Below are 53,138 nucleotides of genomic sequence, written 5' to 3'. Positions count from 1 at the left end.
CCATGGTCGGCATCGCCCTGCGGCCGTTGCGCCGGGTCGCCGCCACCGCCACCCATGTGTCCGAACTGCCGCTCCACCAGGGCGAGGTGGCGCTGCACGTCCGGGTGCCGGCCTCCGAATCGGACGGCAGGACGGAGGTGGGGCAGGTCGGTGCGGCGCTCAACCGGATGCTGGGGCATGTCGGCGCGGCGCTCTCGGCCCGCCAGGAGAGCGAGACGCGGGTGCGGCAGTTCGTCGCCGACGCCAGCCATGAGCTGCGTACGCCGCTCGCGTCGATCCGCGGCTATGCCGAGCTGACCCGGCGCGGGCGGGAGCAGCCGGGGCCGGAGACCCGGCACGCCCTGGGGCGGATCGAGTCGGAGGCCGAGCGGATGACGGGGCTGGTGGAGGACCTGTTGCTGCTCGCCCGGCTCGATTCCGGGCGCCCGCTGTCGTATGGGACCACGGACCTGTCCCCGTTGGTGGTCGACGCCGTCAGTGATGCGCAGGTGGCGGGGCCAGGTCACCGGTGGCGGCTGGAGCTCCCCGATGAGCCCGCGTTGGTCTGCGGCGATGGCGGGCGGCTGCACCAGATCCTGGTGAATCTGCTGGCCAACGCCCGTACGCATACGCCCGAGGGCACGACGGTGACGGCCAGGGTGCGCGCTGCCGGCCCCGCGGCCGGTCCCTCCGCCGCTGGTCGTGCGGCCGCCGCCTTCACCGCCGGTGGTCCTGCCGGGCGCCGCGACGTCGTCGAGCTGGAGGTGCAGGACGACGGGCCCGGTATTCCGGCCGCGCTCCTCCCGCATGTCTTCGAGCGGTTCGCGCGGGGCGACGCCTCGCGTTCGCGTGCCGCCGGGAGCACGGGGCTCGGCCTCGCCATCGTGCAGGCGGTGGTGGCCGCGCACGGAGGCACGGTCGGGGTTACCAGCGTGCCGGGACGGACGGTCTTCACCGTGACACTGCCGACGGCGGCGGCTGCCCCGACGGCACCGCTCCCGACAGCGCCGCTCCCGGCACCGGCTGTCCGGAATGCGCCCGCTGCCCCGAAGACACCCCCGCCCCCCTCACAGCCAGGACACAGGCTCAGCACACCGCCGTGACAGCGCGGGCGGCGATTGTCGTAGGCATGACGACGACACAGCCGCCCCGCACACCGCTGGGCTCCCTGCCACCGCGCGAGCATCTGCGGCTCGGTCAGATCGCGACCGTCCTCGATGTGGTGATACCGGTCCACAACGAGGAACGCGACCTGGAGCCCTGTGTGCGGCGGCTGCACGAGCACCTGGCCCGCACCTTCCCGTACGGCTTCCGCATCACCATCGCCGACAACGCGAGCACGGACCGTACGCCGGAGGTAGCCGCCGTGCTCGACGACGCGATCGACGAAGTCACGGCGGTACGGCTGGAGCAGAAGGGGCGCGGGCGGGCGCTGCGCACCGTGTGGTCCCTCTCCGAGGCGCCGGTGCTGGCCTATATGGACGTCGATCTGTCCACCGACCTCAACGCGCTGCTGCCGCTGGTCGCACCGCTGATCTCCGGGCACTCGGATCTGGCGATCGGCTCCCGGCTCAGCCGCAGTGCGCGGGTGGTGCGCGGTCCGAAGCGGGAGTTCATCTCGCGGACGTACAACCTCATCCTGCGCGGCTCGCTCTCCGCACGCTTCTCCGATGCGCAGTGCGGCTTCAAGGCTATCCGTAGCGATGTCGCCGCCCGGCTGCTGCCGATGGTCGAGGACACCGGATGGTTCTTCGACACCGAGATGCTGGTGCTCGCGGAGCGGGCCGGGCTGCGGATCCACGAGGTGCCGGTGGACTGGGTCGACGATCCCGACAGCACCGTGCAGCTGGTGCGGACGGCCGCCGACGATCTCAAGGGCGTATGGCGGGTGGCGCGGGCGCTGGCGACCGGTGCGCTGCCGCTGGACCGGCTCGCCCGGCCGTTCGGGGACGACCCGCGGGACCGTGAGCTGTCCGGGGTGCCCGGCGGCCTGGCCCGTCAGCTCGTCGGCTTCTGTGTCGTCGGCGGGCTCAGCACCCTGCTCTATCTCGGCCTGTACTCGGTCTTCCGGCTCGGTGTGGGGCCCCAAGCCGCCAACGCCGTGGCGCTGTTGCTGTCGGCGCTGGCCAATACGGCGGCCAACCGGCGGCTGACCTTCGGGGTGCGGGGCCGGGACCGGGCCGTGCGGCACCAGGCTCAGGGACTGGTGGTCTTCGCCATCGGGCTGGCGCTGACCAGCGGCTCCCTGGCCGCCCTCGCCGCCGCCGGCGGCGACGCCTCGCACGGCACCGAACTCGCGGTGCTGGTGGCCGCCAACCTCGCGGCGACGGTGCTGCGGTTCCTGCTCTTCCGCGCCTGGGTGTTCCCGGACCGCGAGCGGCGCGACGACGCCGGCGCACCGCGGCCACACCCCACGCACGACCATCACGACTCCACCAGGAGCGCTCGTTGACCCCGCAGCTCACGCACGACCACTACGGCTTTTCCTGCGCCGTGAGCGCTCGTTGACCCAGCCGCTCACACACGACCACTACGACTTCGTCTTCATCAGGAGCGCTCGATGACCCCGTCCCCGCCCGATAGGCCGGCCCCACCCTCGTATCCGCCCCCCTTCACGTCACGGGAGAGCGCCAGGGCATCGGCTGCCGCTGCCGGGACGGCATCGGCCACCGATCCCCGGGCGGAGTCGGCCACGGCTGCCGGGGCGGCGTCGGGGCCCGCTGCCGGTCCGCGCTGGGCGCGGCCTGCGCTGCTGGCGTTGTTGCTGGTCACGGCCGTGCTCTACCTCTGGAGCCTGTCCGCCTCCGGGTATGCCAACCAGTTCTACTCGGCCGCCGTACAGGCCGGCAGCGAGAGCTGGAAGGCGTTCTTCTTCGGCTCCTCCGACGCGGCGAACTCCATCACCGTCGACAAGCCGCCGGCCGCGCTGTGGCCGATGGCGCTGTCCGTACGGCTCTTCGGGCTCAGTTCGTGGGCGATCCTGGTGCCCGAGGCACTGATGGGTGTGGCGACGGTCGGGGTGCTCTACGAGGCCGTACGGCGCCGCTTCGGTGCCGGGGCGGGGCTGCTCGCCGGCGGGGCGCTGGCCGTGACGCCGGTCGCGGCGCTGATGTTCCGGTTCAACAACCCCGATGCGCTGCTGTGCCTGCTGATGGTCTGTGCGATCGCCGCCGTGCTGCGGGCGCTCGCGGACGGCCGTACGAAGTGGCTGGTGCTGGCCGGTGTCTGCTTCGGCCTCGGATTTTTGACCAAGACGCTGCAGGCGTGGCTGATCCTGCCGGCCCTCGCCGTCGTCTACGCCTGCTGTGCGCCGGTCGCGCCGCGGCGGCGGCTGGGGCAGTTGCTGCTCGCCGGGCTGGCGATCGTGGTGTCCGGCGGCTGGTGGGTGGCGATCGTCGAGCTGTGGCCGGCGTCCTCGCGCCCGTACATCGGCGGCTCGCAGCACAACAGCTTCCTGGAGCTGACCTTCGGCTACAACGGCCTCGGGCGGATCAGCGGCAATGAGACCGGCAGCGTCGGCGGGGGCGGTGGCCGTCCCGGCGGCGGGGGCGGCGGATGGGGGGAGACCGGGATCACCCGGCTGTTCTCGTCCGACATGGGCGGGCAGATCTCGTGGCTGCTGCCTGCCGCGCTGATCCTGCTGGTCGCGAGCGTGTGGGTGCTGTGGCGTGCCCGGCGTGCGACCGCTGCCGAACAGGCCGGTCAGCGGGCGGAGTTCCTGGTGTGGGGCGGCGCGCTGCTGATGACCTTCACGATTTTCAGCTTCATGTCCGGGATTTTCCATCAGTACTACAACATCGCGCTGGCCCCGTACATCGCGGCGCTGGTCGGGATGGGGGCGACGCTGTGGTGGCGGCGCGGCGGCCGGCGCGCCGCGCTCGTACTGGCCGGGACGGTCGCCGTGACCGCCGGATGGTCGTATGTGCTGCTGGACCGCTCGCCGGGCTGGCTGCCGTGGCTGCGCTGGACGGTGGTGGCCCTCGGAGTGCTGTCGGTGCTGGGGCTGTTGGTGCCGGTATGGGCGGGAGCGTCGGCGGGGGACAGTGAGCCGGAACGGGCACCGCGGCGGACGGACCGGCGCCTCGCGGTGCTGGCGGCCGGGCTCGGGGTGGCGACGGCACTGGCCGGTCCGGTCGCGTACACGCTCCAAACCGTCAACACCCCCAAGGGCGGGTCGATCATCACCGCGGGCCCCACGGTGCAGGGCGGCATGGGCAGGCCCGGCGGCCGCTTCCCCGGTGGCGGGCGGCCCGGTATGTGGGGCGGCAACAACGGAGCCATGGCGGGTGGCCAGGGCATGGGCCAGGGCCAGGGCATGGGCGGAGCCCGAGGCAACCACCAGGGCACCGGTCCGGGCGGGTTCCCGAGGCAGGGCGCCGGTGGCCGTCCGCAGGGCTTCCCGGGCGGACCGGGCGGCCCCGGTGAGCGGGGCGCCGGGCGGATGCGCGGTATGGGCGGCATGGGCGGTCTGCTCAACGGCAGCAAGGTGAGCGCCAAGGCCAAGGCGCTGCTGGAGAAGGATGCGGACCACTACGCCTGGGCCGCCGCGGCGATCGGCTCGCAGAATGCCGCGAGCTATCAACTCGCCACCGAGAAGCCCGTGATGGCGATCGGCGGCTTCAACGGGAGCGACCCCTCGCCGACCCTCGGCCAGTTCAAGAAGGAGGTAGCGGCCGGGAAGATCCACTACTTCATCGCGGGCGGGCAGGGCGGGCAGGGCGGGCAGGGCGGTCCCCGTGGTGGCCGTGGTGGCGGCAAGGGCGGCCCCGGTGGCGGCCGGGGCGGCTCGTCGAAGATCACGTCCTGGGTGGAGAAGACCTTCAAGAAGGTCACCGTCGGCAGTGCCACCTTCTACGACCTGACCCGGAAGGCGTGACCTCACAGGTGCGACCCGGGCGGCGCGGTCGCACCGGCGGCCTGTTCCCCCGGGCGGTCGAAAGCTAGATGTACGGCGTATAGCTCTCCCTGTACGGTGTAAGGCACCGCTCGCGCCGTACAGGGAGCCTGTATGTCCTCAGTGGCCTCCGACGCCACCACCGCCACCACCGCCACTCTTGAACCACCGGGCCGCCCCGCCGCCCGCTGGCTGATCCTCGCCGTCATCTGCCTCGCCCAGCTGACGGTCGTCCTCGACAACACCGTCCTGAACGTCGCGATCCCCTCCCTCACCGAGGAGCTGGGCGCGACCACCGCTGACGTCCAGTGGATGATCAACGCCTATTCGCTGGTCCAGTCCGGTCTGCTGCTCACCGCGGGCAACTCCGCCGACCGTTACGGCCGCAAGAAGATGCTCATCGCCGGCCTGGCGCTGTTCGGGGCCGCCTCGCTCGGCGCCGCCCTTGCCCAGTCACCCGGTCAGCTCATTGCCGCACGCGCCGGTATGGGCGTCGGCGGGGCCCTGCTGGTGACCACCACCCTCGCCGTCGTGATGCAGATCTTCGACGACGAGGAGCGCCCCCGGGCCATCGGCATCTGGAGCTCGGTCAACTCCCTCGGCTTCGCCGCCGGACCGCTGATCGGCGGTTCGTTGCTCGATCACTTCTGGTGGGGTTCGCTCTTCCTGGTCAATCTGCCCGTCGCGGTGATCGCGCTGGCGGCCGTCGTCGCCCTCGTTCCCGAAGCGAGCAGCCGCGGCGACACCCTCTCCGCGGCCGGTACGCCCGCGGCCGGTACGCCCGCGGCCGGTACGCCCGCGGCCGGTACGCCCGCGGCCGGGCGGACCCCCCTCGACCTGCGGGGTGCCCTGCTGTCCATGATCGGCATGGTCGGGGTGGTCTTCGCGATCATCTCCGGACCGATGTACGGCTGGCTGTCGGGCCGGGTGCTGATCTCCGCGGCCATCGGAGTCGCCGGGCTCGCCGTCTTCGCGCTGTGGGAGCTGCGCGTCCCGCATCCGATGCTGGACATGCACTTCTTCCGCAACCGCCGGTTCATCGGCGCCGTCTCGGGCGGCATCCTCGTCGCCTTCGGGATGGGCGGCTCGATGTTCCTGCTCACTCAGCACCTCCAACTGGTCCTCGGTTACGCACCGTTGGATGCCGGACTACGGATGGCGCCGCTCGCCGTCACCGTCATCCTGGTCAACTTCACCGGTCTGAGCGCCCGTCTGCTCCCCCGGCTCGGCACCCCCGGAATGATCGTTTCGGGGATGTCGCTGCTCGCGGCCGGCCTCGCCGCCATCTCGCTGTTCGGCGGCGCCGGCTACGGCGGCATGCTGTGCGGCCTGGTCGTGATGGGTGTCGGTGTCGCGTTCGCCATGCCGACGATGGCGAACGCCATCATGTCCGCGATCCCGCCGGCCAAGGCGGGCGTGGGGGCCGGCGTCAACGGCACCCTGATGGAGTTCGGCCAGGGCCTCGGTGTCGCCGTCCTCGGCGCGGTCCTCAACTCCCGTTTCACGGCGCTGCTTCCGCTGGCCGCCGCGGGCGCCGGGTCGCTGACCGCGGCGCTCGCCCGGACCCGTACGGACGCCGAACGGGCCGCCGTCCACGACGCCTTCGCGGCCGGCATCGGCACCAGCCAGCTGGTCGGCGCGGCCGCGGTGTTCCTCGGCGGGCTGCTCGCCGCCGTCCTGCTGCGCCGGGCGGAGCGTACCGGAGGGGACGCGGAGCAGGCCGCCACGGCTCCCGGTGCCGGGCCGGCCACCGCCGCGGCGGAATAGCATCGGCTCGGCAGGTGCGCGTGAACAGCGCGTACCGGCGGCACGTATGCATCCATACGTGCCGTCACCGCCGACGAGACCCACCACGACGGACGACGACAACACCGCCCGCGACACCGACGACAACACCGACGACAACACCGAAGCCGACCTCGACGACGGCGCCCACGACGTCGAAGAAGCTCGGGACAGGGAGGGGCGCCATGGCAGCGACGGACGACCGCACCGGAAAGCGGCCGAACAGCGTCTGGCTGACCGAACGGCCCCCGCTCAAGCGGAAGGCGGAACAGCCGGCCGGACTCGACCTCGACAAGATCGTCGCGGCGACGGTCCGGCTGCTGGACGCCGAGGGCCTGTCGAAGTTCTCGATGCGCAGGCTCGCCGCCGAACTCGGCGTCACCGCGATGTCCGTCTACTGGTACGTCGACACCAAGGACGACCTGCTGGAACTGGCCGTCGACGCGGTGGCCGGCGAGATGCCCCTGCCCGACGCGTCGGACTCCGGTGCCGACTGGCGCGACCAGCTGCGCACGCTCGCCCTCGGCTACCGCGACATGCTGCTGGGCCACCCCTGGGCGGCCCGGCTGCTGGGCGAGTTCCTCAACATCGGCCCGCATGCGACGGCCTTCGCCAACGCCACCCAGGGAGTGATGCGCCGCAGCGGCCTGGCCGCGGACCGCATGTCCGGCGCGCTGGCGTCCCTCTTCCACTTCGTCTACGGATTCTCGACGATCCGGGCCACACACGAGGCCCGCTGCCGGGCCGTGGGCATGAGCCTCGACGACTACTTCGAACAGGTCGTCGCCGTGCTCACCGACCGGCCGGAGTTCGCCGAGTTGCTGGAACCCTCCACCCGGGCCGACCACGTCCGCCGGGGCCGCAGCGCCGTGGACGTGCTGGACCGGGACTTCGCGTTCGCCCTGGATCTCCAGATCGCGGGCATCGAGGCGATGCGGGACCGTCCGTAGGGGGCGGCTGAGCGATCGGGCGGCGGCCGGGCACGGCCGGCGCTTCACCGCCGGCAGCGGCGTCGGCGCACACCTGCGAGCGTCCCCGTCACGAGGGCGAACACGAGCAGCGTGAGCCCCAGGAAGATCACGGGATTCACCCAGCCCGGTACCAGCTCGGTTCCCACGCCGTCCGACGTGACGCACTGCGCACTGACCGGCAGCGTCTCCCGCGTCACGATGCGATCGCCCCGGACTCCCTGCGCCGCACACATCTGATCCGGGTCGAGGAGGTAGAACCCCGACATCACGCCCCACGCGTAGGCGCCGAACGCCGCCGCACCGGCCATGACCGCGATCCACGCGGACGTCGAGGCGCCGGGCAGGTGCCACCCGCCGCCCGGTAGCCGCCGGTAGGCACGTAAGCCGAGCACCGTGGCAGCGATCACGAACACATAGGGCGCCAAAAGCGGCGCAAAGGCCAGGATCAGGAACACAAGCTTCGCCATGCCTGCCAGGACATCGCAGCCGCAAGGCCGGTTCCGCCGCACGGGAGGGCCGCCGCCTTAGGGGTACGGGCCGGCCGGCGCGGGCGGCACGACCTCCCTGGCCCGCGCCCTCCACGTCAGCAACGCGACGGCCTCGTCCCATGCGGCGGCGCTCAGATCGGCGGGCATGGCGACGACGACCCGCACCGGCCGCTCGGTCACCCACCGGCGTACGGCCCTCGGCACGCTGGTTGCGGGCGCCTGACCACCGTGGTTCGCCACACGTCGTTGCCCGATGTGCGGCCGGTTTCTCGCACCGCGACCGACGGGAGAAACGGTTGACGACCGCCGCAGGGCCCTCACCCCAGGGGTCTCACCCCAGGGCCCTCACCCCAGGGGGTCTCACCCCAGGGGGTCTCACCCCAGCCTCCTCACCCCATCGGCAGGCTCTCCCCCTGCACCGCCTGGATGTCGAGTTCGACCTTCAGGGTCGTGCCGATCGCCGCGATGCCGGCCGCGACGACCTGGTTGTAGTTCATCTTGAAGTCCTCGCGGCGCAGCTCCGCGGTGGCGCGGAAGGCGGCGCGCACCCCGCCCCAGGGGTCGGGACCGGTGCCGAGGTAGCTCAGGTCGAGGTCCACCGGGCGTACGACACCGTGCAGCGACAGCTCGCCGTGTACCGTCCAGCGGTCCGGTCCTGCCGGTGCCAGGCCCGAGCTGCGGTAGGTGATCTCCGGGAACTCCTCGACGTTCAGGAAGTCTTCGGAGCGCAGATGCCCGTCGCGCATCCCGTTGCCGGTGTCGATGGACGTGGCCTTGATGGCCGCCTCGATCCGCGAAGCGGCAAGATCCTCGGCGATCTCGATCCGGCCGCTGAACTCGGTGAACCGGCCGTGCACGCTGGAGATCCCCAGGTGCTGGGCGACCGCGGCCACCGTCGAGTGCATCGGGTCGATGGTCCAGGCGCCGGGCGGCGGCAGCTCGGCCCCGCCCTGCCGCGCCAGGACGACGCTGCCGATGTCCATCCGGCCGCTCGCGGTCACGATCGCGCTGGAGGCGACCGGTGCATAGCCGACTGCCGTCACGATGACCGTGTACGGGCCGGCGGGCAGCGGCTGTGCGCTGCGGACGGCGCCCTCGTCGTCCGCCGCCGCGCGCAGCACCTGCGCACCCGTCATATCGGTGACGGTCAGTACGGCATGCTGGACCGCCCAGCCGTCGCGTGTGCGGATCTGAGCCCTCAGGCCCGCAGCTCCCGCGCCCGTCGAAGTCATTGCCTCTCCTGTTTCCTGCCTGGTCGGGGTCCCCCGCTCCGGCGACGCCGGGAGCGTGGGGGAGTGTCGGGCTCCGGCGGCGGCGTGCAGGCCGTCCCCTGCCTGTGCGCAGCACCGCCGCCGGAGCCCCGGGGTCCGGTCCGGGACGCGCCTCCGCTCAACGCGCGCCCCGGCCCGGGGCATTGCTCCCGGGGAGAATCCCCGGGCCCGGGGCGTTTCAGCCCTCGGGGTGTGCGAGCTCGACGTCGTAGCCGTCGACTCCGCGGGCGCCGACCGCAAGGCCGGTGGCGACCGGCGGGTAGCCGCTCGCGATGACCGTGTAGTCGCCGGCGTCCAGGTCGGTGAAGGCGTAGGCGCCGTCCTCCCCGGTCGTCGAGGTGGCCACGACATTGCCCGCCGCGTCCACCAGCGTGACCCGGGCGTCGGGCAGCGGCCGGGATCCGTCCGGACCGCCGGCCCGCACGATGCCCTGCACCCGCGCGCCGGACAGCAGCTCGATCTCGATCCGGGTCGTGCCCTGGCCGCCGATCTCGACCGGCAGCGCGGCCGGGCGGTGGTTCGGGGCGTTCACGGCGACGGTGAAGGTCCCGGGCGCCAGCTCGTCGAAGGCGAAGGAGCCCTCGGCGCCGGTCATTCCGGTGGCCAGTACCTCTCCGCGGACATCGGTGACGACGACCATCGCACCCTCGACCGGCCGGCCGGTGGCCGCGCTGCGGACCTGGCCGCCGAGGCCGCTGGTGCCGCTGAGCAGGATGTCGTAGCCGTGGGGCTGGTCGCCGACGACGACCGTGGACGCCTGCGGCTGATGGCCGTCGGCCGCGGCGATCAGCACGTACGAGCCGGCGCCGGGGGCGTCGAGGACGTACGAGCCGTTGGCCTGGGCGACCGCGCGGCCCAGCTGACGCCCGCTGAGCGAGATCAGCGTCACCGCGGAGCGCGGTACGGGGTGGCCCTCCGCATTGCGGACGAAGCCGTGGACCGCGGAACCGGTCGGGAGGGCGTCACCGCCGCCGGCCGAGGCGTACGCCGCCAGCGGCTGGGTGGCGGTGGCCGCAGCCGCGGCCGGCTGCGCCCAGGACGGCGTGTGCACGTCGTCGGGGGCCACCGACGGGGCACCCACCAGAGCGGGTTCCCGCTCCTCGCCCGGCGCCGCGGCGGCGGCGAGGTCCGGGACGACGGCATCCGCCGACGCGACGGCCGCCGGAGTGGCCGAGGGGGTGCCCGCAGCCTGGGCGCTCTCCGCGTTCTGAGCGCTCTCCGCGCTCTGGGACAGTCCGCCACGCGTCTTCAACGCGACCTCCTTGATGAACAGGGTGAAGAGGAAGGCGAGCAGCGCGCAGGGCGCCGCGTAGAGGAACACATCGCCGACACCGTGACCGTAGGCGCTCTCCATGACGGTGCGCAGCGGCGCCGGGAGGGAGTCCAGGTCGGGGATGCCGCCGCCGCTGTTGCCGGCGCCGTGGGCGGCGGCCTTGGCGGCCTTGGGGCCGAGGTCGGCCAGACCGTCCTTGACGTAGTGGGTGACGCGGTTGGCGAGCACCGCACCGAGGGCCGAGACGCCCACCGCACCGCCGAGGGAGCGGAAGAAGGTCACGACGGACGAGGCGGAGCCGAGGTCTTCGGGGGCCACCTGGTTCTGCGTGGCGAGCACCAGGTTCTGCATCATCATGCCGATGCCCAGGCCCATCAGGGCCATGAAGATCGCGATGTGCCAGTACTCGGTGTCGTAGCGGATGGTGCCCAGCAGCCCGAGCCCCGCGGTCACCAGTGCGCCACCGGCGACCAGCCAGGCCTTCCAGCGTCCTGTCTTGGTGATGATCTGGCCCGAGACGGTCGACGAGATGAACAGTCCGCCGATCATCGGGATCGTCATGACGCCGGACATCGTCGGCGACTTGTCGCGCGCCAGCTGGAAGTACTGGCTGAAGAAGACGGTGCCGGAGAACATCGCGACACCGACGAACAGCGAGGCCACCGACGCAAGGGTGATCGTCTTGTTGCGGAACAGCCGCAACGGGATGATCGGCTCCTTGGCCTTGGTCTCGACGAAGACGAAGATCGCGCCGAGCACGACCGCGCCGCCGACCATCGCGGCGGTCTGCCACGACATCCAGTCGTACTTGTCACCGGCCAGCGTCACCCACACCAGCAGCAGCGAGACCGCCGCGCTGATGAAGAAGGCGCCCGCCCAGTCGACCTTGACGCCCTCGCGCCTGACGACGGGCAGCTTCAGGGTCTTCTGCAGCACGATCAGCGCGATGACCGCGAACGGCACGCCGACGTAGAAGCACCAGCGCCAGCCGAGCCAGTCGGTGTCGGTGATGACGCCGCCGAGCAGCGGGCCGCCGACGGTGGCGACGGCGAAGGTGGCGCCGAGGTAGCCGCTGTACCGGCCGCGCTCCCGCGGCGAGATCATCGCGGCCATCACGATCTGGGCCAGGGCGGACAGACCGCCCACGCCTATGCCCTGCACCACGCGGCAGGCGATCAGCATCCCGGTGTTCTGCGACAGGCCCGCGACGACCGACCCCGCGACGTAGATGACCAGCGCGAACTGCACCAGCAGCTTCTTGCTGAACAGGTCGGAGAGCTTGCCCCACAGCGGGGTGGTCGCGGTCATCGCGAGCAGCGAGGCGGTGACGACCCAGGTGTAGGCGCTCTGTCCGCCGTCGAGGTCGTGGATGATCTCGGGCAGCGCGTTGGAGACGATCGTCGACGACAGAATGGCGACGAACATGCCGAGCAGCAGCCCGGACAGCGCCTCCATGATCTGACGGTGCGTCATAGGGGCTCCGTCGGAGGCGTGGTGTCCGCCTCCGTGCCTGGCGTGGCCGCCCCGCACACCGGCTGGTGTGGTCGTAGCCATGTAATTCCTTTTCATCCTGCGGGTGTACGGGTGGTGGAGTCGTGATGCGCCCGGGGGCGGCAGTCGCCGAAGCTCGTACGGAGCCTGGCGAGCAGTTCGGTGAGGTGTCCGACGTCGGTGTCGGACCAGTCGTCCAGGTACCGGGCGAGCGTTGCGGTGTAGCGCTCGGCGAGCTCTTCCAGGAGCTCCGTGCCGCTCGGGGTCAGGCGCAGCAGCCGCGACCGCTTGTCCGCCGGATCGGGCTTCCGCTCGATCCAGCCGCGCTCGGCGGCATGGGCGACATGCCTGCTGGTCACCGACATGTCGATGGCAAGCAGCTCGGCGAGCTGGCTCATCCGCATCTCACCGTGCCGGTCGAGAAGGGTGAGCACCCCGGCCGAAGCGGGCGGGCACTCCTGGGGCAGCATCCGCCCCATTTCGCGCTTGACGGCACCGATGGCGCTGAGTTGCCTGGCCAGTTCCTCGTACTGACTGTGGGCGGCCACGGGCTCCTCCACCATCCCTCGCACATCGCATGCGTCCACGATCTTTTGTTGCTTGGGGCAACCATAATCAAGTTGGTTGCTGAAGGCAAACGAAATCGTCCAGGGTTGAAGTAAAGGAAGCGAAAAGTCTGCGTTGGGTATCGGTCAAACGGGGCGCCATGGCACGCAAAGATGCAGGTCAGCGGCCGGGCGAGGGGCCCCGGCCGATACCGGTCGGTAGCGGGACACCCCCAGACGACCCGCCCGCGCCCCCGTCCACACCCCGTACCCGGCCCGACCCCGCTCCGTAGGCGGCCTCCCGAGCGCCCCATGCGCGCCCCAGGGGTGCCGCTCCGCCCCCGGTTCGCTAGGGTCCTTCCCCATGGCGACCAACCCGCAGAACCAGGCCGGCGGCAACTACGACCCGGCGGGCAGCACGCAGATGTTCCGGGCCTTCGTGGACGAGGGCGGCACCCCGCAGCCCGGCAGCCGCCGCGCCCCCGCCCCCCAGCAGTCGTCCGGCCCCCGGGTGGGCGTCATCGTCGGCGTGATCGTCGCCATCCTGGTCGTCGCGGGCGCGGCGTGGCTGGCACTGGCCTGACGAGTCTCTTCGCAGCTGCCCTTAGGCGCACGGCTGTCTTTACGCGCACGGCTGTTCTTGCGCGCACGGGCCCGGCATCACGATGCCGGGCCCTTGATCTTTCCTCCGCCGGTTACGTCACCCGCCCGCCCCTGCTCTCCGCGATCCGCAGCGCGTCCCGCAACGCTTCACACGGCCTGTGGACACAGAACCGCAGCTCCCCGGCGGTCGCCTCCGCCGGTCCGCTCAGCAGCTCGGCCGTATGCCGCAACAACTCCTCGCCGGTGCCGAGTTGAGCCTCTCCCATGTCGTCGGCGAGCTCTGACAGATACCCACCGCCCTCGTCGCTGGAGAGGTAACAGCGCTTCCCGTCCGGCCCGCTCCAGGGCAGCAGCCGCATGCCGCCGCTCATGAGGCGACCGCCAGCGCCCGCAGGAACGCCCCGTCGCGCCGCGCCTCCTGGCGCTCGTGCGCGAGGAGGTAAGGGCGTACGAGGAGGGTGGCCTCGCCGTCTAGGGGGGATTCGGGGTGGCGGCGGAGGGGTCGGCGAGGCGTCGGCTGTGGCCGGTACGAGACGGTAGGGGTGGGGCGGGTCCGCCGCCTCCCTAAACGGGCGAGCAGGCGGCGCATAAGGTTCTGCATGCCGACGCTCCTTGAGCAGCGTTGGCCTGCCCCGGGGGTGTTGGCGCACCCGCCGGGGTCTTTGCCGTGCCACCGTAAAGGGTCCTGTTAGCCCCTGTCTATAGCTATACCCCTCTATGCCTGTCTAACTACCCGTGCGTACAGTCCCGTTCGTGATGGACTTCGACCCCACGGTGCCCAAGTGGACGCAGATTGCCGACGTGATCCGAGCGCGGATCGCGGACGGCACTTACCCACCACGCCACCTCATCTCCGAGGTGCGGATGGAGCAGGAGTTCGGCGTCGCCCGCGTGACCATTCGCAAGGTCACCGCTGCCCTCCGAGAAGAAGGGCTCATCGTCACCACACCCGGTATGGGCTCGTTCGTGACGCAGCGGCGACCGGGCGCCTGACGCGCCTTCGCAGCTTCCGGCGGCATGCCGGGCCGCCGTCGCCCTGCCCTGCGTGTTCCTGGGCGACGCCCCGCTAGACGCAGCTGATGGGCCCACTGGGTGACGGCTGGTACAGCGACCAGACCACGAAGAGCTGCAGAGTTACCAGCAGGACATCGAGGACGAGGGCACCAATCGCAAGCTTGCCCGACCAGTTGTGGCCCACCCAGGTATCGCGTTGGCGGGCGCGCCTGGCGACCCACCAGAACAGCACGAGTGTGAGTACCCCGCAGGCCAGTGCGCCGTAAGCACTCAGGTAGATCTGCCAGGTCAGCGGAAGGTCCCCGCAGTGTGCCCACTCCGCGGCGACATGTGCGTCGTCGGCCTTGCCGTAGGCAGTGAGGCCGCCCAGGCCGAGCAGCGCGAACAGCGTGACCAATAGGGGGGAGTGCCGGGCGGCGGTTGAAGTGTCAGTCATCAGTACCAATCAACCTCTTCGCCGCCGTGCCGCAGCATGAAGCTCTGCTGGTTCTCGGCGCCAGCCCACGTTTTGGAATGCCCGAGAGAACGGTCGATCTGCTCGAAGCCGGGAAGAGGAATGCCCGTTGGGTTTCCCTTCATCCAGGTGTCGTCTCCGCGAGTTCCCTCCCAGAAGGAGGTCTTCTCTTGCATCCCGGCGTGGGACAGCGCGTTGGAAACGAAGTTGGTGCAGTTGTTGCCGAAGTCGACAGGATCTTCCTTGTTCCAGTTATCGAGCGCGTACTCCACCATCTTCACCCGGTCGAACTTCCCGTCCGTGCCGCGCATTTCGCGCTTCGCGTTCTCGGGAATGCCGTCGAGGTGGGCGAGTTTCACCGGTTCGGCCCGCATCATGTCGTGCTGCTGTTTCTCGCTCAGGGCGTTCCACCAGGCGCGTACCGCAGTCGGGTCGGTGTTCGCCTTCGGGATGTCGGCGGCGAGCATGTCCATCTCGACACGCGAGGCGCGGTTCTGTTCCTTGAGAGCCTTGTCCGGGTCGCCGATACCGGTCATGCCCGCCAGGCGGTACAGCTCGGCCGAGGTTTTCCCGTCCGCTTCCGTCGCCTGTCGCAGAGCCTGTTCGCGCAGGGCGACGATGTCGTTGTAGGCCTGCTGCTTGTCCGCGCCCGCGTTCGGGGCGGGGCATTCCAGCGGCATTCCGTCATCGCCTATGGGCAGGTCGTGGGCCCGGGAGAGATCGGTGATCTGGCATGCGATGCTCATCGCCGTTTCCAGGCTGGTGTGCATGCCTTCCATGACCATTTTGACGCTGAGCAGCAGGTCGTACGCCGATTCCAGTTGATTCGCCAGCTTGACGAAATCGCCGGCCGCGGCCGCGCCCACCTCGTCGGACCAATTGTCAGCGAGGGGCTTGGCGCCCTGTTCGCGTACGTCATTCGCGGCGTTCAGCGCGTATTTCGCCAGCGCCGCCCAGTCGTCCGCGGCCTCTTTCCATTTCCGGGGGTGGGCGCTGATGAGTTCCGAGTACGTGACCACGGTCAGTGCCTCCCCAGGTCCTTCATGCCGGCCCTCAGCCGCGCGACCGCTTCCTGGTCCGCGGCGTCGTAGCCGTCGGCGGAGTCCTGCAACCGCTGCCCCAGGTCACCCATCCTCTTGGCGAGGTCGACCATGTGATCCTGCCAAGCGGTGCGGCACGACATCACGGCGTTTCCGGACTTCCAGAACATGGCGTCGTAGTAGACCTCCTGAGAGCTGTCGAGGACATGCGACAGCCGCCGCTGAGTGTCGCTCGACAGGGCCTTCATGTCATCGCCGGTGCTGCGGACCTTCGCCGTGTCCACCCGTATGTCACCCACGGGTCCCCCGTTCCGTTTTCACTTCTCCGCACTGGTCCTGTGCATGACCAGTGCGCCTACCTCCACACCGTAGAAGATGGCGTACAGGCCTGTGCGGGAGGGACGCCGGGCAGGCGGTTCCGGAGGAAACCGGGCAGATTGAACAGGGCGAGCGGATGTGAACGCGGCAAGCAGGGAGAGGGCAGTGACGGCCGTTCTTCCCGGGGGCGCCGGTTTTATGGTGTGTTCATGATCGATGAGCACAGCCCGCTCGCCCGCATCATCGAGCGGGTGGCGCCGCCCGCCGAAGCCGTCAACGGGCGTGGTGACTGGGCCGATGCGGAGAGGGCACTGGGCACCCGGCTGCCGGACGACTACAAGAAGCTGGTCGAGACCTACGGCCGCGGTGACTTCTGGGGTGCGCTGGGCCTGTGCACCCCGTTCGGCGACGACAACCCGGTCCGGCTCGAAGCACACCTGGTGGAGGACTTCGGCCCGCTGCGCGAGGACTGGCCCGAGCAGTATCCCTACCCCTTCTTCCCGGAACCGGGCGGACTGCTCACCTGGGCCATGACCGATGACGGGGCCCAAGTGTGCTGGCTGACCGAGGGGCCGCCCGAGTCCTGGCCGGTGGTGATCTGGTCACGTGACAGCGACTACGAACGATTCGACCGCGGGGCCGCCGCATTTCTCGACGGGTGGATCAGCGGCCGCCTCAGCTCCGAACTCCTGCACCACGAGAAGGAAACCGCCCCCTGGTTCGACGCGGCGATCGAACGTGATCACGTCTACGTCCGGCTGGAGGAAGAGAAGGAAGGGGGCCTCCCCTACGCCGAGCGCCTGCGAATCCTGCGCGACGCGCTCGCCCCACCGCGGACCGTGGTGGCTACGAACACAACGGCCTCCGGCAAGACCACTTCGTCGTCACCGGCACCGGCTGGCAGCTGACCTACGAGACGGCCTACGGGCATCAACTCCGGGTCGCGTTCCCGCCCGTCGATAGCGAAGCGGCCCGCCGCGCAGTCCTCGCCGCCATCGCGCGCATGGGGTGTGCCGTACAGTCCTTCGGCACCGTCCACGGCACGTCGTCCTGGGACCCTTCTCCCGGCCCGTCAGCCACGTGACCCACGCGCCACGGCCGGGCGGACCCTACCCAGCCTTCCGGACAGGTCCTCCCCAGGCCTTCCGGACAGGCCCTGCCCCACCCAGGCCCTGCGGACAGGCCCTGCCTAGGCCTTGCGGGCGAGCAGGTGAACCTCCTGGAACTGCCGTCGGTCGGTGGGCTGAGGTTCGCGAACCATCCGGGCCACCTCGGCCAACCCGGACGTGCGCAGCATTGCGGCAAGGTGATCGGGCGACCACCGATAGGCCGGCGCGACCACGTGATCGAAGGTCTGCGTCGGGTGAGACGGATCCTCGCTTGCCCAGAAGCCGACCAGGAGGTGGCCACCAGGTGCCAGCACACGGTGGAACTCCGCCAGGATGACGGGGAGTTCCTGCGGCGGCGTGTGGATGATGGACCAGCGCGAGAGGACGCCGCCCAGCACGCCGTCAGCGATGTTAAGCGCGGCCATCGAGCCCACGTCGAACCGCAGGTCCGGATAGGCCTGCCGCGCCAACGTGATCATCGCGGCAGAGGTGTCCACACCGAATGCCGTCAGCCCCAACTCGTGCAGATGGGCGGTGACATGACCCGGCCCGCACCCCAGGTCCGCGACCTGACCGTCCCCACCCGCACGTACGGCCTCGGCGAAGGCACCCAAGATCGCACGGTCGAGGGGAGCGTCCCGCAGCGTGTCCCGGAACAGCTGCGCATAGGTGGGGGCAGCGGCGTCGTAGGCCTCGCGGGTGGCACTGAGGGCATCGTGTTCGACCATGCGCACGACAGTAATGCCTGGCGCCGACCGGCGCTGAGAGGAGCCACTACGAGCTCGATGCCCCGAGGCGTTCGGCCGCGCGGTGGGCCTCGGTCAGTACGCCGCCGAGGTCGTCGTACAGCAACCGTCCGTTGCGCTTGACCGGGCGCCCGTCCACCAGGACCGTGTCGACGTTCCCGGGGTGCGCGGCGGTCACCACCGCGCCGATCGGATCGTGCGCCACCGGGGCGAGGTTGAGCGCATCGGCGCGCAGCAGGACGAGGTCGGCGCGCTTGCCGATTCCCAGCGATCCCACCTCGTCGCCCAGGCCGAGGGCCGCGGCCCCTTCCGCGGTGGCCATGCGCAGCACATCGGCGGCCTTGATCGTGGACGTTCCGGAAGCGGCGTCGTCCTCGTCGAAGTGACTGCTCATCAAGGCGGCACGCATCTGCGAGAACATATCGCCAGGCGCCGAGGTGACCGCGTCCGCGCCCAGCCCCGTGGTGATGCCCGCCCGGCGCAGCCGGCCCGCCATCGGGGCGCCGAACCGCATCGAGGCCTCGATCGCCGGCGTGATCGCCACCGCCCCGCCGGACTCGGCGATCAGCCGCAGCTCGGAGTCGGGCAGCGAGTTGCCGTGTACGTACAGGGTGCCGGCGGTGAGCAGTCCCTGTTCCTGCAGGGCGGCGATCGGCCGCTGCGCCACCGGGCCGGCCTGCACATGGACGGCGAGGGGCAGGTCCAGCTCGCGGGCGAGCAGCCAGTCCTCGCGTACGGCCTGCGGGGGAGTGAAGGAGGGGCCGACCGGTGCCAGGGCCATGGTGACCAGCGCCTCGCGCGACGGGAAGTGGTCGGTGCGGGCCTTGCGCACCCAGTCGGCCTGCCGGGCGGCCTCGTCGAAGACGGGGTAGCCGTAGCCGAAGACGGCACGGATCCCCGCTTCCGCCAGCGCCTCGACGGCGGCCGCGGTGTGCTCCGGGGTGTGCTGGACGTGGGAGAAGTCCTGGACGGTGGTGACCCCGGAGTCCAGGCACTCCAGCGCGCCGAGAAGGTTGCCGGTGTACACGTCGGCGGGCGTGTAGCGGGCGCCGAGATCACCGAGAATCCGGCGGAGGTAGTGGTCAAGGCTCTCGTCGACCGCGGCGGACCGCAGCAGCCCCTGCCACAGATGCCGGTGGGTGTCGACGAAGCCGGGCAGCACGACCATCGTGCGGGCGTCGATCACCTCCAGGCCGGTATCGGTGTCATCGAGCGGCAGATCGGGACCGAGGGCGGCGATGCGGCCTTCTTCGACCAGGACGTCGGTGTGCGGGTGGACGACGGGGTGGGGGGCGGTGTCGATGACCAGGCCACCGCGAAGAAGCAGGCGCGGCCTGTGGTGGCGCTCGATTCCCATGGCACATCTCCCTCTACACGTTCGGAAGAAAGCTTTGTGTAAAGCTATCACGATGGCGATCTACTATCCTGCCGAGGTGACCGCGGCATCCGGACCAGTCCCCGACCCCGTCGATGCGCTGCTGAGCGCCTGGCGCAGCGAGCTGCCGGATGCGCTCCGCCCGACGACGGAGCTGTCGAAGCGGATAGTGCAGCTCGCCGGCGCCCTGGACGCGGCCACCCGCGAAGTGCTCCCCGGCCTCGGCCTGACCGTCGCCGAATTCGACATCCTGGTCGCCCTGCGCAGGTCCGGTGAGCCCTACTGCATGAAGCCGAACGAGCTGGTCCGCGCGCTGCTGCTGTCCTCCGGCGGCATCAGCAACGTCGTCAACCACCTCGCCGGCCGCGGACTCGTGCTCCGCGAGCCCTCGCCGGACGACGGCCGCAGCACCATGATCCGGCTGACACCGGACGGGGTGCGCACCGCCGAGCGCGCCGTGTGCGCCAACGCCGACGCCCATGAGGCGGTCTTCGCCGAGGCGTCGCCCGTCGCCGTGCACGCCGCCGCGCGGGCGCTGCGCGAGGTGGGCGTGCACCGCCGCCCCGTACCGCGACCGCTACGGACGGGGCGCAACCGCAGCCGGTCCTGAGGTGCGGGCCACCGGGGGTCCTCATGGCGTGTCACCGGCGCCTGGAGTCCGGTTTGCGTCTGCCGCCCGGCTTGCGCCTCGCACCCGGCTTCCGTATGGAGCCCGGCTTCCGTCTGGCGCCCGGCCTTTCGGCCTACGCCTGATCCGCCGCCGCCTGGAGGGCGGCGATATCGATCTTCTTCATGCCGAGCATGGCCTTCATGGCGCGGGTCGCGCGCTCCTGGTCCGGGTCGTTCAGCAGCTCCGCCATGCCGCCGGGCGCGACCTGCCAGGACAGGCCGTACTTGTCCTTCAGCCAGCCGCAGGGGCCCTCCTCGCCGCCGTCGGAGAGCTTGGTCCAGTAGTAGTCGATCTCGTCCTGGTCGGCACAGACGATCATCAGGGAGACCGCCTCGTTGAAGGTGAACACGGGGCCGCCGTTGATCGCGACGTACTGCTGGCCGTCGAGCTCGAACTCGACCGTCAGTACGGTCCCCGCAGGGCCCGGACCTGCCTCGTTGTAATAGGTGACGTTGTTGATCTTCGAGTTCGGGAACACCGAGCAGTAGAACTCTGCGGCTTCCTTGCCCTGGGTGTCGAACCAGAGGTTGGGGGTGATCTGGGGCATGGTCTTCTCCCTGGGACGGGGTCGCTGCCGGTGGCTGCGTCTGTGCCTCTTTAGACGGTCCCACCGGCCGGAACTCATCGCTCTTCGGGAAGGTCTCTCGCGTCGCCCGGCAGGGGCGATTTTCAGCCAGGTCCGACAGCCCGCCCTCACTTCCCCCTGAACCGGTCCTCATGTCCACCCCGGACCGGCCCTCATGTCCACCCCGGACCGGCCCTCATGTCCACCCCGGACCGGTCCTCATGCCCACCCCGGACCGGCCCTCATGTCCACCCCGGACCGGCCCTCATGCCCACCCCGGACCGGCTCTCACCTCCACCCGGACCGGCCCTCACTTCCACCTGAAGGTGATGTCCTTGGTGTCGAGGTGCATCCCCAGCGGCACCCGCCAGCTGTCCACGCACACCCGCCAGGTGCCGGTCTGCCTCCTGCCCACGGCGAGCGGCAGCGGGAGGGGACGGGTGGAGGTGAGGGTGGCCCAGTCGATGCCGAGGCCGCCGATGATGTGGGTGCCGAAGAGGACGCTGCCGGCGGTGACGGGGCGGTCGCCGTTGTTGAGGAAGTCCACGGTGACCTTCTGGCACCAGCGGACATCGGTGCCGGCGAGGGCGGGCTTGCCTACCAGGAGGCCGGCGGGGGCGCCCGGACCGGTCGGGATGGTGGGGGAAGGAGGCTCGGGGGCCGGGGTGCCGTGCGGCGGGATGGAACCGCCGGGGCCGCTGGGGGAGTTGGGTGCGCCCGGTGAGGCCGGGGGCGTCGTCCCCCCGCTGGGGCTGCCGTGGCCGCTGTGGCTGCCGTGTGCGCCGGAGGGCGATGCGGAGGAGCCGGAAGGGGCGCCGGATGCGCCTGCGCTTCCTTGGGTCCCTGCGCTGCCGTGCGCTCCTGCGCCGTCGGCCTCGTCACCCTTGCCTGATCCGGCGGGGGACTTTGGCAGGGGCCGCCCGGTACGCGCCCGGCCGCTGCCGCTGTTACTGCCGCCGTCTCCGCCGCCGCGGCCTCCACCGCCACCGTCCGCGCGGCTTCCGTCGCCGTCCAGCGGAGTCAGCTCGACACCGCCCTCGGGCGGTACGGCCCGGCTCGGCGCACGATCATCGGCGGGGCCTGCCGCACCCACCGCGACATAGCCCTGATCGGCCGCGCTTCCGCAGCCGGTGAGCAGGGAACCCAGACACAGCACGGCCGCCGAGGCGGCGGCCACAGTCGTCGTCCGTCGCATCAGCACAGTGTTGCTGACGGAGTGTTAGGTGTACAGGGGTCGGTCGCACGGCCGTTGTCCGGCCGGACCGTGGCTCTCTCACGGCCGGGCGGGCGCACCTCGCGCCACGCCCCCGCCATGCCTCCCTGCGTCCTTGCAACTGTCCGCCGAGCGGCGCCAAGCGTCTTGCGGCCCCTCGGCGGACCGTTCCTCAGTCGGAGATCAGGCCCTCGCGCAGCTGCGCCAGGGTGCGGGTGAGCAGCCGGGAGACGTGCATCTGGGAGATGCCGACCTCCTCGCCGATCTGGGACTGCGTCATGTTGGCGAAGAAGCGCAACATGATGATCTGGCGCTCGCGGGCCGGGAGTTTGGCCAGCAGGGGCTTGAGCGATTCGCGGTACTCCACGCCTTCCAGAGCGGAGTCCTCGTAGCCGAGGCGGTCCGCGAGGGAGCCCTCGCCGCCGTCGTCCTCGGGAGAGGGGGAGTCGAGCGAGGAGGCGGTGTACGCATTGCCGACGGCCAGGCCATCGACGACGTCCTCCTCCGACACCCCCAGGCACAGGGCCAGTTCGGGGACGGTCGGGGAGCGGTCCAGCTTCTGGGAGAGCTCGTCGCTGGCCTTGGTGAGGGCGAGCCGGAGCTCCTGGAGCCGGCGCGGGACGCGTACCGACCACGACGTGTCACGGAAGAAGCGCTTGATCTCGCCGACCACGGTCGGCATCGCGAACGTCGGGAATTCCACGCCGCGTTCGCAATCGAAACGGTCGATCGCCTTGATCAGGCCGATGGTGCCGACCTGGACGATGTCCTCCATCGGCTCGTTGCGACTGCGGAAGCGAGCGGCCGCATAGCGGACGAGCGGAAGGTTCAGCTCGATGAGCGTGTCACGGACGTAGGTGCGTTCCGCGCAGTCCTTGTCGAGCGAGGCCAGCCGCAGGAACAGGGAGCGGGAGAGCGTGCGGGTGTTGATGGCGTCGTCGTCATGCACGTGTGGTGCGGGCGCGGGAATCGCGGGAAGCACCTTCGAGCTGCCCAGTTCTACGGACATGCCACCCCCTTGAGGTCGCGGTCGGGTCGCTGTGGCGTCCTCGGGCCGGGGCGGACCGAGGAGTGATACCTCCACCTGAATACCGGAGGCAGCGCTACGGCAAACGCGGTTCCTGCAGAATGTCACATGTCGGCAACGCGCTGTAGCGTCTTGTCGACATATCTGTGCAGGATCGGGTCGCTCGTCCCGGCTACGCGTCGATCCTGTTTGCGGATCGCAGTCGGGCGAAGCTCCGCGACAGTAGCCGCGAGACATGCATCTGCGACACCCCTAGCTCCGCACTGATCTGTGACTGCGTCAGATTGCTGTAGTAACGCAGCAGAAGGATCCGCTGCTCGCGCTCGGGCAGCTGGACGAGAAGGTGCCGTACGAGGTCGCGGTGCTCGACGCCGGCCAGCTCCGGGTCCTCGTATCCGAGGCGGTCCAGCAGGCCGGGCAGGCCGTCGCCCTCCTGGGCGGCCTCCAGCGACGTGGCGTGATACGAGCGGCCCGCCTCCAGGCAGGCCAGCACCTCGTCCTCGCCGATCTTGAGCCGTTCGGCGATCTCGGCGGTGGTGGGGGAGCGGCCGTGCAGCACCGTCAGGTCCTCGGTCGCGCCGTTGACCTGCACCCAGAGCTCATGGAGGCGGCGCGGCACATGGACCGTGCGGACATTGTCTCGAAAGTAGCGTTTGATCTCGCCGACAACGGTGGGCATGGCGAAGGTGGGGAACTGGACGCCCCGGTCCGGATCGAACCGGTCAATGGCATTGATCAGGCCGATGGTGCCGACCTGGATGACGTCCTCCATCGGCTCATTACGGCTGCGGAAGCGCGCCGCGGCATAGCGGACCAGCGGCAGGTTGGCTTCGATCAGTGCGGCCCGGACCCTGGTGTGCTCGGGGGTGCCGGGCTCGAGGTCCGTCAACTCCGCGAACAGCACCTGCGTGAGCGCCCGCGTGTCCGCGCTTCGGCTCTCGCGGGATGGAGCCTTGGGCGCAGTACGGGCCGTCACGGTCACGCCACCCTTCACAGTGCATGTATCCGGCAAAAGCGGTCATAGCATCACAAGACATGTGCACTGTGTGCAAGCACCCCATAACGCCGTGTTGAACAGAGAGTTGGGGCGGGTGCGGGGCGGTCGGGAGGCCGGTGGGCGGCGGTGGCCGTTCGGGGGTACGGCGAAGCCCCCCGCCCGGAGGGGGCGGGGGGCTCGGCGAGGTGAGGCGCGGGGGAGCCGGGGCTCAGAATTCGTAGTCGGCGATCACCCAGGTGGCGAATTCGCGCCACTGTGCGGCGGCCGCCTGGTGGGCCGGGTGCTCGATATAGCGCTTGAGGGCGTCGGTATCGGCCACGGCGGAGTTGATCGCGAAATCGTAGGCGATCGGGCGGTCGGTGATGTTCCAGGCGCACTCCCAGAACGTCAGTTCCGGAATTTCGCCCTCCAGCGCCTCGAAGGCGCGGACGCCGGCCCGCACCCGCTCCTCGTCGCGGGAGACACCTTCATTGAGCTTGAACAGGACCAGGTGGCGGATCACTGGGGCCTCCGTACGGCGGGCGGGGCGCAGCCGGTCCGGTGGGCCGGCCGGCCGGGGCTGGGGTGCCGGCCGATCGCGGGCCGGCCCCGTGCCTCGGGCGGCTCCAGGGCGCGCCGGTCGGGCCGGGCAGAGCCCTTATTTGATCAGCTGCGTCATGAACTCGCCGACGCCCTGGGCGGCGGACGAGATGCCCTCGAAGCCTATCTGCACCATTTCGGCGGCCCGCTGAGGGGAGGTGATGATCGTGTACAGCACGAAGACGATGACCATGTACAACGCGATCTTCTTCGCCTGCGCCATCAGTCCCGTCTCCCCTACGCAGTCCCCTACGGCAGTACCTGCACTTCCCGGCAGTCGGGCGAGTGTAACCACACGTGTTCGATCGCGGGAGTCGAGCCCACGGGTCCTCTGCAACCGCCCGCCGGCCGCACCCCGCACTGCGGCACTGATCCGGGCTTTATGGACCAAAGGCCTGTCAAAGGAGGGCTTTTGCCTGCCTGCTGGGACAAGTCCCTCACGGCACCATGAGTGAGGTGGCCCGGTGGATCTGGCAGGAACCCACGGGCCCGGGACCAGGGCCTCGCTGCGGGGTCCGCGCCCTCACCGCTCCCTTGGCGGCGGCGCGGACTCGGGGTCCGGTCCGCACCGGGGGAGCGGTTGTCCCTTACACCGCTCCCGCCCGGACAGGAGCCCCGCCTCCGAGCCGCCCCTGGATGCCACGGGGGGTCCCAGGACACGGCACGGCGGCGGGGCTCCGTCGCGCGTCTGCAACCGCACGCACAGCCCCCGCGTCTCCCACCTCGTACACCCGCGGACGAGTCGTAGGAGTCGTACGAGGTGTACGACCCGGCCACCCGCGGACGTCATGCGGCTCGGAGCGCCTGGTCGGCACGCGGCATACGGCATGCATCATGTACGCGACACAACGGAGCGCGGCAGCGCGCCGCGAGCCGCGGCGTCCGGCCGTGTGGACGACGAAAGGAACACAGGCTCCAACGATGAAGATCGACTGGGACCGGCGTACCTGCGCGCGCCGCGGGCACATCACCTACCTCCCGCACGAGGAACACCTCCGGGGCAAACTGCGCGCGGATACCGCTCTCGGTGAGGCCTGGCGCTGTCTGCGCTGCGGCGACTTCGCCCTCGGCGACCCGCACGGCTCCGGCCCGGCCGCAGATGCCCCGCTGGTCCCGCGGGGCAAGGTACTGCGCGATCTGTTCATCCTGCGGTTCCTGGCCGTCGAGCGTGCGGTGCGCGGTATGTTCATCGTGCTGGCCGCGGTCGGCGTATGGCAGTTCAGCAACCGCAAGGATGCCGTCCGCCGGTTCTTCGACGAGTACATCGCCGTGCTCCGCCCGGTGGCCCGGCACTTCCACTACGACCTGGACCACTCGCCGGTCGTCGGCACCATCCAGAAGACCTTCGGCTACCGCCACTCCACCTTGATGCTGGTGGCCGCGCTGCTGTTGCTGTACGCCCTGGTGGAGATCGTCGAGGGCGTCGGCCTCTGGCGTGCCAAGCGGTGGGCGGAGTACCTGACGGTGGTGGCGACGGCTGCCTTCCTGCCGCTGGAGATCTACGAGCTGACCGAGAAGGTCAGCTGGCTCAAGATCGCCACGCTGGTGATCAACATCCTGGCGGTGCTCTACATCCTGCTCACCAAGCGGCTCTTCGGGCTGCGCGGCGGCCGAGCGGCCTTCGACGAGGAGCGGCACAGCGCCTCTCTCCTGGAGGTCGAGACTTCCGCCGGAGTGTCCGTCACCGCCCATAATGGCTGAACGCTCGATCCAAGGGGGAAACGAAGCATGCCCATGAACTCCGTACCGCGCGAACCCGATTCGTCCTACACGGCAGCCCCGCCGGCTCCGGGGACCCGGTCGCCCCAGGCGCGGCGGCGGCCGGCCGTCGTGCTGGCGCTGCTGGTCGGCCTGCTGGCCGCGGCCGTCGCACCGGCCGCGGCGGCGGGTCGCGACGCGGTGAGCGACACCCGAGCGATGGCCACCGCGAGCGCCCCGGGCCGGAGCGCCGATGCCTCCCGGATCGCCGCCGCGCCCGCACGGTCCGCTGTCTACCGCCACCACAGCGCGCACCACGCGGCTCCGCTCAAGACGGTCTTCAAGTCCAAGAAGTCCAAGAAGTCCAAGACGTCGAAGTGGAAGTCGAAGGCGAAGAAGAAGGGCGGCTTCTTCAAGAAGCTCGGCATCTTCCTGATCGTGCTGTTCGTACTCTTCCTCGTCGTCGTGATCCTGGTGATCTGGCTGATCGTGCGCTTCTTCCGCCGCGCGGCGCGCAACCGGCGCAACGACTAGCCATTGCCTGTGGGCCGACGAGGCCTCGCGGCGCGTCCGTTCCGACGGGCGCGCCGCTTTTTGCTGTGCGCCACCTTGCTGTGCGCCACCTTGCCTCGGGCCGTCAGAATTCCGGCGATGCCGGGTTCCGCCCCGGCCGACTACAGCCCGTCCGGCCGCAACGGCCCTGGCTGACCGCATCCCCGGCCGGCTACAGCCCCGGCTGTGTCACTTGCCGCGGAGAAGGCCCAGAAATGTCTTCAGCGTCAGCCGAAGGGACTGGTTCTTCTGCTTGAGGATGCGGGCCTGTTCCTGTGCAAGGTCACCTGAACGCAATGCTCCGGCGCGCTGCTCCATATACGCGGCGGGATCTGCTTGAAACTCCCCGATGCGCGGGTCTGTTTCTAAGGCCACGCCGTTCCAGACACCTGCAGTCGTACTCATGACTGAATCCCCCCAGGATTCTGCATCGAGTGTGCGTTTGTCGCGGCGGTCGGGCATAAGTTCCGTCCCTAACCCCCGAGGTGAACACCCGCCGTGAGCTGCCGATCCGTTTCACAGCGAGATCACTGCCACTGGCCACTCGCCTTGCGATCATGAGCGGCCCCCATCCCGACGTGCACCCACCGTAACGTCGAGCACATCGCCCTTATCCGGCGTCACACACTAGCCCAGGGGTACCCGAACCAACCCCGGGATAAACGAATTTCGCCCGATGAGACTACTCTGTGTGTATCGTGCGTGACAGCGCAAGCAGCCTGGGGTTGGGGACAGGGGAGGGGTTGCACATGGGGTGGGGTGCGTTTTCCGCCGGTGCGCTGGCGGTCCTGGCGTATGTGGCTCAAATGGTCATCGGGCTGGACATGGCCACGTGGCTGTTCTGGGTGATCACGGGGGTCGGGAGTGTGGCCACGGTGGCCACGGTCTGGCTGGCCAGCCGTCGGGTCACCACGGCGAACGAAGCCGCGAAGGCGGCGACGAAGAACCAGCGGCGGGCTTTCGAAGATGTGCTCGTTCCACTTGCGTCCAACCTCGGTCAGATTGTTTCGAGTCCGACAAAGGCTGAACGAAATGCACTGCAGCAGCAAACAAAGCAGGCCATCGTCTCGCTCACTGCTTCACTGATCGGCCCTCAGGACGTACGGGCCTGTTTTCTGGAGCAGGTTCCCGGTATGCCGGCCGGGCAGCGCGAGGTGAAATGCCGTAACAGTCTCTGGTCGGGCCGGAATGTGGCACCCGTGACGACATTCCGGGAGACGGACCTCCGCGGCAAGGAACTCTTGAAGCTGCTCGACGACGGCACCAGCACGTTCGTGGAAAATGTGGATCTCTTACCCGACGCGTTAAAGCCCGACAGTGACAGCTACAAGACCTATATCGCCTGTGCCGTGACGGCGGGCGATGAATCCTTCGGAGTTCTGGCCGTCGATGGTCTCCGGCCGGGGGATCTGCACCAGGACGACGTGACCATGGTCGGAGTATTCGCCCGCATGCTGGGCGTCGCCCTGGCCGTGAAGAAGTAACCGGCTTCGCGGGGCGGTATCAGCTCCTCGCGGCGGTAACCGGCTGCGCGCCGGAAGCTGTGCCCGCGGAGGTAGCCGGGTCATGGCCGGCGTGGCCGCCCGCGCCGAGGGCCGGACCGTGGCGAGGGTCCCCACACCCGCCGCGGCATCCGCACCGGCCCCGCCGCGGGCCGGGCCCCGGACATGACGAGCGCCCCGGACACGACGAGGGCCCCGATCCGTAAAGATCGGGGCCCTCGTCCTCTGAGCGGTAGCGGTGGGATTTGAACCCACGGAGGAGTTGCCCCCTCACGCGCTTTCGAGGCGCGCTCCTTCGGCCGCTCGGACACGCTACCGAGAGAGAGCTTAGCCCAAGGGGGGCCGTGCGCCGAAATCGGATTCCGGAGAGGGGCCGGCGCGGGGCGCAACGCCGGTCAGCGGTCCCGGAAGAAGTCGGTCAGCAGGGCCGCGCAATCGGCTTCGAGGACGCCGGTGATGACCTCGGGGCGGTGGTTGAGACGCCGGTCACGGATGACGTCCCACAGGGAGCCGGCCGCGCCGGCCTTGGCGTCCCGTGCGCCGTAGACGACGCGGTCGACCCGGGAGAGCACGATCGCGCCGGCGCACATCGTGCACGGTTCCAGGGTGACGACGAGCGTGCAGTCCGTCAGCCGCCACTCGCCGGCCCGTCGCCCGCCGGCATGCGCGCCGGCATCGTGCGCCAGGTCCGTCCGGCGGGCACCCGGGGGCGATGCCTGCTCCCGCAGGGTCCGGGCCGCTGCCCGCAGCGCCAGGATCTCGGCGTGGGCGGTCGGATCGCCGGTGGCCTCCCGCTCGTTGTGGCCGGTGCCGAGGACCGTGCCGTCCGCGGACAGCACGACGGCGCCCACCGGGACATCACCGGTCCCGGGGGCGCGGGCGGCCTCGCCCAGCGCCTGCCGCATCGGTGCGATCCACGGATCGCGCAGCGGGTCGGGTGCGGGGGAGGGGGGAGAGGCGGATGGGGGGACGGTCATGTCCCCAGTGTCGGGGACGTGACCGGGGCGGGGCCGCCGGGCCCCGGGGCGAGAGCCCGGCCGGGACCGGCTCAGCGCACGGCTTCCAGGACCTCCGTGCAGCCCAGCGCGTCGGCGATGGTGCCCAGCGCGTCACCGTCGAGGGTCAGCAGTTCCTTCTCGCCGATGCCCAGGTCGGCCAGCAGGCCGGCATCGCCGAGCGGGCCGTGCGGCGGGCCGTCCGTGCCGTTCACCGCCTCCAGGGGGTCGTCGTCCTCCACGTTGTTGTCCGATTCGGGTTCGCCGTCCTCCGTGCCGTCCAGGTCGAGGCTGTCGAGGTCGTCGGCCGCGTCGTCCTCCTCACGGCCGAGCAGCTCGTCGGTCAGCATCGCGCCGTACGAGCTTCTGGCGGCAGCGGCGGCGTTGGAGAGGAAAACCCGTGGGTCGTCCTCGCCGTCCACCCGGACGACGCCGAACCAGGCGTCCTCCTGCTCGATGAAGGCCACCACCGTGTCGTCGTCGACGGCTGCCTCCCGGGCCAGATCGGCCAGATCGGCCAGCGTCTCCACATCGTCGAGCTCCGTATCGCTCGCTTCCCACCCGTCTTCGGTGCGCGCGAGCAGTGCGGCGAAGTACACCGTGACTCTCCCACTGGTCATAGGCGTGCCGGGTCGGGCGGGGCGGCGCTGCACGCCGTTGGTCCCGCCCCTTTCGGAATCGTGGCAGAAACAACGCGTTCGCGCGGGGTCTTCGACGCTGCGTCGTGCGGAGGTTGTGAGAGATGTCGCTCACGTGCCGCAGTACGGGCGGGGGCGAGGAGGTGGTTCGCTACCAGCGGAATGGGCTCCGCTACCAGCGGAATGTGCGCATCCGCAGGGCCTGGCGCATCCGTTCGGCCCGTACGCGGCGCGGCTGGACGCGGTTGCGCAGTTCCTTGGCCTCGTGCAGATCCCGCAGAAATTGTGCGCGGCGCCGTCGGCGCGCCGCCTGGGCCCCGGTGTCCGGGGCCGCGCCCTCGGTGCCGAGGACGGCGTCGGTCGGGTCATCGGTCCGCTTGTGGTCGGGCACGCGCACACCACCTCGGGCGAGGACTTCGCCCGACGGCAGGACGGCCGATCGGGCGTACGTGCCCACTTTCCCTCCTTTCGGTGGTTTGATGCCGACCACACTCCGATGTCGTGCGCGGCGGTCGGGTGCTGCACGGCGGGCGCCGCGGCCTTCCGGCTCGGTTAGTGTCGATGTCATGCGGATCCACGTCGTCGACCACCCGCTGGTGGCGCACAAACTCACCACGCTGCGCGACAAGCGCACCGACTCCCCCACCTTCCGGCGGCTCGCCGACGAGCTGGTCACCCTGCTCGCCTACGAGGCCACCCGTGATGTGCGCACCGAGCAGGTCGACATCGAGACACCGGTGACGGCGACCACCGGTGTGCGGCTGTCGCACCCGCGCCCCCTGGTCGTCCCGATCCTGCGCGCCGGTCTGGGCATGCTGGACGGCATGGTGCGGCTGCTGCCCACCGCCGAGGTCGGCTTCATGGGCATGGTCCGCAACGAGGAGACGTACGAGGCGCACACGTACGCCACGCGGATGCCCGATGACCTCTCGGGCCGTCAGGTGTACGTCGTCGACCCGATGCTCGCCACGGGCGGCACGCTGGTCGCGGCGATCCGTGAGCTGATCAAGCGCGGCGCGGACGATGTCACCGCGATCTGCCTGCTGGCCGCGCCGGAGGGCGTCGCCGTCATGGAGAAGGAGCTGGCCGGCACGCCGGTGACGGTGGTCACCGCGGCGGTCGACGAGCGGCTGAACGAGGACCGCTACATCGTGCCGGGCCTCGGCGACGCGGGGGACCGGATGTACGGCACGGCCGGCTGAACGAGCTACCGCTTTCCTGCCTGATCATTGACCGGGCCCCGCACCACGGGTGGGTGCGGGGCCCGTGCGCATGCGGTCAGCACTTGGCGTCGGCGGCGGGGGCCGGGGACGGGTGGGTCAGCAGGGCCAGGGACTTCGCGGCGTTCTGCTGGGTGGTCAGGTTCTTGAAGGTGTCACCGATGATCAGATCGAGGTCGGTGCCCTTGCGGCCGTCGGTCTTCAGCTGCGCGCCGGTGAGCTGGGTGGCCAGAACCTTCAGCGGGCCGTCGGCTGCCTCGGGACCGAGCAGTATCCCGGAGCCCTTGACCTTCTTGTCGTAGGCGGCAGGGGCGTTGCCCACCTCACCGATTTTGAAGCCGCGCTTGCGGAGCTCGTCGGCGGTGCGCTTGGCGAGTCCGGAGCGCGGGGTCGCGTTGAAGACGTTGACGGTCAGCGAGCCGGGCGCGGGCAGTTTTTGTGCGGCGGTCCTGGCCTGCGCGGTGTCCGTCTTGCCGTGGTCTCGGCAGTGCGCCGTGCCCTGGGAGGCCTGGGCGGCATTGCCACGGCCGCCGAAGACGTCGATGAGCTGCAGGGTCCCCCAGCCGGCCAGACCGAGGGCGCAGGCCGTGGCGACGACGCTGAGGACGATCCGGCGGCGGTGGCGTGGACGGCGCATCCGCGGATACCTGTCGCCCGTGATGCGGTACTTCTTACCGCCCATCCCTGGGGGCGTCAGCATGCTCATGGGCGCAGCGTAGTGCGGGAGCCACGCCGTGCCTACTAGATGATCAACGCGTCGTGCGAGAGCCAACCCAAAAGGGTCAATACGGGCAGGGTGGGTTGGGCGGTGACGGGCGGTAAAGGGGGTTTTCCGGCCAGTTGGTCAGTTGGCCGGGGAGGCGGCGCGTCAGCCCAGTTCGAGCACGCGGGCGTGCAGCACCTGGCGCTGCTGAAGGGCCGCGCGTACCGCGCGGTGCAGCCCGTCCTCCAGATAGAGGTCGCCCTCCCACTTCACGACGTGCGCGAAGAGGTCGCCGTAGAACGTCGAGTCCTCGGCGAGCAGCGTTTCGAGATCGAGCTGCTGCTTGGTCGTCACCAACTGGTCGAGGCGTACCGGGCGCGGGGCGACGTCCGCCCACTGGCGGGTGCTCTCCCGGCCGTGGTCCGGGTACGGCCGGCCGTTTCCGATGCGCTTGAAGATCACACGGAAAGCCTACCGGGCGAGCGGCACCGGGCGCAGCCATGCCGCAGCAACGCAAAAGGATCATTGGCGGCAAATTTGGATCATTGGGGAGGGGTGGGCCGGAGGATATGGCTGGATGCGACCCGAACGGGCTACCGCGCGGCGTGTCCCGGAGGGTGCGGGGAGCTCCCTGCCGGCCGCGGTCCGGACCCGGACCGTCACCACTTCCGGGCGGCGTCCAGGCAGGGTTGCCAGTAGGTGACCCTGGCGGTGTGCGGGTCGACGTGGACGGGGGCGCGGCCGTCCAGGCCGACCTGAGTGGGCGTGGCGCGGGCGGCCAGTGCGACGCCGAACTGGGAGATTTTCCGGCCGCGGTGGCCTGTGCCGCCCGGCCTGCCGGCGGCGGAGGTGGTGATCGTGGCGTACGCCGTGTCGTTGGGCGCCAGGGAGACCACGTGGAGCGGCCGGCTCGCCCCGATCGCGGGGAGGGCGGGCTGCCGGTCGTTGCCGAACCGCAGCAGCGGATAGCGCTGGGCGGCGAAGTCGCAGGTCCGGCGGGAGAAGTTGGTGACCGTCAGCAGCATCCGGCGCTCCCGTCGCGGCAGGGCGCCGGCGTGAAATCTGAGCATCTCGGGGGTGCAGGCGACCCGGCCGCCCCGGCCCCGGGGCGGGTTGCCGTCGTCCGGGACGGGCGGGGCGGGGGCCGGCGAGACGGCCGTCACGGAGCTGTCGCCCCCCTTGCCCGGGGCGCCGTGGCAGCCGGTGGCCAGGGTCAGCGCGGCGGCGACGAGGAGACCTGCGGCAGCGGCGCGGCAGGTGGCGGCCCGGCAGGTGGTGGCGGTGAACGGCATAGGGAGCTCCCCCGGGACGGTGGCGTGTGCACGACCTTCGGCGCGGGTGCTGGTGATCCGCTAACGCACGGCTAACGGAAGCCAGGGGTTCCGGCCCCTTGGTCTGGCGGGGCGGTGTGCTTTGCCGGGTGGGGGAAGGCGGGGGTGTCCCGTCGGGCGGGAGAAGGCCGGGGGCGTCCCGTCGAGGGGAAGGGAGGGCGGGTGCCGGTCCGCGGACTGCTGTCCGCGGACGCCCGTTCGCGGTGCTCTCAACTGGGGGGCGGTGATGAGGAGGTGCCGCCTTTGCCGGGTACTACGTGGGTGTTGCCCCGTGGGGTGGGGGTGACCGACGGGGGTGTGGAGGGACCCACGGCGGTCCCCGAGGGGTCGCCGCCCGGCTCCTCCGTCGGCCGGGGCGTGGGGGTGTCCGAACGGGAAGGGCGCGGCGGCCGGGCCGGAATCCCGCCGGGCGTCCCCGAGCGGGAGGGGCCGGCCGTACGGGGCGGGGCCGGCGACGAGCGGTTCGGGGACGGGGCGGGGGACGGTCCCGTACGGGACGGGGACGGCGTCGGGCCGACGGGGCTGGGCGGGGTCGCGGGCAGGGGCCGGTCCGAGGAGCCGGGGGAGGTCGCCAGAAAGCCGATCACGACGGCGGCGGTAGCGGCGGCCGCGGCCAGCGGCAGCCCGAAGCGGCGCAGACGGCGCAGCCACGGCCGCATCGGGCCGGGCAGCCGGCCGCGGCGGGTGTGCGGGCCCGGGGGCGCGGCCGGCCGCAGGTCCCTCAGGGAGATGCTCTCGGCGCGCGCGGCGAAGGCCCCGCGCAGCCGGTCTTCCACGGGGCGCCCGGACGCGGCACCCTCGGGGCCGGGGCCGTTCATGACCGCTCTTCCAAGATCTTCTCCAGCGAGTTCAGTGCGCGGCTGGCGATCGACTTCACCGCGCCGCGGCTGATGCCCAGCGTCGCCGCGATCTGTGCCTCTGTCAGGTCGCCCCAGTAGCGCAGGACGAGTACTTCCCGGCGGCGGGCGGTCAGCCCGCTCAGCGCGGCGAACACCTCGCGGTGCTCCTCGTCCAGCACGATCCGCTCCTCGGCGGACGGCGCGTCCGCCTCGTGCGGCGGGGTGTAGCCGCGTGCGGTGCGCCGGCGCCGCAGCACCGAGCGGGCGGCGTTGACGACCGCGGTGCGCAGATAGGCGAGCGCATTGCCGACCTCGCCGAGCTGTTCGCCGTGCCGCTTGTAGAGCGCGGCGAACGCGTCCTGGACGACGTCCTCGGCGGTGGCGCGGTCGTCGACGAGCAGCACGGCCAGCCGGACCATGGTCAGCCGGTGGGCGTGGTAGAGCTCGCTGATCGTCGGCTGTGGTTCGGGGGGCTCAGGGGCGGCCTCGCCCGGCAACCAGTCCTCGGAACCTGCCGGTTGGCCGTACGCGGGACGGCGGGCCGGGTGGCCGGGGAGCGGTGTTTCGCGGCGGGCGGCCGCCGGGCGGGCGGTGCGCAGCAGCCACCGCCACAGGGCAGGCCGGGGCCCCGGCAGGGCGAACCGTACCGGGGCGTAGCGCGGGCCGGCGGAGTACTCCATCGATTCCTCGGGGGGAGGCGGGGCGGCCTGGCGGGGTGGCTCAGCCGCGCCGGCGGCGGACCGCGTAGACGGTGCCGCCACCCACGGCGATCAGGGCCGCGGCGGCGCCGCCGAGCGCCATGGTGGTCGTGGAGGAGGCCCCGGTGCGGGCGAGTTCCTTCTCGCTCCCGGATCCCTTGGCGGGGGCGGGGCGGGGGGACGGTCCGGTGCTCCCGTCGCCGCGGGTGCTGGGCGGGGTCGGCGAGACGCTGGGGCGGGGCCCGGCCGTGCCGTGCGGCGGCGCCGGCCGGCTGGGCGAGGCGGAGGAGGGGGGCGTACTGGGGGCGCTGGGCCGGGGGGTGGGCACCGAGGAGACGCCGACGGCCGGTCCGGGCGTGGGCCGGGTGCCGGCCCCGGCCGGTCGCGGGGCGGGTGCCTGGGCCGCGGCGCCGGTGTGCGGACGCGGCTGCGGTGCCCGGTCGTCGGCCTGCGCGGTACCGGTCACGGACAGTGCGGCCAGCGCGAGCGCCGCGACCAGCCCGGCGCCTACCGCACCGCGCGGACGGGGGCGGGTGGCGTACGGCTGGAAACCGGCGGAGGCGCGGGAGGTACGGATGGTGCGGGAAATGCGGGAGGTGCGGCTGGACTTCACGGACTTCACGGTCGGCTGCTCCACGTTCGTCGACGGGACGGCGCCTGAAGGCGCCCTCACCCGTGACGACGTGCGACGGGGACGGGGGTTGCCGGGCGGTGCGGAAAATCTTCGGCGGCCCCGCTCCCGTCCGCCGGATGCCCTCGGCCCACGGCCGGGCAGCCGCATCTGCACCGCCTGTCCCGGCCGCCCGGCTCAGCCGCGCCGTACGGGATCAACCGGGAGCTCAGCAAGCCCGGTTGGCTTGCGCTGTGTCCTTCTCCTGTTCGTGGCGTTCCCGGTCCCGTGGACCGCCCGGGCCGGGACGAACAGGGCCTTGTCGATGACCTCCATGACGGGGAGTCCGGTGAGGACGGGTTCACCGCTGAGCGGCCGGCATGTCGGCCGGCTCAGCCTGCCCGCTCAGGGGAGACGGGAGGGAGCCGATGCCTCGGCCATGCGGTCACCGGAGCCGGCAGCCTCGTGGGGAGGCACCGCAGGCGCACGCCCGGGGCGGTCTGTGGCAGACCGCCCCGGGCGTGCGCGCCGCTGCCCGGAGCCGGGCGGAAGGCGCTCGTGCATCAGCGGGATCAGAGGGACCCCATGGCTCCGATGGCTCGGATGGTTCAGATCGTCGAGGTGTCGATCACGAAGCGGTAGCGGACATCGCTTGCCAGAACGCGTTCGTACGCCTCGTTGATCTGCTCCGCGCTGATCACTTCGATGTCCGAGGCCAGCCCGTGCTCACCGCAGAAGTCGAGCATTTCCTGCGTCTCCGGGATGCCGCCGATCAGCGAGCCGGCGATCGAGCGGCGTCGCGTGAGCAGGGCGAACGGTGCGACGGGCAGCGGGTTCTCCGGGGCGCCGAGCTGGACCAGGGTGCCGTCGGTGCGCAGCAGGCCGAGGTAGGCGTTCAGGTCCAGGTCGGCGGAGACGGTGTTGACGATCAGGTCGAAGCTCTCGGCCAGCTCCTCGAACGTGGCCGGGTCGGAGGTGGCGTAGTAGTGGTCGGCGCCCAGTCGCAGGCCGTCGTCCTTCTTGCGCAGCGACTGGCTCAGCACGGTGACCTCGGCGCCCATCGCATGCGCGATCTTCACGCCCATGTGGCCGAGGCCGCCCAGGCCGACGATGGCCACCCTCTTGCCGGGGCCGGCCTGCCAGTGGGCGAGCGGCGAGTAGAGGGTGATGCCGGCGCACAGCAGCGGGGCCGCGGCGTCCAGCGGGATGCTCTCGGGGATGCGCAGGGCGTAGTTCTCGTCGACGACGAGGTGGGTGGAGTAGCCGCCGTGGGTGGTCTCGCCGTCCCGGCCGGTCGCGTTGTACGTGCCGACGTTGCCGAGCTCGCCGGTGCAGTACTGCTGCAGGCCGGCCCGGCAGTTCTCGCACTCCCGGCAGGAGTCGACGAAGCAGCCGACGCCGACCCGGTCGCCCGCCGTGTAGCGGGTGACCTCGGTGCCGACCTCGGCGACCACGCCGGCGATCTCATGGCCGGGGACGATCGGGAAGGCCCCGCCGTCGCCCCACTCGGCGCGCACGGTGTGGATGTCGGAGTGGCAGATACCGGCGTACTTGATGTCGATCAGGATGTCGTGGGCACCCAGCTCGCGGCGCGGAATCGTGGTCCGCTCCAGCGGTGCTTTCGGGGCGGGTGCGGCGTACGCGAAGACAGAGGTGTGGGTCATGCCACCGACGATGCGATGTTGCGCCTGCCGTAACCAGTGCACTCTTGAACGTATGCATGGCGTGCCTAGTACTGATGGAACCACCCTCCGGCCCGGTCCGCGGTCGCAGAATGCGGTGATGGACCCACGGAAGGAATTGAGTGAGTTCCTGCGCTCCCGGCGCGCCCGGCTGCGGCCGCAGGACGTCGGGCTGCCGCAGTACGGCGGGCGGCGCCGGGTGCCGGGGCTGCGCCGGGAGGAGCTGGCGCAGCTCGCCGGGGTGAGTGTGGCGTACTACATCCGCCTCGAACAGGGCCGCGGCCGCAATGTCTCCTCCGCCGTACTGGACGCCATCGCCACCGCCTTGCGGCTGACCCCCACCGAGCGCGATCACCTCACCCATCTCGTCCGTCCGGTCTCCCGCCGGGTCCGCCCGGCCGCCCTCCCGCAAAGGGTGCGCCCCGCGCTGCAGCAGCTGATCGACACGATGGAGCACGTCCCCGCCTATGTGATCGGCCGGCGGCTGGACATCATCGGCTGGAACCGGCTCGCCTGCGCGCTGCTGGGCGACTTCGCCGCGCTGCCGCCCGAGCGCCGCAACTTGGCCTGGCAGGTGTTCCTGGATCCGGCCGCGCGCGAGCTCTACGAGGACTGGGACGCCAAGGCCACCGCTGTGGTCGGCTATCTGCGGCGCGATGCCGGCCGTAATCCGGATGACCCCGAAATGGCCTCGCTGATCGGCAGGCTCTCGCTCGGGAGCGCGGAATTCCGCCAGTTGTGGGCCGCCCACGACGTGCAGGACAAGGGCTTCGGCAGCAAGGTCCTGCACCATCCGCTGGCCGGCCGGCTGACCCTGGCGTACGAGACCCTGACCCTGCCCGCCGACCCCGACCAGCAGATGATCACCTACCACGCCGAACCGGGGTCGCGGTCTGCCGAAGCGCTCCGGATGCTGACGTCAGATCAGGAGAAGACCACCGAACGGACCTTCAGCTGATCCGAGGCGTGACCGCCGTTCGGCCGGAGGCTGAAGTGGTCGCCCGTGCAGTCGGAACCCGTGAAGACCGTGGCGACGGACGAGGTGTAGTTCTTCGGGGTGTGGGCGGGCTGGACGGCGGGGTCGGTCACCTCGGGGAGGGCGAGGCACGCCCGGCTCGGCGGGTCGGCGAGCAGGCCCACGTGCGGGGTGCCGGTCGAGTCGGTGTACACGTAGGTGAAGGGGCCGGTGGCCGCTCCGGCCGAGGCGGTGGGCAGGGCCAGGGCGAGCGCGAGGGCGCCGACGGCGGTGGCGACGGTGTGGCGAAGACGCATGGGGATATTTCCTTCCATTCCTTTTCTTTGTGGAATGTCTGATTCCCGGGCGCGCACCGGCTGATGTCCGTAGTCACACGAAGGAGTTCCGGGCGGACGGCGTCCCGGGCCCTGTCTTCCGGGTCCCGTCGTTCGCCCGGGGTGGACGGGGCCGGGGAGGCACCCCTAGGGGCGCGGGTGTGCCTCGCTCCGCCCCCGCAGTACGCCGGCGATCCGCTCGCACCACGCACGGGTCTCCCGTTCGAAGCCGAGGCCGCGCAGACAGGTCAGATACGGGCCGATCCGGTCACCGCTGACCAGGAATTCCGCCTCGTCCCTGCCGCCGCGCAGCCGGGTCAGCAGCTGGTCGAAGATCTCGGCCTTGGCGGCGGCGATCCGCGCCCGCTCCGTCAGCTGCTCGATCACCGGCGCGGCGTCGATCCGGTCCACGGCCTGCACCTTGACCAGCAGATCGTCACGGATGAACGACGGTTTGGACGCGGCCGCGGCGAACCGCTCCAGCTCGGCCAGGCCCTCGTCGGTGACGTGGAACAGCCGTTTGTCGGGCCGGGTCTCCTGGACCACCCGGCGGCCGGCGATCAGCCCCTGCGCCTCCAGCTTGGCCAGCTCCGTATAGAGCTGCTGCGGCAGCGCGTGCCAGAAGTTGGCGACACCCGCATCGAACGCCTTGGCCAGTTGGTAGCCGCTGTACTCGCCGTCCAGCAGTGCCGCCAGCACCGCGTGCTTGAGAGCCATGTCCGGCCGCCCCTTCCCATAGTCAAGAATATGACTAATCATAGTCGTGACTAAGAGACCTGAGAGGCACCGGGACCGGCGGGCGGACTTGCTCGGCCGGGGCGAGGAGGAAGAGCGATGGGGACGACGGCGGACCGCTTCAAGGCGGCGGTGGAGGCAGGGGATCTCGACGGGGTGGAGGAGCTGTTCACCGAGGACGTGTGCCTGTACAGCCCGGTGAAGTTCACGCCCTTCGAGGGGCGGCCGATGGTGCTCGGGCTGTTCGGGGTGCTGTTGCGGACGTTCCAGGACTTCCGTTACGTCGGCGAGCTGGCGGGCAGTGCCCAGACGGCGGCGGGGCCGGACGGCGGCTCCGCCGACTCGACGATCCTGATCTTCCGGGCCACCGTGAACGGCAAGCAGATCCACGGCATCGATCTGCTGCAGTTCGACGAGGCGGGCCGGATCAAGGAGTTCACGGTGATGGTGCGGCCGCAGTCCGCGGTGCAGGCGCTGGGGGAGGCGGTGCTGGCCGGGCTGGTCGAGGACGGGCTGGTCTAGGCCGGGCTTGGTCGACGACGGGCTGGTGCCCGCCCGTAGCGGCCGGCTGACCGCCGTGGATCAGCCTTCGACGAGCCGCTGGAGGGCGGGCGCGTAGAGGTCGGCGAGCCGTTCGGGCGGGGCCTGGGAGGCGGCGCCGGTGCGGTGGATGCTGAGGGTGGCGCCCAGGCCGATCAGCTGTGCGGCGATCAGCTCGGCCCGGAGGGCGGCGTCGGGGCCGGTGAGCAGGGTGGCGAGCCGGTCGGTGATCTGCTCCTGGAACCGGTCGCGCAGCAGCGAGCGTTCGTCGCTGATGCCCAGGGAGAAGACGACGCGCAGCAGCGGATCGCCCTGCTGGGCGCGGCGTTGGCCGACGAGGGTGTGCACCATGTGCCGGCCGAGATCAGGAAGCGGTGCGGTGAACAGCGCGTCGGCCGCCGGGCCGAAGTCGGCCACGGCGGCGAAGAGCTGTTCCTTGCTGCCGAACCGCTTGACGATCAGTGAGGCGCTCACCCCCGCGTCGGCCGCGATACCGCGCAGCGTGACCTCGGCGTACGGACGCAGGGCGAAGGACCGCCGGGCGGCGCGCAGGATGGCGGCGCGGCCGGTGCCGGGATCGGGGCCGGGTCCGGGTCCGGGGTCGGTGAGGGGGCTCGGTGCCGTGCCGGCTCCGGGGCCCGGGTCCGCGCCGGTGCCGGTGGCGGGGCCCGGTTCCGTACCGGTGCCGGTGGCGGGGCCCGGTTCCGTACCGGTGCCGGTGGCGGGGCTCGTCCCTGGGGCGTTCGCGGGCGTCGGGACGCCGGCCGGGCCCGGGTGTTCCATGCCCTCCGGGGCGGCTGCGGCGGCCTCGGCCTGAGCGGTCATGCGTCCTCCTGGGTGAGCGCCGTCCGCGTCGGCGGGGCCGGTCGCCGGACCTGTCCGACCGTACCGGCCGACGGCGGTGTGCGGCCCCCCGGCAGGCACAGCGTGACGGCGAGGGCGAGCAGCGCGGCGGCGCCGGCGATGAGGAAGACCAGCAGGTACGCATGGAGGGTCGGGGCGGTCAGGCCACCCGCCTGGAAGGTGACATTGGTCAGTACGGCGGCGACCGCCGCGCTGCAGAACGCCTGCCCCACCGAACGCATCAGGGTGTTGAGGCCGTTGGCCGCCCCGGTCTCACCGGCCGGCACCGCGCGCATCACGAGCGCGGGCAGCGCGGAGTAGCCGATCGCGGTGCCCGCGGACACCACCGTCGCCCCCGCGATGATCATCCATAGCTGATGACTGGTGAAGAACCGCACCACATATCCCACCGCCATCAGCGCGGCGGCCAGTGCCAGGGTGACCTTCGGCCCGTGCTTCGCCGAGATCCGCGCGGAGACCGGCGACAGCGCCACCATCGACAGCCCGCCCGGCAGCAGGCACAGTCCGCTGACCACGAGGGACGCGCCCAGCCCGTATCCGGTGCTCCGTGGCTCCTGCACCATCTGCGCGGTGGCCAGCGAGTTGGCGTAGAAGGCGAAGCCGATCAGCAGCGCGGCGAGGTTCGTCAGCAGCACCGCGGGCCGGGCCGAGACCCGCAGGTCGACCATCGGCGACGCGCAGCGCAGTTCGTAGGCGCCCCACACCAGGCCGGTCAGCACGGCCGCGACGAGCAGTCCGAGGGTGCGCGCGGAGGCCCAGCCCCAGCCGGCGCCCTGGGTCACGGCGAGCAGCAGGCAGCTCAGCGAAACGGCCAGGCCGAGCGTGCCCAGGACGTCGAAGCGGCCGCGCGAGCGCAACGGGGATTCGGGCACGCAGCTCAGCACCAGCACGACGTCCAGCAGCCCGAGGGCCGCCGAGACCCAGAACATGGTGTGCCAGTCGGAGTGCTCGATGACCAGCGCGGCGATCGGCAGCCCGACCGCGGCGCCGATGCCCAGTGTGGAACTCATCAGCGCGACCGAGGACAGCACCCGCGCCGGCGGCAGCTCGTCGCGCATGATGCTGATGCCCAGCGGTACCACCGCGAGCGCCGCGCCCTGCAGGGCCCGCCCCGCGATGAGCACCCCGATCTGTGAGCTGACGGCGCACAGCACGGAGCCGAGCACGAGAACGCCGAGGGAGGCCAGCAGCACCCGGCGCTTGCCGTACATGTCGCCGACCCTGCCGAGGACGGGGGTGCAGATCGCGCCGGTCAGCAGGGTGACGGTGACCAGCCAGCTCGCGGTGGCCGGGGTGGCGCCGGTGAGCTGGGGGATGTGCGGCAGCAGCGGTACGACGAGCGTCTGCATGACGGCCACGACGACGCCGCAGAAGGCGAGGACGCCGACGAGTGCGCGCGGGTGGCCGGCTCCGCCGGGTGCGGCGGTCTCGACGGGCTCGGGTATCGCTGCGGGCATGGCTCTCCGTAGGCGCGGCGGAACGGCGGACAGGGGTGCACGGGCGTTCACCCCCAAGGGTAAACGCCCGTGCACCCCTGCCGCATACCGAACCGGATCCGCCAGGTTCGGGGCCGGCGGGTCCCGGCCGGCCTGGCCGGTCCCGGGGCCTGTCGCCTAGACCAGCCCCGCCCGGTCCGCCTGTTCGACCGAGATCGCCGCGGCCGGGCAGATGGCCACGGCCTCATGGACCGCGTCATGGAGCCCGGCCGGCGGTTCGGCATCGAGGAGGACGACGATGCCGTCCTCCTCACGCTGGTCGAACACCTCCGGTGCGGACAGCACACAGCTTCCGGCGCCGCAGCACTTCTCCTGGTCGATGTGTACGCGCATGGTTCTCCCCACGATGGGCCGCCGGGCTGCTGAGGGCCGTGGGCGGACGGGCTGGACGGGTTGGACGGGCTGGACGGGTTGGACGGGAAGACAGGTAGGGCGAGGTGCCGGAGGGGGGCCGCTGACGGAACGGGGGCGGAGCCGGTGACGGAACCGGGCACGGGACGGGTGACGAAGCGGGCTGCTCACCACGCGACCGGCAGAGCGTGCACCCCGTAGATCCCCATGTCGTGACGGAACCGGACGTCCTCGAAGGGGATGGCGAGCCGCAGGTCCGGCAGGCGGCGCAGCAGCGTCTCGACGGCGATCTGCAGTTCCACCCGGGCGAGCGGCTGGCCCAGGCACTGGTGGACGCCGAAGCCGAAGGCGACATGACGCCGGACATCGCGGCCGACATCGAGTGCGTCGCCCCCGGGGAACACGTCGTCGTCACGGTTGGCGGAGTTGAGGGTGCACAGCACGCCCTCGCCGGCCCGGATGGTGCGGCCGCCGATCGTGACATCCTCGGTGGCGACCCGCGGAAGACCGTTGTGCACGATCGTCAGATAGCGCAGCAGCTCCTCGACGGCCCCCTTGATCAGCGAGGGGTCCGCACGCAGCCGCTTCAGCTGGTCGGGGTTGCGCAGCAGGGCGAGGGTGGACAGCGCGGTCATGTTGGCGGTGGTCTCATGGCCCGCGATCAGCAACAGGCGCCCCATGGAAGCGACTTCCTCGTCGTCGAGATCGCCGCGGGCGACCAGCCGGCTGACGATGCCGTCGTCCGGCTCGCGCCGTTTGGACTCGGCGAGCCGGGTCAGGTAGCGCCGCAGATCCTCCTGCGCGCCACGCACCTCCTCGGCCGTCGACCGGAGGCTGAGCAACCGGCTGCTGCAGCCCTGGAAGAACTCGTGGTCGTCATACGGGACGCCGAGCAGCAGGCAGATCACCAGGGACGGCAGCGGCAGCGCGAATTCGGCCACCAGATCCGCCGAGTCGCGCCCCGCGGTCATCCGGTCGAGCAGGTCATCGGTGAGGCGCTGCACCTCGGGGCGCATCGCCTCCACCTTCTTCACCATGAAGTCGGCGGTGAGCATCCGGCGCAGCCGCGCATGCTCGGGGTCGTCCTGGCGGATGAACGTCGGTTTGGTGGTGGCGAGTTCCCGCCCGCCCGCGGTGAGGAAGGGGAAGCCGGGCCGGGTCGCGTCGGCGCTGAACCGCGGGTCACCCAGCACCTCCCGTACGTCCTGATGCCGGGTCACCAGCCAACAGGCGGAGCCGTCCCAGAGCGTGGCCCGGGTGATCGGTTCCTCCCGGCGGGCCCGTTCGACGCCGGGCGCGGGATCGAAGGGACAGCCTTCGGCCCGTGTGGCCGGGACGGCAAGGGGGGCGAGGCCTGCGGCCGGGCCGGTGTCGTGCTCCGCCTCGGTACGTTCTGCAGTCGTCATGCGGCTGGTCCTTCCACGATCGGGGCACGGCACTGCCGTGGCGAACGGTGCGGGTAGCGCTTTTCCTCGACGGGCTCTGCGAACTCGGTAACCACCTCGGCACCGCCGTGACCAGCCGTGACCAGTGAGATCACGGTCGCTGAGGGCTGCGTCATCTCTAGTTACCTAACTTAAGCAAGTAAGTTGTTCACACGTTAACTCACCGCGAACGGGGGAGGGAAGAGGTGATCAAGGCGCCCCCGAGGTTGGCTCAAACCGAGCGGACGCGCGCCACCGGGACGACGTGCCACAGGGCGGATCCGGGCGCCCCAAGGGCAGCTAAAGTGCCTGCATGCCGGACGCCGGAAGAGACCAGGACCCCATAGCCGCACTGCAAAGAGTGCTGGCCACGCTGTCCTACCTGCTCACCCGCTCCCGGGCACACGAGCGCCAGGCGGCCGAGGCGGGAGTCACGGCGGCGCGCTCCGACCTCTGGCTGCTGATGGCCCTGGAGGACAGCGGCGGGGTCAGCCGGGTCGGCGACCTGGCCGCACTGCTGATGGTCGAGCCGCCGCATGTCACTCGCCAGATCAGCCAGTTGGAGTCCCAGGACCTGGTCGAACGGACCCCGGATTCCGTCGACCGCCGCGCCCGGCAGGTGGCGATCACGCCCCACGGCAAGGCCGTCCTGGGCCGCCTCCAGCACACCAGCCAGACCGGCCTCCAAGAGGCGCTTGCCGGCTTCGACGACGCCGAGATCGCCACCACCGTCGCCGTGCTCAACCATCTGGTCTCCCACGCCCGCCACAAGCACGCGGCGGAAGACCGGCCGCGGGGGCGGGGGTGCGATCGGGGCGGGGGTGCGATCGGGGCGGGGATGTGAGCGGCGCGGGGGCCCAGGGGTGTCCCCCTGGGCCCCCGGGGCCCACCCTGCCCGGAGCCACTGCTCGCTCCCTCGGGTACTACTCGCTCCCTGCTTGCTCCCCGTTTCGGGCTCTACTCGATTTCGACCCGGCCGCTGTGGCCCTGCTGCGCGGCGGTGCCACCGTTCTTGTCGGTCTTGCCGTCCTGCCCCTCGGGGGCGCCGAGGTTGCGGCGGACCGAGTCGAGGATGGTCAGCCCCTGGCCGACCAGGCCCGCGGCGATCTCGCCCAGACCGTCGGTGCCGTTGAGGACATTGACATTGGCGTTGGCCAGGCCCGCGGAGGCTTCCTTGACGATCTGCGGGAGCTGGTCGATCAGCATCCGGTCCAGGGCCACGCGGTCGTGCGACGCGGCGGCCTCGGCCTGGATCTTCATCCGCTCCGCCTCGGCCATGGCCAGCAGCCGGATGCGCTCGGCCTCCGCCTCGGCGGGCTTGACGACCTCGGCCACCAGCTCCTGCTGACGCAGCTGCGCCGCGCGCTCGGCGAGTTCGGTCTGTGCGGCGAGGACTTCCTGCTGTGCATGGGCCTGCGCGAGCGGACCGGCCTGTGCGGCGTGGGCCTGGGCGCGGTCCACCTCGGCGGAGTACTCGGCCTGGACCACCGCGGTCTGCCGGGAGTATTCGGCCTGATTACGCGCGGCCTCCTGCTGTGCCTCGACCGAAGCCTGGGTGGCCTGGGCCTGGGCGATCTGCGCCTGCTGCTGGATGGCCGCCTTGTGCGGGGCGGACATCGCCTCGATATAGCCGGTGTCGCCGTCGTCGATCGACTGGATCTGCAACGAGTCGACGATCAGGCCGATCTTCGCCATCTCGGTCTTGGACGTCTCCAGGACCTCGGTGGCCAGCTTCTGCCGCTCGGTGACGATCTCCTCGACCGTCATCGAACCGATGATGGAGCGCAGATGACCGGCGAAGATCCGGCCGGTCAGTACCGACATCTGGTCCTGGTCGGACAGGAACCGCTGACCGGCGTTGACCACGCTCTCGGTGTCGTTGCCGACCTTGAACGCGATGACGGCGCGCACCGTCAGCGCGATGCCCTGCCGGGTCACGCAGGTCTCGGCGACCTCCGACTCACACATCGCCAGGGTCAGAAAGCGGACCTTGCGGAAGACCGGAAGCACGAACTTTCCGTGCCCGGTCACCACTCGGAATGGCGCGCCCCCCTGTCCACGCCTGCCTCCCGAGATCAGCATGGCTTGATCGGGGGCGGGAACGCGGTAACCGAACATCCTCATATCTCCTCAACCGGCGTCGCCGGCATTGCCGGACAACGCGTCCAACGGATCGGCCCACTCCATGACGTCGACCTGACGACTGCCACGCGACTCGATCACGAGCACGGTCGCCCCTACCGGAAGGGGCTCGGCGGACCAGGCGAGAAAGGCCTCGCTACCGCCTCTGATCCGTACCAGGACCTCACCGGGGCCGGCCGCCCCGCGCGTGCCGATCAGCAGCACTCCCGTACAGCCGATTACGGCATCGTCCTGTGCCATCCGCGGCTGACCTCCCCCGTTACGTTCCTGGAAATCCGACCATAGCGCTCCGGCACGCGGCGGCCTATGGGGGGTTGGTGGCGAGTTGGTGCAACACGCCACGGCAGTCAATTTCCCGTTAAGACATCTGCAAATGAAGTGCGGAATTTCCGCGAGCGAGTGAGTCAGCGATTGAGGGGGTGGGGGAGCGGTTGAGGGGGTGGGCGAGCGTGAGTGAGCGGGGGGAGCGTAGGTGAGGGGGTGGGTGGTGGATGAAATGGCGGGCGGGTCGGTTGCAGAGGTGCCGTGCGGAATTCAGCGTGTCGGGGGCAATGCGTCGAGGGCGGCGAGGATGTCGGACGGTTCGGCGCGTGAGGTGTAGTCGGTGAGCGCGTGCCTTTCGGTGAGGGTGAGTGATCCATCGGGGACTTGCGGCGATATGGCCACCAGCCGGGCGCCGCGGGCGGTGATGGCGGCGTGGTGCTGCTGCAGGGCGCGCCGCGGCGGACGGGTCGAGATCGCTGTCAGGCAGGAGTCGGGCATGGCCGGCCTGCTCGCTTCGCTGTCGCGTGCGGTACGGGCCGGGTGGGAGCCTTCCGTCCGGGGCCCGCGCCACGCCACGCAGGGCTCGGCCCTGCGCCCCCATGGCCCCCTACGGCCCCCCGCGCCCCTACGTCATCGGGTTGACGGCCACGGCCTTGAAGAAGGTGTAGTGGAAGGTTCCGTCACCTTCCGCGGACCGCCGCAGATCGGTGATTCCCCGGTCCCAGTCGGCGGCGGTGGTCAGACCGAGGCCCAGGGCATCGTCCCGGACCGATTCGACCATGGCGATGAAGGTGTTCCGGGTGAAGCCGTCCACCAGGGCGGGCCGGGTCCGGTCGGCGTAGACGGTACGCGGGCGGATGACCACCTCGCCGAATCCGGCGCTGGTGAGCAGCGGCTGCAACTCCCGTCCCAGCAGCGCATTGCCGCCGGCCGCGGCCTGCAGGCGTACCTGATGGCCGATCACCTCATGGGCGTGCAGGCTGTCCGGATGGAAGACCACCGAGCCGTGGTCGCCCTCGATCACGGTGAGCGTCCCGCCGGGGCGCAGGAGACGGCGCAGCGTGGCCAGTGCCCGGTCGGGTTCCCAAAGGTGTTCCAGCACGAAGCAGGCGAAGATGTGGTCGAACTCGGCCTCCTTGAAGGGGAGATGGTGCAGGTCGGCGGCCCGCCATGTCACGTCGGCATCGGGCTCCTGCTCCGTCACGTAGGCGCGGGCCTGGGCCAGCGACTTCTCGGAACGGTCGACCGCGACGATTCGCGCCCCCGGGCTGTTCCTGGCCAGATGTACGGTCTGCGCGCCCACCCCGCAGCCGACCTCCAGGACCCAGCTGCCGGCGGGGTACGCCGTTCCGGTGTGCAGCAAGGGAGCCAGAGTGTCCGCCTGGTCGCAGAGGCGCCGGGCCTCGCGGGGCAAGTAGCCGTGGACGTAGGCCGTGTTCATATCCATGGCTTCACCGTGCCGGGACAATGGCCCGGTGCACAGGTCCAAAGAACGGCTCACCGACCGGTCCATAACTCCGCCAATGTGCTCGGCTCCTTCGGCTCCTTCGGCTCCCTCGGCTTCTTCGGCTCCCTCGGCTTCTTCGGCTTCTTCGGCTTCTTCGTCTTCCTCGTCCGCGGCGTCCTCGTCCGCCGCCTCATCGCCCCCTGCCCGGGCCTCCGGGCCGTCCGGCTCCTCCGACTTCCTGCAGCTGAACATCGCGGAAGCGCCCGCGGGCGGCCGGTCGGACTGGCTCGCCCGGGAGTTGCGACGCGCGATCGCGGACGGCCGGCTGCCGGTCGGGAGCAGACTGCCCGCCACCCGGGTACTCGCCGCTGAGCTGCGGGTATCGCGGGGTGTGATCACCGAGGCGTATCAGCGGCTGACCGAGGACGGGCAGCTCGCCGGGCGGCGGAGAGGCGGGACCGTGGTCGTCGCGGCGCCCGTGACGGCCATGGCGGCGGCCACGGCGGGGGCCACAGGGGCGGTGCCGTCCGTGCACCGAGCCGTCACTCCGTTCGCCGCGCCGCCCGGCCCGGAGATCTTCGACGAGCTCCGCACCGCGCCCGCGCGGATCGATCTCTCGCCCGGCGTACCCGACCTGTCCGCCTTCCCCCGCGCGTCCTGGCTTCGCGCCGAACGCGCGGTGCTCGCCGGTCTTGCGTCCCCCGAGCTCGGTTACGGGGACCCCCGCGGCACTCCCGCACTGCGGCTGGCCGTCGCCAACTGGCTGGCCCGTAACCGCGGGATCCGGGCGGACCCGGACGATGTGCTGATCGTTTCCGGTACCGCGCAGGCCCTCGGCCTGATCGCCCAGGTGCTGCACCGGGACGGGATCCGGGAGATCGCGGTGGAGGATCCCGGATCCCTGGGAGCGCAACAGCATCTGCGCCACTGGCAGCAGGCGACGCCGCCGGTGCCGGTCGACGAGTACGGGATCCGGGTCGACGCGCTGCGGGCGAGCGGTGCGCGGGCCGTACTGCTCACCCCGGCGCACCAGTTCCCGACGGGGGTGGTGCTCGACGGCGCCCGGCGCCGCGAGCTGATGCGCTGGGCGGCCGACGGCGGCCTGATCATCGAGGACGACTACGACGCCGAGCACCGCTACGACCGTGCGCCGGCCCCCGCGCTGCGCTCACTCCTCGCCGATCAGGTCTGCTACGCCGGCAGCGTCTCCAAGCTGCTCGCGCCCGCCCTGCGGGTGGGCTGGGTGCTGGCGCCGCCGCACTACCGCAAGGCGCTGGTCGACGCCAAACGGTTCGCGGACCTCGGCAACGCCGCACTGCCGCAGCTGGTGCTGGCCCGGCTGATGGAATCGGGCGAGCTGGAACGCCGGTTGCGACTGCTGCGCCGGCGCCACCGGCAGCGCCGGGACGCCATGATCGCGGCTATCCGGGACCATCTGCCGGGCGCGACCGTGCACGGCGCGGCGGCCGGCCTGCATCTGACGATCACCTTTGCGCCGGGCGCTTGCCGTGGTTCCGATACGGACCTGGCCGCGGCGGCCCTCGCCCGCGGCGTCAAGGTCCAGCCGCTGTCCTGGCACCGTCAACTCCCTGCCGCGCCGGGCCTGGTCCTCGGCTATGCCGCCCGCACACCGGGCGAGATCGCGGAGGGCGTGGCTGTCCTGGGGGAGGCGCTGACGGGCGGGTGAGCGGGGCGGAGGGAGCGGGGAGCGGGGCCGGAGCGAGCGGGGAGTGGGGCGGAGGAAGCGGGGAGCGGGGGCCTGCCGGTCGTGTCGGTCGCGCCGGGCCCCTCGGTTGCGCCGCTCAGGGGCGTCCGGACGGCAGGCTCCCCGCCGCCGCCTGATCAGCGGAAGGGAAGCGGCCGCCCCTTCTCCTCCTCCGGGCGGGGCCCGAAGATGCGGCGTTCGTCGCCGGTGATCGCGACATCGTGGATGCCGGCCTCCCGGCGGCGCATCAGGCCTTCCTCGTCGAATTCCCAGAGCTCGTTGCCGTAACTGCGCCACCACTGGCCGGCCGCGTCATGGGACTCGTACTGGAAGCGCACCGCGATGCGGTTGCCGCTGTAGGACCAGAGCTCCTTGCGCAGCGCGTAGTCCAGCTCGCGGGCCCACTTCTGGTGCAGGAACGCGATGATCTCGTCGCGGCCGGTGAGGAAGGTGTCCCGGTTCCGCCAGACCGAGTCCTCGGTGTAGGCGAGGGCGACCCGCTCCGGATCGCGGGTGTTCCAGGCGTCCTCGGCCGCCTGGACTTTCCGCAGCGCGCTCGGCTCGTCGAACGGCGGGAAGGGCGGGCGTGGTGGTGCCATGGGGGGCTCCTTCTCTTGGCTGTGAGGGGAGAACCCGGGCGGCTCGTGGCCGCGGCCGGCTTCGGGGCGCGGGAGGGACGCCACCACGAACCCGCGGGGCGTCGGTGCGATCGTGCCGTTGAGGCGCATCCGGCGCCGGGTGCGGGGATCGAGGGCGAGGGTGCCGAGGTCGGTTCCCTCGGTGGTGAGGGCCGTGGTGAGCGGGTCGCCGTCCGGCGGGCCGCCCGTGACCGCGATCCGGCGGGGGCCCGTGGCCCGCACGAATCCGGGGGCGCCGGTGAGCAGCGAGATCCACATCCGGCCCGCCTCGTCCCTCGCGCCGATCACCAGCATCGGCTGCAGTCCGAGGAAGGCCGCGGCCACCTCGCGGATGCCCGGCCCGATGGAGCGGCCGATGTGATCGGCCGCGGCGCGTCCGCCGAGCCGGTCCTGCACGGCGCGCGAACCCTCGTGGTACGGATCATCCACGGCCCTCAGCTCCTCGGATCAAGCGCTGATCTAACTGGCGAAATTAATGTTAGGGGTTAGTGATGTGGTCGGGCAACCACTTACGTATTCTTGAGTGGTTAGCCCAAGGGGACGCGGACGTCAGACGACGAACGCCAGAAGGCGCACGTCAGACGACGGACGCCAGAAGGAGGAGGCAGGGATCATGCCCGCACTCGACCCGCGTCCTCTGACCGGAGAGCCCGTCTCGCTGGATCTGCTGAACACCCGCTGGATGTCCGACGGCGTAAGCCAGGATCTGCTCACCGGCCCCGACGGGCTGCGCATCTGGCTCGTGAGCAACGGTCTCGACCGCCGCTTTCCCGCCGACGCCGCCGCACTGGAGCATGTTCTGCTCGCCCGCGAGGCCCTTGCCGTCGCCGTCGACGACCCCGGCGGCACGGCCGGCATCGAGGGCGTCAACGCCGTACTCGCTCATGGCCGGATCCGCGCCACCCTGACGCCCGAGGGCCCCGGCGAGGTGGCGGAGTTCGAGGATCCGTCCTGGGGTGCGGCCTGGACCGCGACCCGTGACTACCTGGATCTGCTGCGCGCCGCCGCCGACCGGATCCGCGGCTGCGCGCACGGGGCGTGCATCCTGCACTTCTTCGACACCTCGCGGAACGGCACCCGCCGCTGGTGCTCGATGGCCGCCTGCGGCAACCGCGCGAAGGCCTCCCGCCACTACGCGAAGACGCGCGGGGCCTGACCGGCGTCCGGCCCGGGCCGTTCACCGTCGCGGTGAGCGGCAGTTCTCCCCTCTGGCGGCACGTGAGTTCGAGGATCCTACTAAGATCAACTACGCGACCGCGGTCCCTGCCACGCCCCATTCGTGGCGGGGCCGTTGTGTCTTCCACCGGTACACCGAGGAGAGGATTCCCCCCACACATGACCCGTTCGAAGCTGCTCCGTGCGCTGACCGTCGCCGGAACGATCGCGCTGAGCGCGGTTGCCACCACCCCGGCCGCGCACGCCGCCGCATCCTCCTGCACCCATGACTGGTCGGGGCCGCAGATCTGCATCAAGACCGATGGCAGGGACGGGACGCCCAACCCCGGTACTGTCACCGCCTCCTGGACCAACCCGCCCAAGAGCCGGAAGTCTGCGACCGTCTACCTCACCACGACGGACGGCGGGAACAGCTACTCCTTCAAGGCGAAGCGGTCCGGTGGCCAGATCGTCGGCCACACCGTCCCGGGGCTGCAGCCGAGCGGCAGCACGCTCTGTGTCCGTTTCAAGGGCAGCTCGCACAAGGCCTGCCTGGAGATGATCAACCGCAACGGCTCCTTCTAGGGTCACCGCGCGGACACGACGCGGCCGCAGCTCACCCGAGCTGCGGCCGCGTCGGCCTTCCGGCGGGGGTCAGGCCAGCGCCCGCTCCAGGCTCCCCAGCGCCGCATCCAGTTCCTCACCGGTGATGGTCAGCGGCGGGGCCAGCCGGATCGTCGAGCCATGGGTGTCCTTGACCAGGATGCCTTCCTTGAGCAGGCGTTCGCTGATCTCCCGGCCGGTGCCGAGCGCGGGGTCGATGTCGACACCGGCCCACAGGCCGCGGGCACGGAAGCCGGTCACGCCCTTGCCGGTCAGCGCGGCCAGACCGCTGCGCAGTTGCTCGCCCAGTTCGGCGGCGCGGCGCTGGAACTCCCCGGTGGCGAGCAGTTCGACGACGGCCGAACCGACCGCGGCCGCCAGGGGATTGCCGCCGAAGGTCGAACCGTGCTGGCCGGGGCCCAGGACGCCGAGCACGTCGCGGCGGGCGACGACCGCGGAGACCGGGACGATGCCGCCGCCGAGCGCCTTGCCGAGCAGCAGCACATCCGGCACCACGGACTCGTGCTCGACCGCCAGGGTGGTGCCGGTGCGGCCCAGCCCGGACTGGATCTCGTCGGCGATGAACAGGCACCCGGCGCGCCGGGTCAGTTCGCGTACGCCGGTGAGGTAGCCGTCGTCGGGGATCAGGACGCCCGCCTCGCCCTGGATGGGCTCGATCAGTACGGCGGCCGTCGTCTCGTCCACGGCCGCCTCGAGCGCGGCGAGATCGTTGTAGGGGACGGTGCGGAAGCCGGGGGCGAAGGGCCCGAAGCCGACGCGGGCCGAGTCGTCGTCGGAGAAGCCGACGATGGTGGTCGTCCGGCCGTGGAAGTTGCCGCCGGCCACCACGATCGTCGCCCGGTCCGCCGGGACGCCCTTGACGTCGTACGCCCACTTGCGCGCGACCTTGATGCCGCTCTCCACCGCCTCGGCGCCGGTGTTCATGGGCAGGACCATGTCCTGACCGGTCAGTTCGGCCAGGCCTTCGGCGAAACCGGCGAGCCGGTCGTTGTGGAAGGCGCGGGAGGTGAGGGTGAGTTGGTCGAGCTGGCGGTGCGCGGCCTCGATCAGGGCCGGGTGCCGGTGGCCGAAGTTGAGCGCCGAGTAGCCGGCCAGCATGTCGAGGTAGCGGCGCCCCTCGACGTCCTCGACCCAGACCCCTTCGGCGCGCGCGACCACCACGGGCAGCGGGTGGTAATTGTGCGCGAGGACCGGGCCCTCGGCCTGGATCAGCTCCGCGGACGAACGGGGAGCGTGCACGCGGGCGGTACGGGTGGGAGCGGTCATGAGCGAATCTCCTGGGTGCAGCACTTGATGCCGCCGCCGGCCTTGTGGAACTCCGAGAGGTCGACGGGGACGGGGACATAACCGTGCGCGCTGAGCTGGTCGATCAGGCCGGTCGCCTGCGGGGCGATGAAGACATGGCGGCCGTCGGAGACGGAGTTGAGGCCGAAGGCCGCGGCGTCGTCCCGGGTGGCGAGCACCGCGTCGGGGAAGAGCCGTCGCAGCACTTCGCGGCTGCCGGTCGAGAACGCCCCGGGGTAGTAGGCGACATGGGCCTCGCCCGTCTCCGCCGTCTCCTCGAGGACGAACAGCGCGGTGTCCAGGT

At 71.1% G+C, this 53,138-nt stretch carries 63 protein-coding genes and 1 tRNA gene (2 of these 64 cut by a window edge); 19 read left to right on the top strand and 45 right to left on the bottom strand.

Annotation, left to right across the window (positions count from 1 at the left end):
• Together ACGFR7_RS15320 and ACGFR7_RS15315 are read left to right on the top strand one after the other, a co-directional pair.
• Positions 1-1,082, top strand: the 3' portion of a protein-coding gene (locus tag ACGFR7_RS15320) for a sensor histidine kinase (RefSeq protein WP_393318337.1). The gene continues 511 nt to the left of window position 1, outside the view; the window shows 1,082 of its 1,593 coding nt (coding positions 512-1,593); the start codon falls outside the window, past its left edge; its stop codon occupies positions 1,080-1,082.
• Positions 1,083-1,108: 26 nt separating this feature from the next.
• Positions 1,109-2,431: a glycosyltransferase gene (locus ACGFR7_RS15315; protein ID WP_393318334.1), complete on the top strand. Its 1,323-nt coding sequence runs from the start codon at positions 1,109-1,111 to the stop codon at positions 2,429-2,431.
• Positions 2,432-2,526: 95 nt separating this feature from the next.
• Here the strand turns inward: ACGFR7_RS15315 and ACGFR7_RS15310 are convergent, their stop codons facing one another.
• Positions 2,527-2,751 carry a hypothetical protein gene (locus ACGFR7_RS15310; RefSeq protein ID WP_393318619.1) on the bottom strand — a complete coding sequence of 75 codons (225 nt, stop codon included), beginning with the start codon at positions 2,749-2,751 and terminating at the stop codon, positions 2,527-2,529.
• Here ACGFR7_RS15310 and ACGFR7_RS15305 point away from each other — a divergent pair.
• The gene (locus ACGFR7_RS15305; protein ID WP_393318594.1) at positions 2,729-4,855 is read left to right on the top strand and encodes an ArnT family glycosyltransferase; all 2,127 of its coding nucleotides are present in this window, start codon (positions 2,729-2,731) and stop codon (positions 4,853-4,855) included. The genes ACGFR7_RS15310 and ACGFR7_RS15305 overlap by 23 nt on opposite strands.
• Positions 4,856-4,987: 132 nt before the next feature.
• Positions 4,988-6,640 carry an MFS transporter gene (locus ACGFR7_RS15300; protein WP_393318331.1) on the top strand — a complete coding sequence of 551 codons (1,653 nt, stop codon included), beginning with the start codon at positions 4,988-4,990 and terminating at the stop codon, positions 6,638-6,640.
• 64 nt (positions 6,641-6,704) lie between these two features.
• Here ACGFR7_RS15300 and ACGFR7_RS15295 read toward each other — a convergent pair whose 3' ends face one another.
• Positions 6,705-6,845, bottom strand: a complete 141-nt coding sequence (locus tag ACGFR7_RS15295; protein ID WP_393318328.1) for a hypothetical protein — start codon at positions 6,843-6,845, stop codon at positions 6,705-6,707.
• Here ACGFR7_RS15295 and ACGFR7_RS15290 point away from each other — a divergent pair.
• Positions 6,844-7,608: a TetR/AcrR family transcriptional regulator gene (locus ACGFR7_RS15290; protein ID WP_393318325.1), complete on the top strand. Its 765-nt coding sequence runs from the start codon at positions 6,844-6,846 to the stop codon at positions 7,606-7,608. The genes ACGFR7_RS15295 and ACGFR7_RS15290 overlap by 2 nt on opposite strands.
• A 44-nt stretch (positions 7,609-7,652) precedes the next feature.
• Here ACGFR7_RS15290 and ACGFR7_RS15285 read toward each other — a convergent pair whose 3' ends face one another.
• From ACGFR7_RS15285 to ACGFR7_RS15265, 5 genes are all read right to left on the bottom strand, one after another.
• On the bottom strand, positions 7,653-8,096 hold the full coding sequence (locus tag ACGFR7_RS15285) for a hypothetical protein (protein WP_393318323.1): 444 nt from the start codon (positions 8,094-8,096) through the stop codon (positions 7,653-7,655).
• Between the two features lie 57 nt (positions 8,097-8,153).
• Positions 8,154-8,297 (bottom strand): hypothetical protein, encoded by a 144-nt coding sequence (locus tag ACGFR7_RS15280; RefSeq protein ID WP_393318320.1) that lies wholly within the window; start codon positions 8,295-8,297, stop codon positions 8,154-8,156.
• A 209-nt stretch (positions 8,298-8,506) separates the two neighbouring features.
• Positions 8,507-9,349, bottom strand: coding sequence for a YceI family protein (locus ACGFR7_RS15275; protein WP_393318317.1), 843 nt, complete (start codon positions 9,347-9,349; stop codon positions 8,507-8,509).
• Positions 9,350-9,566: 217 nt separating this feature from the next.
• Positions 9,567-12,215, bottom strand: a complete 2,649-nt coding sequence (locus ACGFR7_RS15270; protein ID WP_393318314.1) for an MFS transporter — start codon at positions 12,213-12,215, stop codon at positions 9,567-9,569.
• A gap of 11 nt (positions 12,216-12,226) precedes the next feature.
• Positions 12,227-12,700: a MarR family winged helix-turn-helix transcriptional regulator gene (locus tag ACGFR7_RS15265; RefSeq protein WP_393318311.1), complete on the bottom strand. Its 474-nt coding sequence runs from the start codon at positions 12,698-12,700 to the stop codon at positions 12,227-12,229.
• Between the two features lie 361 nt (positions 12,701-13,061).
• Between ACGFR7_RS15265 and ACGFR7_RS15260 the strand changes: the two genes are divergently transcribed.
• Positions 13,062-13,280 (top strand): hypothetical protein, encoded by a 219-nt coding sequence (locus tag ACGFR7_RS15260; RefSeq protein ID WP_393318308.1) that lies wholly within the window; start codon positions 13,062-13,064, stop codon positions 13,278-13,280.
• A 112-nt stretch (positions 13,281-13,392) separates the two neighbouring features.
• On the opposite strand, the gene ACGFR7_RS15255 is transcribed toward ACGFR7_RS15260, so the two are convergent.
• Together ACGFR7_RS15255 and ACGFR7_RS15250 are read right to left on the bottom strand one after the other, a co-directional pair.
• On the bottom strand, positions 13,393-13,671 hold the full coding sequence (locus ACGFR7_RS15255) for a hypothetical protein (RefSeq protein ID WP_393318306.1): 279 nt from the start codon (positions 13,669-13,671) through the stop codon (positions 13,393-13,395).
• The gene (locus tag ACGFR7_RS15250) at positions 13,668-13,901 is read right to left on the bottom strand and encodes a hypothetical protein (protein ID WP_393318303.1); all 234 of its coding nucleotides are present in this window, start codon (positions 13,899-13,901) and stop codon (positions 13,668-13,670) included. The genes ACGFR7_RS15255 and ACGFR7_RS15250 overlap by 4 nt, the downstream gene beginning before the upstream one ends.
• A gap of 155 nt (positions 13,902-14,056) precedes the next feature.
• On the opposite strand from ACGFR7_RS15250, the gene ACGFR7_RS15245 reads away from it, so the two are divergent.
• Positions 14,057-14,293: a GntR family transcriptional regulator gene (locus ACGFR7_RS15245; RefSeq protein WP_393318591.1), complete on the top strand. Its 237-nt coding sequence runs from the start codon at positions 14,057-14,059 to the stop codon at positions 14,291-14,293.
• 73 nt (positions 14,294-14,366) lie between these two features.
• Here the strand turns inward: ACGFR7_RS15245 and ACGFR7_RS15240 are convergent, their stop codons facing one another.
• The 3 genes from ACGFR7_RS15240 to ACGFR7_RS15230 are packed head-to-tail and all read right to left on the bottom strand — an operon-like array spanning position 14,367 to position 16,107.
• The gene (locus ACGFR7_RS15240) at positions 14,367-14,750 is read right to left on the bottom strand and encodes a hypothetical protein (protein ID WP_393318300.1); all 384 of its coding nucleotides are present in this window, start codon (positions 14,748-14,750) and stop codon (positions 14,367-14,369) included.
• Positions 14,750-15,787: an amidase domain-containing protein gene (locus tag ACGFR7_RS15235; RefSeq protein WP_393318297.1), complete on the bottom strand. Its 1,038-nt coding sequence runs from the start codon at positions 15,785-15,787 to the stop codon at positions 14,750-14,752. The genes ACGFR7_RS15240 and ACGFR7_RS15235 overlap by 1 nt, the downstream gene beginning before the upstream one ends.
• A 2-nt stretch (positions 15,788-15,789) precedes the next feature.
• A complete protein-coding gene (locus tag ACGFR7_RS15230) occupies positions 15,790-16,107 on the bottom strand; it encodes a WXG100 family type VII secretion target (RefSeq protein ID WP_393318294.1) in 318 nt (105 codons plus the stop codon).
• Positions 16,108-16,335: 228 nt separating this feature from the next.
• Here ACGFR7_RS15230 and ACGFR7_RS15225 point away from each other — a divergent pair, with 228 nt between their 5' ends.
• Entirely contained in the window at positions 16,336-17,034 is a 699-nt protein-coding gene (locus ACGFR7_RS15225) for an SMI1/KNR4 family protein (RefSeq protein WP_393318292.1), read from the top strand.
• 281 nt (positions 17,035-17,315) lie between these two features.
• Here the strand turns inward: ACGFR7_RS15225 and ACGFR7_RS15220 are convergent, their stop codons facing one another.
• Both ACGFR7_RS15220 and ACGFR7_RS15215 read right to left on the bottom strand, forming a co-directional pair.
• Entirely contained in the window at positions 17,316-17,963 is a 648-nt protein-coding gene (locus ACGFR7_RS15220) for a class I SAM-dependent methyltransferase (protein WP_393318289.1), read from the bottom strand.
• Positions 17,964-18,009: 46 nt separating this feature from the next.
• Complete coding sequence (locus tag ACGFR7_RS15215; protein ID WP_393318286.1) at positions 18,010-19,338, bottom strand: amidohydrolase family protein; 1,329 nt, start codon at positions 19,336-19,338, stop codon at positions 18,010-18,012.
• Positions 19,339-19,390: 52 nt separating this feature from the next.
• On the opposite strand from ACGFR7_RS15215, the gene ACGFR7_RS15210 reads away from it, so the two are divergent.
• Entirely contained in the window at positions 19,391-19,966 is a 576-nt protein-coding gene (locus ACGFR7_RS15210; RefSeq protein WP_393318282.1) for a MarR family winged helix-turn-helix transcriptional regulator, read from the top strand.
• 133 nt (positions 19,967-20,099) lie between these two features.
• Here ACGFR7_RS15210 and ACGFR7_RS15205 read toward each other — a convergent pair whose 3' ends face one another.
• From ACGFR7_RS15205 to ACGFR7_RS15180, 6 genes are all read right to left on the bottom strand, one after another.
• Positions 20,100-20,573 (bottom strand): VOC family protein, encoded by a 474-nt coding sequence (locus ACGFR7_RS15205; protein ID WP_393318279.1) that lies wholly within the window; start codon positions 20,571-20,573, stop codon positions 20,100-20,102.
• Positions 20,574-20,901: 328 nt separating this feature from the next.
• Complete coding sequence (locus ACGFR7_RS15200; protein WP_393318276.1) at positions 20,902-21,786, bottom strand: hypothetical protein; 885 nt, start codon at positions 21,784-21,786, stop codon at positions 20,902-20,904.
• Between the two features lie 190 nt (positions 21,787-21,976).
• Complete coding sequence (locus ACGFR7_RS15195) at positions 21,977-22,813, bottom strand: RNA polymerase sigma factor SigF (protein ID WP_026169669.1); 837 nt, start codon at positions 22,811-22,813, stop codon at positions 21,977-21,979.
• 190 nt (positions 22,814-23,003) lie between these two features.
• Positions 23,004-23,813, bottom strand: coding sequence for an RNA polymerase sigma factor SigF (locus ACGFR7_RS15190; protein ID WP_026169670.1), 810 nt, complete (start codon positions 23,811-23,813; stop codon positions 23,004-23,006).
• A gap of 223 nt (positions 23,814-24,036) precedes the next feature.
• Complete coding sequence (locus ACGFR7_RS15185; protein ID WP_393318272.1) at positions 24,037-24,330, bottom strand: Dabb family protein; 294 nt, start codon at positions 24,328-24,330, stop codon at positions 24,037-24,039.
• Positions 24,331-24,465: 135 nt separating this feature from the next.
• A complete protein-coding gene (locus ACGFR7_RS15180) occupies positions 24,466-24,630 on the bottom strand; it encodes a hypothetical protein (RefSeq protein WP_164993001.1) in 165 nt (54 codons plus the stop codon).
• Between the two features lie 698 nt (positions 24,631-25,328).
• Between ACGFR7_RS15180 and ACGFR7_RS15175 the strand changes: the two genes are divergently transcribed.
• Entirely contained in the window at positions 25,329-26,108 is a 780-nt protein-coding gene (locus ACGFR7_RS15175) for a DUF2127 domain-containing protein (protein WP_393318269.1), read from the top strand.
• Between the two features lie 27 nt (positions 26,109-26,135).
• Entirely contained in the window at positions 26,136-26,639 is a 504-nt protein-coding gene (locus tag ACGFR7_RS15170; protein WP_393318266.1) for a hypothetical protein, read from the top strand.
• A 207-nt stretch (positions 26,640-26,846) separates the two neighbouring features.
• Here the strand turns inward: ACGFR7_RS15170 and ACGFR7_RS15165 are convergent, their stop codons facing one another.
• Positions 26,847-27,062: a hypothetical protein gene (locus ACGFR7_RS15165; RefSeq protein ID WP_129295175.1), complete on the bottom strand. Its 216-nt coding sequence runs from the start codon at positions 27,060-27,062 to the stop codon at positions 26,847-26,849.
• 293 nt (positions 27,063-27,355) lie between these two features.
• Here ACGFR7_RS15165 and ACGFR7_RS15160 point away from each other — a divergent pair, with 293 nt between their 5' ends.
• A complete protein-coding gene (locus ACGFR7_RS15160; RefSeq protein ID WP_393318263.1) occupies positions 27,356-28,141 on the top strand; it encodes a hypothetical protein in 786 nt (261 codons plus the stop codon).
• A gap of 248 nt (positions 28,142-28,389) precedes the next feature.
• Here the strand turns inward: ACGFR7_RS15160 and ACGFR7_RS15155 are convergent.
• The 4 genes from ACGFR7_RS15155 to ACGFR7_RS15140 all read right to left on the bottom strand — a co-directional run bounded on the left by ACGFR7_RS15155 (position 28,390) and on the right by ACGFR7_RS15140 (position 30,183).
• Positions 28,390-28,476, bottom strand: a tRNA-Ser gene (locus ACGFR7_RS15155).
• Positions 28,477-28,554: 78 nt separating this feature from the next.
• Positions 28,555-29,136, bottom strand: a complete 582-nt coding sequence (locus ACGFR7_RS15150; RefSeq protein ID WP_393318260.1) for a nucleoside deaminase — start codon at positions 29,134-29,136, stop codon at positions 28,555-28,557.
• A 71-nt stretch (positions 29,137-29,207) separates the two neighbouring features.
• The gene (locus ACGFR7_RS15145) at positions 29,208-29,774 is read right to left on the bottom strand and encodes a hypothetical protein (protein WP_393318257.1); all 567 of its coding nucleotides are present in this window, start codon (positions 29,772-29,774) and stop codon (positions 29,208-29,210) included.
• Positions 29,775-29,964: 190 nt separating this feature from the next.
• Positions 29,965-30,183 (bottom strand): hypothetical protein, encoded by a 219-nt coding sequence (locus tag ACGFR7_RS15140; RefSeq protein ID WP_393318588.1) that lies wholly within the window; start codon positions 30,181-30,183, stop codon positions 29,965-29,967.
• Positions 30,184-30,358: 175 nt separating this feature from the next.
• On the opposite strand from ACGFR7_RS15140, the gene upp reads away from it, so the two are divergent.
• Entirely contained in the window at positions 30,359-30,994 is a 636-nt protein-coding gene (gene upp, locus ACGFR7_RS15135; protein ID WP_381059610.1) for a uracil phosphoribosyltransferase, read from the top strand.
• A 76-nt stretch (positions 30,995-31,070) separates the two neighbouring features.
• On the opposite strand, the gene ACGFR7_RS15130 is transcribed toward upp, so the two are convergent.
• The 7 genes from ACGFR7_RS15130 to ACGFR7_RS15100 form a co-directional block, all read right to left on the bottom strand.
• The gene (locus ACGFR7_RS15130; RefSeq protein WP_393318254.1) at positions 31,071-31,718 is read right to left on the bottom strand and encodes a LytR C-terminal domain-containing protein; all 648 of its coding nucleotides are present in this window, start codon (positions 31,716-31,718) and stop codon (positions 31,071-31,073) included.
• Positions 31,719-31,880: 162 nt separating this feature from the next.
• A complete protein-coding gene (locus ACGFR7_RS15125) occupies positions 31,881-32,177 on the bottom strand; it encodes a type II toxin-antitoxin system VapB family antitoxin (protein ID WP_030084955.1) in 297 nt (98 codons plus the stop codon).
• Positions 32,178-32,374: 197 nt separating this feature from the next.
• Positions 32,375-33,007 (bottom strand): DUF4232 domain-containing protein, encoded by a 633-nt coding sequence (locus ACGFR7_RS15120; protein ID WP_393318250.1) that lies wholly within the window; start codon positions 33,005-33,007, stop codon positions 32,375-32,377.
• Between the two features lie 248 nt (positions 33,008-33,255).
• Entirely contained in the window at positions 33,256-33,864 is a 609-nt protein-coding gene (locus ACGFR7_RS15115; protein WP_393318247.1) for a hypothetical protein, read from the bottom strand.
• A complete protein-coding gene (locus ACGFR7_RS15110; protein WP_393318245.1) occupies positions 33,861-34,565 on the bottom strand; it encodes an RNA polymerase sigma factor in 705 nt (234 codons plus the stop codon). Before ACGFR7_RS15110 ends, ACGFR7_RS15115 begins: the two co-directional genes overlap by 4 nt.
• A 40-nt stretch (positions 34,566-34,605) precedes the next feature.
• Positions 34,606-35,220, bottom strand: coding sequence for an LPXTG cell wall anchor domain-containing protein (locus ACGFR7_RS15105; RefSeq protein ID WP_393318242.1), 615 nt, complete (start codon positions 35,218-35,220; stop codon positions 34,606-34,608).
• A 581-nt stretch (positions 35,221-35,801) separates the two neighbouring features.
• Positions 35,802-36,857 carry an NAD(P)-dependent alcohol dehydrogenase gene (locus tag ACGFR7_RS15100; RefSeq protein WP_393318240.1) on the bottom strand — a complete coding sequence of 352 codons (1,056 nt, stop codon included), beginning with the start codon at positions 36,855-36,857 and terminating at the stop codon, positions 35,802-35,804.
• Positions 36,858-36,975: 118 nt separating this feature from the next.
• Between ACGFR7_RS15100 and ACGFR7_RS15095 the strand changes: the two genes are divergently transcribed.
• The gene (locus ACGFR7_RS15095; RefSeq protein WP_393318237.1) at positions 36,976-37,833 is read left to right on the top strand and encodes a helix-turn-helix domain-containing protein; all 858 of its coding nucleotides are present in this window, start codon (positions 36,976-36,978) and stop codon (positions 37,831-37,833) included.
• Here ACGFR7_RS15095 and ACGFR7_RS15090 read toward each other — a convergent pair.
• Both ACGFR7_RS15090 and ACGFR7_RS15085 read right to left on the bottom strand, forming a co-directional pair.
• Positions 37,800-38,147 carry a hypothetical protein gene (locus ACGFR7_RS15090; protein WP_393318234.1) on the bottom strand — a complete coding sequence of 116 codons (348 nt, stop codon included), beginning with the start codon at positions 38,145-38,147 and terminating at the stop codon, positions 37,800-37,802. The two genes, ACGFR7_RS15095 and ACGFR7_RS15090, sit on opposite strands and share 34 nt — an antisense overlap.
• 165 nt (positions 38,148-38,312) lie before the next feature.
• Positions 38,313-38,882 carry a PadR family transcriptional regulator gene (locus ACGFR7_RS15085; RefSeq protein WP_393318231.1) on the bottom strand — a complete coding sequence of 190 codons (570 nt, stop codon included), beginning with the start codon at positions 38,880-38,882 and terminating at the stop codon, positions 38,313-38,315.
• 117 nt (positions 38,883-38,999) lie between these two features.
• Here ACGFR7_RS15085 and ACGFR7_RS15080 point away from each other — a divergent pair, with 117 nt between their 5' ends.
• Complete coding sequence (locus tag ACGFR7_RS15080) at positions 39,000-39,422, top strand: nuclear transport factor 2 family protein (RefSeq protein ID WP_393318228.1); 423 nt, start codon at positions 39,000-39,002, stop codon at positions 39,420-39,422.
• 60 nt (positions 39,423-39,482) lie between these two features.
• Here the strand turns inward: ACGFR7_RS15080 and ACGFR7_RS15075 are convergent, their stop codons facing one another.
• From ACGFR7_RS15075 to ACGFR7_RS15060, 4 genes are all read right to left on the bottom strand, one after another.
• Entirely contained in the window at positions 39,483-40,265 is a 783-nt protein-coding gene (locus ACGFR7_RS15075; RefSeq protein WP_393318225.1) for a TetR family transcriptional regulator, read from the bottom strand.
• Complete coding sequence (locus ACGFR7_RS15070) at positions 40,262-41,761, bottom strand: MFS transporter (protein ID WP_393318222.1); 1,500 nt, start codon at positions 41,759-41,761, stop codon at positions 40,262-40,264. Before ACGFR7_RS15070 ends, ACGFR7_RS15075 begins: the two co-directional genes overlap by 4 nt.
• 156 nt (positions 41,762-41,917) lie before the next feature.
• Complete coding sequence (locus ACGFR7_RS15065) at positions 41,918-42,133, bottom strand: ferredoxin (protein ID WP_393318220.1); 216 nt, start codon at positions 42,131-42,133, stop codon at positions 41,918-41,920.
• Positions 42,134-42,318: 185 nt separating this feature from the next.
• Positions 42,319-43,557, bottom strand: coding sequence for a cytochrome P450 (locus ACGFR7_RS15060; protein WP_393318217.1), 1,239 nt, complete (start codon positions 43,555-43,557; stop codon positions 42,319-42,321).
• Between the two features lie 331 nt (positions 43,558-43,888).
• Here ACGFR7_RS15060 and ACGFR7_RS15055 point away from each other — a divergent pair, with 331 nt between their 5' ends.
• Complete coding sequence (locus tag ACGFR7_RS15055) at positions 43,889-44,419, top strand: MarR family winged helix-turn-helix transcriptional regulator (protein ID WP_393318214.1); 531 nt, start codon at positions 43,889-43,891, stop codon at positions 44,417-44,419.
• Positions 44,420-44,532: 113 nt separating this feature from the next.
• Here ACGFR7_RS15055 and ACGFR7_RS15050 read toward each other — a convergent pair whose 3' ends face one another.
• From ACGFR7_RS15050 to ACGFR7_RS15035, 4 genes are all read right to left on the bottom strand, one after another.
• Complete coding sequence (locus ACGFR7_RS15050; RefSeq protein ID WP_393318585.1) at positions 44,533-45,693, bottom strand: flotillin family protein; 1,161 nt, start codon at positions 45,691-45,693, stop codon at positions 44,533-44,535.
• A gap of 12 nt (positions 45,694-45,705) precedes the next feature.
• Positions 45,706-45,957, bottom strand: coding sequence for a hypothetical protein (locus ACGFR7_RS15045; protein WP_086716653.1), 252 nt, complete (start codon positions 45,955-45,957; stop codon positions 45,706-45,708).
• A gap of 294 nt (positions 45,958-46,251) precedes the next feature.
• Positions 46,252-46,479 (bottom strand): hypothetical protein, encoded by a 228-nt coding sequence (locus tag ACGFR7_RS15040; RefSeq protein WP_393318211.1) that lies wholly within the window; start codon positions 46,477-46,479, stop codon positions 46,252-46,254.
• Between the two features lie 127 nt (positions 46,480-46,606).
• Positions 46,607-47,428 carry a methyltransferase domain-containing protein gene (locus ACGFR7_RS15035; protein ID WP_393318208.1) on the bottom strand — a complete coding sequence of 274 codons (822 nt, stop codon included), beginning with the start codon at positions 47,426-47,428 and terminating at the stop codon, positions 46,607-46,609.
• A 298-nt stretch (positions 47,429-47,726) separates the two neighbouring features.
• Between ACGFR7_RS15035 and ACGFR7_RS15030 the strand changes: the two genes are divergently transcribed.
• Complete coding sequence (locus ACGFR7_RS15030) at positions 47,727-49,115, top strand: PLP-dependent aminotransferase family protein (RefSeq protein ID WP_393318205.1); 1,389 nt, start codon at positions 47,727-47,729, stop codon at positions 49,113-49,115.
• Between the two features lie 155 nt (positions 49,116-49,270).
• Here the strand turns inward: ACGFR7_RS15030 and ACGFR7_RS15025 are convergent, their stop codons facing one another.
• Positions 49,271-49,732 (bottom strand): nuclear transport factor 2 family protein, encoded by a 462-nt coding sequence (locus tag ACGFR7_RS15025; protein WP_393318583.1) that lies wholly within the window; start codon positions 49,730-49,732, stop codon positions 49,271-49,273.
• A 652-nt stretch (positions 49,733-50,384) separates the two neighbouring features.
• On the opposite strand from ACGFR7_RS15025, the gene ACGFR7_RS15020 reads away from it, so the two are divergent.
• On the top strand, positions 50,385-50,927 hold the full coding sequence (locus ACGFR7_RS15020) for a CGNR zinc finger domain-containing protein (RefSeq protein WP_393318202.1): 543 nt from the start codon (positions 50,385-50,387) through the stop codon (positions 50,925-50,927).
• 179 nt (positions 50,928-51,106) lie between these two features.
• A complete protein-coding gene (locus tag ACGFR7_RS15015; RefSeq protein ID WP_393318199.1) occupies positions 51,107-51,511 on the top strand; it encodes a hypothetical protein in 405 nt (134 codons plus the stop codon).
• Between the two features lie 69 nt (positions 51,512-51,580).
• On the opposite strand, the gene rocD is transcribed toward ACGFR7_RS15015, so the two are convergent.
• Entirely contained in the window at positions 51,581-52,816 is a 1,236-nt protein-coding gene (gene rocD, locus ACGFR7_RS15010; protein WP_393318196.1) for an ornithine--oxo-acid transaminase, read from the bottom strand.
• Positions 52,813-53,138, bottom strand: the final stretch of a protein-coding gene (gene ddaH / locus ACGFR7_RS15005) for a dimethylargininase (RefSeq protein ID WP_393318580.1). It continues 499 nt past the right edge of the window; only the last 326 of its 825 coding nucleotides appear in the window; the start codon falls outside the window, past its right edge; its stop codon occupies positions 52,813-52,815. The genes rocD and ddaH overlap by 4 nt, the downstream gene beginning before the upstream one ends.

Origin of the sequence: Streptomyces sp. NPDC048516 (assembly GCF_043199875.1) — a bacterium.
Taxonomy (GTDB): Bacteria; Actinomycetota; Actinomycetes; order Streptomycetales; family Streptomycetaceae; genus Streptomyces.
Note: the sequence above shows the minus strand (reverse complement) of the source record. Positions and strands in the feature narration are given on the sequence as shown.

Bases quoted from the DNA above. Each gene is read 5' to 3' on its own strand.
- ACGFR7_RS15315 (WP_393318334.1), top strand. From the start codon at position 1,109: ATGACGACGACACAGCCGCCCCGCACACCGCTGGGCTCCCTGCCACCG.
- ACGFR7_RS15300 (WP_393318331.1), top strand. From the start codon at position 4,988: ATGTCCTCAGTGGCCTCCGACGCCACCACCGCCACCACCGCCACTCTT.
- ACGFR7_RS15290 (WP_393318325.1), top strand. From the start codon at position 6,844: ATGGCAGCGACGGACGACCGCACCGGAAAGCGGCCGAACAGCGTCTGG.
- ACGFR7_RS15295 (WP_393318328.1), bottom strand. From the start codon at position 6,845: ATGGCGCCCCTCCCTGTCCCGAGCTTCTTCGACGTCGTGGGCGCCGTC.
- ACGFR7_RS15285 (WP_393318323.1), bottom strand. From the start codon at position 8,096: ATGGCGAAGCTTGTGTTCCTGATCCTGGCCTTTGCGCCGCTTTTGGCG.
- ACGFR7_RS15275 (WP_393318317.1), bottom strand. From the start codon at position 9,349: ATGACTTCGACGGGCGCGGGAGCTGCGGGCCTGAGGGCTCAGATCCGC.
- ACGFR7_RS15270 (WP_393318314.1), bottom strand. From the start codon at position 12,215: ATGGCTACGACCACACCAGCCGGTGTGCGGGGCGGCCACGCCAGGCAC.
- ACGFR7_RS15260 (WP_393318308.1), top strand. From the start codon at position 13,062: ATGGCGACCAACCCGCAGAACCAGGCCGGCGGCAACTACGACCCGGCG.
- ACGFR7_RS15255 (WP_393318306.1), bottom strand. From the start codon at position 13,671: ATGAGCGGCGGCATGCGGCTGCTGCCCTGGAGCGGGCCGGACGGGAAG.
- ACGFR7_RS15250 (WP_393318303.1), bottom strand. From the start codon at position 13,901: ATGCAGAACCTTATGCGCCGCCTGCTCGCCCGTTTAGGGAGGCGGCGG.
- ACGFR7_RS15245 (WP_393318591.1), top strand. From the start codon at position 14,057: ATGGACTTCGACCCCACGGTGCCCAAGTGGACGCAGATTGCCGACGTG.
- ACGFR7_RS15240 (WP_393318300.1), bottom strand. From the start codon at position 14,750: ATGACTGACACTTCAACCGCCGCCCGGCACTCCCCCCTATTGGTCACG.
- ACGFR7_RS15225 (WP_393318292.1), top strand. From the start codon at position 16,336: ATGATCGATGAGCACAGCCCGCTCGCCCGCATCATCGAGCGGGTGGCG.
- ACGFR7_RS15220 (WP_393318289.1), bottom strand. From the start codon at position 17,963: ATGGTCGAACACGATGCCCTCAGTGCCACCCGCGAGGCCTACGACGCC.
- ACGFR7_RS15215 (WP_393318286.1), bottom strand. From the start codon at position 19,338: ATGGGAATCGAGCGCCACCACAGGCCGCGCCTGCTTCTTCGCGGTGGC.
- ACGFR7_RS15210 (WP_393318282.1), top strand. From the start codon at position 19,391: ATGGCGATCTACTATCCTGCCGAGGTGACCGCGGCATCCGGACCAGTC.
- ACGFR7_RS15205 (WP_393318279.1), bottom strand. From the start codon at position 20,573: ATGCCCCAGATCACCCCCAACCTCTGGTTCGACACCCAGGGCAAGGAA.
- ACGFR7_RS15200 (WP_393318276.1), bottom strand. From the start codon at position 21,786: ATGCGACGGACGACGACTGTGGCCGCCGCCTCGGCGGCCGTGCTGTGT.
- ACGFR7_RS15195 (WP_026169669.1), bottom strand. From the start codon at position 22,813: ATGTCCGTAGAACTGGGCAGCTCGAAGGTGCTTCCCGCGATTCCCGCG.
- ACGFR7_RS15180 (WP_164993001.1), bottom strand. From the start codon at position 24,630: ATGGCGCAGGCGAAGAAGATCGCGTTGTACATGGTCATCGTCTTCGTG.
- ACGFR7_RS15175 (WP_393318269.1), top strand. From the start codon at position 25,329: ATGAAGATCGACTGGGACCGGCGTACCTGCGCGCGCCGCGGGCACATC.
- ACGFR7_RS15170 (WP_393318266.1), top strand. From the start codon at position 26,136: ATGCCCATGAACTCCGTACCGCGCGAACCCGATTCGTCCTACACGGCA.
- ACGFR7_RS15165 (WP_129295175.1), bottom strand. From the start codon at position 27,062: ATGAGTACGACTGCAGGTGTCTGGAACGGCGTGGCCTTAGAAACAGAC.
- ACGFR7_RS15150 (WP_393318260.1), bottom strand. From the start codon at position 29,136: ATGACCGTCCCCCCATCCGCCTCTCCCCCCTCCCCCGCACCCGACCCG.
- ACGFR7_RS15145 (WP_393318257.1), bottom strand. From the start codon at position 29,774: ATGACCAGTGGGAGAGTCACGGTGTACTTCGCCGCACTGCTCGCGCGC.
- upp (WP_381059610.1), top strand. From the start codon at position 30,359: ATGCGGATCCACGTCGTCGACCACCCGCTGGTGGCGCACAAACTCACC.
- ACGFR7_RS15130 (WP_393318254.1), bottom strand. From the start codon at position 31,718: ATGAGCATGCTGACGCCCCCAGGGATGGGCGGTAAGAAGTACCGCATC.
- ACGFR7_RS15120 (WP_393318250.1), bottom strand. From the start codon at position 33,007: ATGCCGTTCACCGCCACCACCTGCCGGGCCGCCACCTGCCGCGCCGCT.
- ACGFR7_RS15115 (WP_393318247.1), bottom strand. From the start codon at position 33,864: ATGAACGGCCCCGGCCCCGAGGGTGCCGCGTCCGGGCGCCCCGTGGAA.
- ACGFR7_RS15110 (WP_393318245.1), bottom strand. From the start codon at position 34,565: ATGGAGTACTCCGCCGGCCCGCGCTACGCCCCGGTACGGTTCGCCCTG.
- ACGFR7_RS15100 (WP_393318240.1), bottom strand. From the start codon at position 36,857: ATGACCCACACCTCTGTCTTCGCGTACGCCGCACCCGCCCCGAAAGCA.
- ACGFR7_RS15095 (WP_393318237.1), top strand. From the start codon at position 36,976: ATGGACCCACGGAAGGAATTGAGTGAGTTCCTGCGCTCCCGGCGCGCC.
- ACGFR7_RS15090 (WP_393318234.1), bottom strand. From the start codon at position 38,147: ATGCGTCTTCGCCACACCGTCGCCACCGCCGTCGGCGCCCTCGCGCTC.
- ACGFR7_RS15085 (WP_393318231.1), bottom strand. From the start codon at position 38,882: ATGGCTCTCAAGCACGCGGTGCTGGCGGCACTGCTGGACGGCGAGTAC.
- ACGFR7_RS15080 (WP_393318228.1), top strand. From the start codon at position 39,000: ATGGGGACGACGGCGGACCGCTTCAAGGCGGCGGTGGAGGCAGGGGAT.
- ACGFR7_RS15075 (WP_393318225.1), bottom strand. From the start codon at position 40,265: ATGACCGCTCAGGCCGAGGCCGCCGCAGCCGCCCCGGAGGGCATGGAA.
- ACGFR7_RS15070 (WP_393318222.1), bottom strand. From the start codon at position 41,761: ATGCCCGCAGCGATACCCGAGCCCGTCGAGACCGCCGCACCCGGCGGA.
- ACGFR7_RS15065 (WP_393318220.1), bottom strand. From the start codon at position 42,133: ATGCGCGTACACATCGACCAGGAGAAGTGCTGCGGCGCCGGAAGCTGT.
- ACGFR7_RS15060 (WP_393318217.1), bottom strand. From the start codon at position 43,557: ATGACGACTGCAGAACGTACCGAGGCGGAGCACGACACCGGCCCGGCC.
- ACGFR7_RS15055 (WP_393318214.1), top strand. From the start codon at position 43,889: ATGCCGGACGCCGGAAGAGACCAGGACCCCATAGCCGCACTGCAAAGA.
- ACGFR7_RS15050 (WP_393318585.1), bottom strand. From the start codon at position 45,693: ATGTTCGGTTACCGCGTTCCCGCCCCCGATCAAGCCATGCTGATCTCG.
- ACGFR7_RS15045 (WP_086716653.1), bottom strand. From the start codon at position 45,957: ATGGCACAGGACGATGCCGTAATCGGCTGTACGGGAGTGCTGCTGATC.
- ACGFR7_RS15040 (WP_393318211.1), bottom strand. From the start codon at position 46,479: ATGCCCGACTCCTGCCTGACAGCGATCTCGACCCGTCCGCCGCGGCGC.
- ACGFR7_RS15035 (WP_393318208.1), bottom strand. From the start codon at position 47,428: ATGGATATGAACACGGCCTACGTCCACGGCTACTTGCCCCGCGAGGCC.
- ACGFR7_RS15025 (WP_393318583.1), bottom strand. From the start codon at position 49,732: ATGGCACCACCACGCCCGCCCTTCCCGCCGTTCGACGAGCCGAGCGCG.
- ACGFR7_RS15020 (WP_393318202.1), top strand. From the start codon at position 50,385: ATGCCCGCACTCGACCCGCGTCCTCTGACCGGAGAGCCCGTCTCGCTG.
- ACGFR7_RS15015 (WP_393318199.1), top strand. From the start codon at position 51,107: ATGACCCGTTCGAAGCTGCTCCGTGCGCTGACCGTCGCCGGAACGATC.
- rocD (WP_393318196.1), bottom strand. From the start codon at position 52,816: ATGACCGCTCCCACCCGTACCGCCCGCGTGCACGCTCCCCGTTCGTCC.